Origin of the sequence: Petrotoga sp. HWHPT.55.6.3 (assembly GCF_002895495.1) — a bacterium.
Lineage (GTDB): Bacteria > Thermotogota > Thermotogae > Petrotogales > Petrotogaceae > Petrotoga > Petrotoga mobilis.
This window is the reverse complement of the sequence record NZ_AZRJ01000005.1, coordinates 1-46,939: the sequence shown is the minus strand read 5'-3', so window position 1 is coordinate 46,939 and position 46,939 is coordinate 1. Positions and strand designations below refer to the sequence as shown.

Below are 46,939 nucleotides of genomic sequence, written 5' to 3'. Positions count from 1 at the left end.
TCGTCGGCAGCGTCAGATGTGTATAAGCCCCTTCGCCCCGCAGCCCACCCATGATAAAAGATTTAATATATAAAAAATGAGGGAATATTTCCCTCATATTGGTGGAGTCGATGGGACTTGAACCCACGACCTCTACCGTGCCATGGTAGCGCGCTCCCAGCTGCGCCACGACCCCGTAAATATAGAAACTTCATTTAAGCATAAGAATTATAACACAACTGATCTCTTTTTTCAAGCATTTTTTTTAACATAAAATCACAATTTCTAATTAATTTTTATTATTGTAGTTGACAAAACGTTAGAATTCAACCCTGCTTATTAGTACCCCTTCTGCGTCGTAGAGGGCTGCAATATCGCTATCGTTATTCCATATATAAGCGCCCGTCCATTTTAAATTAGTTGGAGGTTCATCTATTGCGTTACGGCCTGACAAAATATTCACACATTTTCCAGCTTTAAGTATATATCCATCTGGAAGATTAAACTTTTGGTTCCCAACTTCGCTAACCAAAACCCATCCTGTTAAATCAACGTCTATATCAGTATTGTTGCAGATAGTAACCTTTTCATCAGAAACATCTAAATGCGTAATCAATATAGAAGTTTTTTGTGGTGTTGATTCTTGGGCATCTTCCATAAGATTAACAATGTTAATTGGTTCAACGTTAAAATTTATTTTATTCCCATCACTAATAGCTATAATATGTCCCTGCAAATCTGTACGAAAAAGATCTACCTTACACATTTCCAATCTTTCTAATACTTCCTGTGCTGGATGACCGTAATTATTATTTTTACCCACAGATATAACCGCATATTTTGGATTAACTTCCTTTAAAAACTCTTGCGAGGTCGAAGAATCGGACCCATGATGTCCAACCTTAAGGACATCTGCCTTTAAAAACATACTATTATCTATCATATCTTTTTCAGAAATTCTATCGGCATCTCCAGTGAAAAGATAAGAAGAATTTCCAAAATCTAACTTCATAACAGCACTCCAAGAATTAAGATCTGTTCCATAATTTTTCACCGGTCCAACAAAATACACATTGCTGAATGAAGGGCAACCTATCACAGCCGCTAAAGCAGGATTAATTAAAGTAATCCCAGCCTTAGCTGTTTTAATGTAGGTCCCTTCGTTTCTCACTTCTAAAACAAAATCATTATAGGTTTTCGTGGTGTGGGAAACATCCGGGGCATAGACATTTTCAACTTCAAAGGCTTTTAAAACATCATCTAACCCACCTATATGGTCTGCATCAGGATGAGTAGCTATCAAATACTCTATATCATCAACATCTTGGGATTTGAGGTAAGTAACTACATCGTCACCATACCAATTATTACCACCGTCAATTAAAATATCAACATTATTCGGTAATTTTATATAAACTGAATCACCTTGGCCAACATCAATAAAATGAACTTCAATATCCGAAGTGATAGGAAGAGTTATGCCTGATCTTTCTAAAAATGGCAAATAATCTTCAATCAGGTCTATTAATTTTTGGATATAGTTAACTTTCCAATACATTAGTTCATCTGTTTGGTAGCTCGTGACGTAACTCCAAATAAAGCTTGGAGAATTAAAGGATAGAGAAAGGGAAAAAAGAAGAAGTAATATACAAAATATCAGTAGAACCTTCTTCATAAGCATCTCCTCACTACTTTGCTTATTATATTTTCACTATCTTTAAGAACTTTAAAGCATTTGTTAGCGCCCCTTCTCCCCGCTCCCCACCCCTTCATGATCTGTATTTTATATTATATCATCGAATAATAAAATTACTCTTCGTAAAACTTTAAATTATAAATATGCTATAATATTATAAACCACATAGGAGGCGATTTTTATGAAAAAGTACCTAAGTGTTTTCTTTGTTGTTTTATTTTTATTTTCCTCTGTTTTCGCTTTCAAAGTAACCATGGTTACCGACGTAGGAGGACTAGGAGACAAATCTTTCAACGACGGAACGTGGCAAGGTGTTTTAAGAGCAAGGGACGAATTAGGGGTAGAAATTGCTGTAATTCAATCATCAGAACAAACAGATTATTTACCTAATCTATCAAACGCTGCAAGAGATTCAGATGTAGTAATCGCCGTGGGCTTTATGATGACAGATGTTTTATTCAATGTAGCTCCCCAATTTCCTGATGTTTATTTTGTGGGCATAGATATCGAACCATCCCCTGGACAAGTAGTCCCTTCAAACGTTGTTTGTTATGTTTTCAACGAGCATGAGTCAAGCTTTCCAGCAGGTTATTTGGCTGCAATGATGACCAGAACAGGAAAAGTAGGATTTATAGGTGGAGTCCCAGTTCCTGCTGTCACCAAATTCGAAGCTGGCTACGCAGCAGGGGTTAAAGTCTACAATGAATTACATAACGAAGATGTACAAGTCCTATCAGGCTATGCAAATACCTTCAATGACCCTGCTTTAGGAAAGAATTTAGCTCTAACACAGATGGAAAATGGTGCGGACATTGTTTTTCATGCAGCAGGTCCAACAGGCAACGGAGTAATAGATGCTGCTAAAGAAAGAGGAAGTAATCTATACAATCTCCCTCCAAATGCCCCCTTAGAGCAAATCATCGATAAATACTATGAATTAGAAAAGAATTATTTTGCAATAGGCGTGGATGTAGATCAAGATTACATGGCTCCGGGTTACGTATTAACAAGTGCGATGAAAAGGGTGGACACAGCTGCTTTTGAAGGCATTCAATCCGCCATGTCCGTAAGAACCTTTGAATCTGGTGTTTTTAGATTAGGTATGAAAGAAGACGGAGTAAGTATAACGCCAATGAAATACACAAGAAGCATGGTGCCCATTAGATACTTTGTAGAAATCGAATATCTAAAAAAATTGATAAAAGAAGACAAATTAATAATACCATCAGATCCTTCCCAAATTGGATCATTTGAAGTTCCTGAGATAACTTTTCCATATTAATAATTAAAATATCCCGCTTTTTGCGGGATATTTTATATTTTAACTAAACACTCTCACCAACCATATTCACCTATTAAAGGAACAAACATGCATCCATCAGAGTATTCAACCTTCATATTTCCATCCTCTAACTTAGTTATTTTATGTAAACGTTGAAAGGTTCTAGAACCAATTGGAATTACCATTCTACCACCAATTTTAAGTTGAGAAAACAAAGGTTCAGGAACCTTTGGAGCTGCCGCTGAAACTATGATTCCGTCAAACTCAATCTCTTCTTTTGTCCACCCTTTTGTTCCATCTCCAACCTCTAAAACAATATTTTTATAACCTAATTCCTCAAATTTATTCTTTGCTCTTTGGGCTAACGTTTCATTTCGTTCTATCGTATAAACAAGACGCACTATCTCTGCAAGTAAAGCAGTTTGATAACCAGATCCCGTTCCTATCTCTAAAACTACGTCGTTTTCTCTTAACTCTAATAATTGAAGCATTAAGCCGATTATATAAGGCTGAGAAATAGTTTGCCCTTCGCCAATAGGCAAAGGGCAATCATCATATGCATACCTCTCAAGATCTTTTGGTACAAACAAATGTCTTTTAACCTTCAAAAAAGCATTTAGAACCTTTTCATCGCTTATACCTCTTCTTTTTAGCTGATACTCAACCATCATTCTACTTTCTTTCTCAAAATCCATCAAAATTTTCCTACCTTAGAAGAAATATATTCATCTATTGCCTTAGCAGCTCTTTTACCTGCACCCATTGCCTCGATAACGGTTGCTGCACCTGTAACTATGTCTCCTCCTGCCCAAACTCCTTCAACAGAAGTAACCCCGGTAACGGGATCTGCCTCTATATAACCCCATTTATTCAGTTTCAATTCAGGAAATGCATTGAGTAATACCTTGTTTGACTCTTGACCTATAGCAACGATAAAAAGATCTGCGGGTATTTCAACGTAACTATTTTCAATAGGGATAGGTCTTCTTCTACCAGAAGAATCAGGTTCTCCCAATTTCATCTTTTGACAGACAACACTTGTCAATTCTCCTTTTTCGTTTCCTTTACACTCTATTGGATTAGTCAGCCACATAAAATTGATTCCCTCTTCAACGGCGTTTTCATATTCTTCTTTTCTTGCTGGCATTTCTTCCTCCGATCTTCTGTACACCACTGTTACGGTTTCGGCACCAAGCCTTAACGCCGATCTTGAAGCATCCATCGCGACGTTGCCTGCTCCAACAACTACAACATGTTTGCCTACCTTAACCGGAGTATCAACCAAAGGAAACTCATATGCTTTCATCAAATTAACCCTTGTTAAGAATTCACTTGAAGAGTAAACCCCGTTCAAATTTTCCCCTGGGATATTCAAGAATCTGGGAGTCCCAGCACCTGTACCTATAAATATAGCGTCGAACTCTTCTCTCATTTCATCTATTGTAATTGTCTTTCCCACAACAACATCTGTCTCAATTTCCACTCCCAATGATTTAACATACTCGACTTCTTCAAATACTATCTCTTTTGGAAGTCTGAACTCAGGGATACCGTAGGTCAAGACCCCTCCGGGTTTGTGCAAGGCTTCAAAAATTTTTACGTAATATCCCATCTTTGCCAAATCTGCTGCCACCGTCAGTCCTGAAGGTCCTGCACCTACAACGGCAACCTTTCCTTTGACATTGTCTTTAGACACTTGGATATTATTCTTTTCATTTTTTCTTTGAACTCTTTCCCAATCCGCCACAAACCTTTCTAATCTACCTATGGCAACTGGTTCAAAAGCACCTGATTTACCTAGGGTACATGCACCTTCACACTGATTCTCCTGCGGACAAACTCTTCCACAAATAGACGGTAAATTGTTGTAACTCTTCAGTATTTCTGCAGATTTGGCAAGATTACCTTCTCTCAACTCTCTTATAAAACCTCGTATATCTACACCAACGGGACATCCGTTTATACAATTATATGCGCTATCAGGACATTGTAAGCATCTATCGGCTTCCATCATAGCCTCTTCCAAGCAATAACCATATGCAACCTCTTGAAAGTTGTGCTTTCTCTCTTCGGGAGGTTGTTTTTTCACAGGAACTTTATTCCTCAAAATCTTTTTTGGACGTTTTTTCTTTTTTTCTTCTAAAGACTCCTTCTCCTCAACTTTGTACTGCCCCAGTCTCTTTAACAATTCATCCCATTCAACGAGCTCACCTTCAAACTCAGGGCCATCTACACAGGCAAATTTAACGCTATCTCCAACTGTTACCCTACAACCACCACACATCCCTGTTCCATCTACCATAATTGGGTTTAAAGACACTATTATTGGAAAACCGAGTTCTTGAGCAGTCTTTGTGGCAAACTTCATCATTATAACTGGTCCAATAGCCCAAGCCTTATCTATTTTTTCTCCATCTGAAACTATTTTTTTCATACCATCGGTAACCAAACCTTTCATACCTTTTGATCCATCATCTGTTGTTACTATCAACTTATCAGAAAGTTGTGAAAACTCATCTTCTAAAATTAAAAGATCAGCGGTTCTTGCTCCCATAATCGATATTACCCTGTTGCCTTTTTCTTTCAACGCCTTTAAAATAGGTAAAATCGGGGCAACACCAATGCCTCCACCAATCAATAATACCGTCCCATAATAATCGATTTCCGAAGGATTACCCAAAGGTCCAACAACATGGGCAAAGGAATCTCCATTTTCAAAAGTTGCCATTTTCTTCGTACTTTTACCAACAACTTGAAATATGAGTCTTATCTTATCCTCAGTTTTATCAACTATAGTTAGAGGAATTCTCTCTCCATCTTCCTCTGATATAACTATAACGAACTGACCAGGTTGTGCATGTGCTGCTATCTTTGGCGCTTCAACCCAAACACTGTATACATCTTGAGCTAACTTCTTTTTCTCGGATATTTCCAACAAAACTTCCACCCCTTTTTAGTTTTTTTCAATGTTTCTATTGAGATATTCTTGCACTAAAGCATCGAACATTTTCCCATGTTTTGGGTATCTCAAGTGTAATAATTCATGAATAATTACCTCAAATCTAAAACTTTTTGGCTCATTTAAAAGTTTTTTATCAAAGGTTAACCTACCTCTTGAAGAGCAACTTCCCCATTTTTTACTCATTTCACGAATATGAATTTCTTTTGGCTGGACCCTAATATCTCTAGCTAAATTCCAAACTTCGGCTTTAAAATCAACTGGGTCAATCATTTACATCCCTACCTTTTAGAATGTAGAGATATTTTTCGAATAACTGTTTTATTTTTTCGCCTTTGAGCCCTTTCGGCCCTAATAACTTGTAAAATCCTCGTCTCATTTCTCTTTTTTGATCTTCGTCCTTGTCCCAAAGAGGATAAGTTTCCTTTTCTTTCTCGAACTCTTCAGCAATATTCTCGGCATCATCGATAGATTCACCTTTCAATAATTCTTTGAGTGTAAAGAATGCTGCTGATTTTCCACTTTCTTTTTGAGCCTTCTTCTTGTCGTTTGTTTCTTGTACCAAGTTCTTTAAGCCATTTAAAGTTTCTTCTGTACTCTTCTGTCTGTTTTTGTACAAGGAAAGTAAATTCTCCGCTTTTTCTCCTATTGTAATGAGAATTGGGTATTCTACGCTTTCTTCTTCAACAGTCTTTTCAATACTCTTGTATAAATTAAAAACCTTTTCAACGTCTGAGGCATTACTTTCTTCAATCTTTTTTAAAGTATACTCGTCTATCACAAAAACTTCCAATGTATCTTTAATTTTACTATTTTTTGTGTACTTTTGAATTAATTTCTTTGTTTTCTCCCTGAATTCCTCATCTACAGGTACACCTTTTTCATATGCATTTTTCAAAATCTTATACATCCTTGAAAGGGTATCATAATCTTGTAGATATTTCTTTAAAAATTTGTCGGGAGATAATATTTCATACAAACCAGACAGCTTCTTATAATACACAAAAAACTCATTACGTTTTTCTTCATCCCTAAAATACTCTAAGACAGCATCTACAGATTTATCTCTATCTTTTTTGGCAACGATAGAAAGATATTTCTCTTTGCCGATTTCCATTTGTTGAGCAAAATCTTCCTTTAAAAGTTCAATATCTTCGATTACCCCTTCTATATCCTCAGAATCAAAAGCAAGTGCCTTTTCTAAATTATTAAAAATACCTACAAAATCGACAACAAGTCCGTTCTTTTTATCTTTTTCATCCTTCTTGTACGGTCTATTGATTCTGGCTATAGCCTGTAAAAGAACGTGATCTCTCATCGGTTTATCTAAATACATACAATAAAGAATCGGCGCATCAAACCCAGTCAATAATTTTTCGGTTACGATTAAAATTTTTGGTAGCTCCCCAGGCTTTTTAAAGTTCTCTCTAACTTTTTTCTCTTCCATTTCAGATAAATAATATTTCGTCATTTGCGGGAGATCGTTTTGACTCTGACTATATACAACTTTAGAGTATTCAGGAGGTAGATGTTTATCTAATTCTTCCTTGTACAATGCACATGCTTCTCTATCAACAGCGACAAGAAATGCTTTGAAACCCATTGGTTCGATGTACTCTTTAAAATGCTTTGCCACGAATTTTGATATCAACTGAACTCTATCATTGTTTTTTAGCATATTTTTAAGTTTTACGGCTTTTTCTAAAACCTTGTTAAGCTCTTCTACATCGTTAACACCTTGAGTCTCTGCAAGTGTCAAAAATTCTTTCTCAAGAACATCTTTTTCAATCATCATTTTATTTGGCGCAAACGTATAATACAAGGGAACGGTGGTACCATCTTTAATCGATTCTGATATACTGTATTTATCAAGGTAACCTTTAGGTGGATCATCTTTACCAAATGTAACAAACGTACCTTTTCCATAATTTGTCTTATCGATGGGAGTACCAGTAAAGCCTATATAAGTTGCATTTGGTAAAGCCCCTTCTAAAAAGGTACCAAGCTTCCCACCCGTGCTTCTATGAGCTTCATCTACTAAAACAAAAATATTTTTCCGTAGATTTAAATCAGCAGAAATATTATCAAACTTATGAATCATACTAACAATTAAACCTCTTTTATCGGTTCTAAGAAGATGCCTTAAATGTTTTTTACTTTCTACAACCTCTACATTTTCAATGCCAACAGATTTCAGATTGCTGAACAACTGTGATTCAAGTTCGTTTCTATCAACAAGCATAATTACTGTCGGATTTTCAAAAAAGGGATCTTCTATTATTTTTTTCGCCGTTACAATCATAGTGTAAGTTTTACCAGAACCTTGAGTGTGCCAAATTAACCCACGTTGCTTTGAAGGATCTTTAGCCCTTTCAATTATCTTATCAACGGCTTTCATTTGATGAGGCCTTAAAACAACTTTTTTAAGCTCTTCATCTTGCTTTGTAAAAAGAATAAAATCTGTAAGTATCTTTATTACCCTTTTTCTATCAAAAAAAGTTTTAATTAACGTTTCATAACCTTGATCTAATTCATCCTTCCATTCGAAGAGTGATCCTCCTGAAAGGTTCCAAGTTGCACCGTAATAAAAGCGAATCACATCTATTAAACCAAAGATTTGTAAAATAGCCAAAAGTTCTGGCGCTTGCTGATGATACCTTTTTACTTGCTTATATGCTTCATTAAGCGGATCAATTCTATGAGGTGCTTTCGTTTCTACAAGGATAAACGGAACACCATTGATAAGAAATACAATATCTGCCCTTATTGTTTCGCTCCCATTTGTAAATGTAAATTCATCGGTAACTTGGAATATGTTTCTATCTATTTCAGAGGTATCTAAAAAAGTTACGTTTCTTTCTCTTTTTTCATTGGGTACAAATATAGTTTTAAGTCCTTTTAAAAATTCCCAGATTATCAAATTACCTTGAATATTGGGAGGAATCCTTTCTAGATCTTTTAATATTTTTTCTGCTGAAAGATGGTCCATAAACCCAGGATTGAGTCTTTGAAGTTGCTTTATAAATACATCTTTGAATATTAAGCCTTTTTCTCCACCTTTTAGCCTCAAGGCTTCATCAGGTTTGACGTATTCCCAACCAAGGTTCAGAAAAACCTTGCTTCCTTCTGATGATCCATATTCAGCAGATTCTTCTTGTACGTATTTTATAATTGGATCCTGAGCAGAATATTTTTCATCTCCCAAGCCCATAGCTACACCACCACTTTCTCACTTTTTTCTCCACTAAATTAATAATATTTTCTCTTTGCTTTTGGCAAAAGTAATCAAAAAATTCTTTTTTCTTCATTGAAAACATTCTCCAAATGATTTACTCTTATTTTTGCGGTCATAAGATTATGCAAAAGAGATTTAAAGAGATCTTCAAGGGCTTTTTTCTTGTTTTCTTCCGCCTCAATTTTTTGATCGATCGCTGAGAGAATTGAAGCGATCTTTTGCTGGATGGGGAGAGGTGGAAGTGGAATTAAAATATTCTTCATAACATTTTGATTTAATTTCTTTCTAGTTGTTCCAGAAGTGGATTTTTCAATATCATCAAAAATAAGCCAATAAAGTAAAAATCTATTAACTGAATTACTTTCTATAGCCCTAATTATATGAGCATGATTATTAACCCAAAACTTTCCTTTCATTAAATAGGCACTATTTTCAAATTTTCTCCAAAAACCCCCATCTTCAGCTAATAGAACAAATTCACCATCAAATATATAATCATTAACATAATCTATAATGCCATTAGCTCCGCAATATGGATAGTTACCTTTCATTTTGCTCCGCTCGGTAGAATTTAAAGGAATTCTTTTTTTGTCATGAATCTCAACGACATCCTCAAGTCTCACAACATTCCACTCTTCAGGAATCAAGCCAATCTCCGTTTCTTTGAGTGTTACCTTTTCAGCTTCTTCCAAATTTACAGGTCCATAAGTAAAGAGGTATTTCATCATAGACTTTTTGAGCTCTTTCGTTGCTTTTATAACATCCTCCGTCTTCTCCTTTGCCTCTTGTACTATAGAGAGGACATAGGCAATCTTTTTTTGTTCAGAGAGCGGAGGGACGGGGATTTTGAAACTCTCAACTATACCCTTATTTACATTTTTTTGTGTACTTTGAATATTTTGCATTTTCAACCTTTCAGCATTAAATTTAAGAAGATAAGCCCCAAAAACTTTATCAAAATTACCCTTTGGAATTATTGCTAGTATCGCTTGATTAGTCGCTAATGGAATAGTATTTATTGCTGTTTCTCCAATTGTTGCATACATGCTTAACAAAAGCGAGTTCTCAGGTACTATCCAGGCATTAGAATTCTTTAACCCTTCTTCTGTGATTGTATTTTTTGTTTTTGACAAATATAATCCACAAGAAGTTATATCTTCAATTAACGCAAAAGGTATTTCTCCATTCCAATATTCTTTTATTCCTCTCTTTGGTGTTCCTCCAGCCTTCATTTTTTGAACAACATCCCCTAACCTCACAACTTCCCAATCATTTGGCAACAAGCCGAGTTCTGTCTCTTTGTATTCTTCTTTCTGGTTAAGATCTAATTCCATAATCCCATCTCTTTTAAAATGACCTCTAACTTTTCATCGGCTTCTTTTCTTTCTTCTTCTGCCTCTTTTAACTGCACAACAGCATCCTCCAAAGGCAGTGTTTCGTCTTCACCATTTTGAGCAACATAACGGGAGGGGCTTAAATTATAATCATTTTTCGCGGCTTCTTCTTTAGAAATAATTTTACTTATTCCCTCTTCTTCTTTCCAGTTGAGATAGATCTCTGCTATCCTTTCAACACTCTCATCAGCCAAGAAGTTCTTAGGTCTTCCTTTTTCATAGAGCTTTGATGCGTTTATGAGAAGTATCTGGCCTTGCCTTTGTGCTGGTTTTGACTTATTAATCACTATGATAACCCCTGGTGCTGAAGTGTTATAGAACAAATTCTCTGGAAGTAATAAAACGGATTCAACAAGATCTTTTTCAACAAATTCTTTTCTTATATCTCTTTCTCTATTTTTTCCCACATTTCCACTACCCCTTGATACAGCACCTGTATCAATTACTAGAGCCATCTTACCATCATTTTTCAATGAAGCAAACATATGCTGAATCCATCCCCAGTCCGCACTGTTCGATGGAGGGTATCCAAAAATGAATCTATTGTAAGGATCGTTTTCATAAACAGATTGTGAGAATGTTTGATTCCACATGGGATTTGCAGTTACTAAATCGAATTTCTTGAGCGGTCCTTCTGAAGTTGTAAACGCAGGTCTATTCATCGTATCACCAAGGGCAATTTGTGCTTCCATGTCGTGTATAAAGATATTCATTTTTGCCATTGCATACGTTGAATGCAAGATTTCTTGCCCATAGAATTTAAGTGGTTCTTTAGTTCTGTCTTCTCCGTATTTTTCTTTAAATCTCAAATGAGTTTTAATCAGCAAACCCCCAGATCCACAACAAGGATCATAGACTTCGTCCCCAGGTTTTGGGTCTAAGATATTTGACATCAAAATCGCTACCTCACCAGGGGTGTAAAACTCACCTGCACTTTGCCCAGAACCTTCGGCAAATTTTCTCAGCAAATATTCGTATGCTCGACCTAAAATATCTGGATCAACATCTTTCAAGCCAAGACGATGTCTTCCTAAAACATCAATTAATGCTACCAACACATCATCACTTATAATTCTTTGACCACCTGCAGTTGCGTTGAAATCTACAATATCTATTACACCTTGAAGTTTGGGATTGTATCTTGCAATTGTTCTTACAGCGTCAGTTAAATATTCTCCGACATTTGTAGTTTTTTTAGCAACTTCAGACCATCTCGCTTCTGGTGGCAAATAAAAACGAACTAACCCTGGATCAATCCTGCTAAATTCTTCTGCTGTCTCAAGTGAACCAAACTTTTCTGATAACTCGTTCAATTCGTCTTCGAATACGTCAGAAAGTCTTTTTAAAAATATCAAAGGTAAGATATAATCCTTGTATTTGGGGGCATCTATAGGTCCTCTTATTTTACAAGCTGCTTCCCAAAGCCAGTTTTCTAAAGTTTTGGTATCAAGGTTATTTTGAGCCATTTGTTGTCCTCCTATCTACCGAATCAATAATTATAATCAAAATTTATCAAAATGAATAACCCTTTCAAGAGGCCTTTTTGGAACGTGGAAATTGCCATTCTCGTCCATATAATATTCAACCTTCTCATCGTTATCTTCTGCAAAAGAGTCGTGCCCTTTATAACCTAAGGGAATTACTGTATCGATCTCATAGTCATCAGGGACGTTTAGGATTTCTCTTACATTTTTCCTGTTGATAGTTACGATTGGGCATCCACCTATACCTTTTGACCATGCAGCTAACAAGATATTTTCAAAGGCAGCTCCTATATCGTGACCAATCCACTTCGTAGCTCTTTGTTTGTTGACTAAAATAAAAATATATGCAGTTGGCTTTTCTCCTTCTTTAGGAGTCCCTTTTGGGGATATGTAGCTAGCCCACCCTAAATTTTCAAAGACTTTCTCGCAAGTTTCTTTATCTTTTACAACGATAAATTCTAGTGGTTGTTTATTTGAAGCGCAAGGTGCTAACCTTGCACAATCTACTAACTCTTTCAATATTTCATCATCGATGGGGTCTTGCTTGAACTTTCTTATACATCTTCTTTGTTTGATTATTTCTATTACATCCATGTTGTTATTTTACCTCCATTAATTATTTTTGAAAGATGAACTTTTTTCTACGCTGTGCTTAGTCTTTATTAGCGCCCCTTCATTTATTGAATTTCTATGCCCAATTCTTTAAGAGGTATTTTGAACTCTCTTATACCGGATGAATATGGAGCAATTTCGTAAAGTTGATAGATTACAACAAAATCTTCATTTGTAATATAATAATCTCGATCATACCCTATCGTGTCTAAAGTTTCATCAACATTAAAATAAATTTTAGGGTCTGCATTTATTTCTTCGATTATGCTTTCTTTGATTATTCGAAAAGATTCGCCTGTGTCTTCACTGTATAAATCTAAGAAATCGTATAGATTGAGGAATTTACTGAGAGTTAGATCATAATTGTACGTTTCTCTTGTAGTCATTGGATGAGCCTGGTGATAAACATAAGAAAAATAATCAGTGTAAAAGCTCACAAAACTGTCTGAAACAAATCCTATTTCTGATTCTATAACTACTTGAACGTATGGTTCCTCAGATTCGTCTATACTATTTTTAAGACCATAAAGTTGATCGAGATATTCACTTAAGAAATCTTCAACATCTTTTGCTAAGTAACTATTTAAAAGAAAAGCACTTGGTGCATCCTTTGTACCGTAAAAAAAGGGAATACTTATTCTTCCACCTAAGTTTTCTGTTAATTCTGATGATAGGGTTACATATTCGATTGAATAGAGGGTTATAGAAAACAGTATAAGCAATAAAAATATACTTAAAAATTTTTTCATAGTTGCTCTCCCCCTTAAAGTAAGTTTTTGATTGATTCGAGATACTCTTTTATTATGCTTTTTGAACTTTCAAACTTTTCTGTTTCTTCATCATTCAAAGTTATATCGATAGTTCGTTCCACCCCGTCTTTGTTTATAACCGCTGGATATCCTATGTAGATATCGTCCAACAACACAGAAGGGGTATATACCCTACCTTCATTCTTAATTATCGATTCTACCAGTGCAGTTGTTGCTGAAGCTATTCCATAATTAGTTGCACCTTTTTTGCTTATTATAGTGTAAGCAGAATTTTTTACATCTTCAAAAATCTTACTCAGATCTTTATTACAATTATCTTTGTACGGGCAATTACGGCAAAAACCTTTAATTGGAACACCTCCAATCATTGCCGAACTCCACGCTGCCAACTCCGAATCACCATGTTCGCCTATTATATAAGCGTGTACACTCATTGGGGAAACTCCACAATTTTTCCCTATTAAGGCTCTTAATCTTGCGGTGTCCAATATTGTTCCAGTTCCAATTACCCTATTAGATTCAAAACCAGTTACTTTCCACACAACATAGCTCATAACATCAACAGGGTTAGTAATGTTTATTATCAACGTATTTGGAGCATATTTTTTTATGTTTTCTGAAATGCCTTTTATTATTTTAGCATTTTTTATTGTCAAATCTAACCTTGTTTCACCAGGCTTTTGAGCAGCTCCTGCTGTAATTATTACTATATCGCTTCCTTCTATATCACTATACTCTCCTGCCCTTATGATCATTCTTTTGTGAAAAGTTGTAGCATGTAATAAATCCAATGCTTCACCTTCAGCCATTTCTTTGTTGAGGTCGTAAAGAACGATCTCGTCAGCAACCGCTGCGTTTATTAAAGCAAAAGCGGTACTTGAACCCACTCTTCCCGTTCCTATTATACTTATTTTCAAAATTGTATCCCTCCAATTTTTTAAGTTTACATGGTATGAAAAACATAACTCAAGGTTATAGTATACTTTTATTTTCTACTTTAATAATTCAAAATATGTTAATATTCCATTCAATGCCTTTTTAGTATCTTCTTCAAAAGAACTTCGCCAATCTTTACGCTCTGGAAAGAACATCTCTCTAACTAATTTATCAACTTTCGATCTTACTCGCATACTTTTTGCACCATACCAACATGCTTGATTCTCTAAAACCAAACTTTTTATACTTTTCAATTGGCCCATTAATCCGTCGCCATATGTACCGAATTCCAAGCACGTAGAATAGAAATTGGAAGTACTTTGATATTTTTTGTGTATATAATCTATCATATCTCCATTTATACTGTAAAAAGTTTCTTTTTTTGCTTGTGTAATAGGAGAGTAATTAAACTGCTTTTCTCTGGTATTGCAATCTTCTTTGTCAAAGGCAGAATTAACAATCAACAATTTATCTTTTGGACCTGCTCCTGTGTGGATATCTAAGTGAAGGATAAAGTTGTAGGTGTTAAAAACTTTTTCGTATATTTTTTTTATATACTTAGTTGATTTCTCTTCTTCCTTTCCGCCATAATAAATAGATTTATTATCAACATATTGACCTTTGGTTAGAGCCTCTTTTACCCCTTTTGTGCCTAATTTTAATAAATAAGGTAACAATTCAAAAAATCCCACTATTAAACTTGAATCTAAAACACCAACCGGCCTTTTTTTAGTGAAATACCTTTGCATTTTTTCATATGACTCGTTGTTTAGTTCCTCGTTTTGATAAAGAAAATTTCTATTTAAATCAACGTTGTTTTCATTTACTCTTCTTTTATGCCTCATCCCCCATGGGTTCAAGGAATGAATGAGAAACAACGAAATCTCTTGATTTTTTATTCGATGTAAAAACTCTTTGACGAATATCTGAATGAACACATTACCTGCGTATCCTTCTATTCCATGCTCGCCTGTTGTAATAAGAAATAACTTTCTGTTACCTTCGTTCTGACATAAAAAACTATCAATATAACTGTCCTCTTCAATTGAATAGGAATCATTAGAAACTGTAGAATAATATTTCTTTAGCTCATTTTCAAAGGTGAAAAAATTTTTTCTACATTCATCATAATTATAGGAATAATCATACATCTCTCTATCTCCTGTTATATAGGACCGTATCCTATTTTTACTGCAATATACAAATATAGCAAAGAAAGAAAAAACACAGCAAGCTGAATCTTCCAAATGAATTTGAACCATTTAAAATAACTAACTCCAGCAATTCCCAACGAGATTAACAACACTGCGTTAGTTGGATACAACAAATTACTAAACCCATCTCCAAAAACGAAAGCTTGTACAGCGGTTTGTCTCGTGATTCCAACCAAATCTGCCAAAGGCACTATAATTGGCATAGTCAAAAATGCTTTTGCTGAAGCTGAACCTATGAATAGATTCATAATAAAAAAAAGCAAATAAATTAAAAAAGTTGCAGCGACAGTTCCTGATTCAGATATTACAATAGATGCGTTGTACAATATTGTATCTAAGATTTTTCCATTGGTAATTATCAGTTTTACCGACATAGCCATGAGAATCAATATGACTCCAGGCAACAGATTGCTCATCCCTATTAAAAAATCTTTGAATACTTTAGAAATACTTTTTTCAACAACCAAACCCGATAAAAAACCTCCTACCATGAATAACACACCAACAACGGGCAACATAAGGCCACTCATAAATCCGGTAAAACCAGAAATTAAAATCAGTACAAACAATATGGAAATTATTGTTATTAAAATTTTAGAAGCTTTTGAAGTGTTTACATCATAATCGATGGTTTCTATTTGCTGATCAACAACCTCTTTTTGGTGTTTTTTAGCATAATTTCTCAAAAAAAAGAATAAAAGTAGGTAAGTAGTGATAAAAATAATTATTCTGAGTCCTATTCCCGAAAAAAGTGGGATTTCAGCTATTCTTTGTGCTACTCCTAAACTGAACGGATTCGCTATTGCTGCAGAAAAGCCAAATCCTGCTGCGAGTAAACTCATTCCCAAACCTGTTAGGTCATCCCAACCCAACGATATTGAAAACATTATTACAATCGGTATTAAAGGAACAATCTCTTCAAAAATTCCCATCAAAGCACCTAAAAGCATAAAAACTAAAATCATCAAAGCTAATAGAACATTTTTTTGTTTGCTATACCTTTTAACAATTTTATTAATGATGTATTCGATGACATGATTTTTATTCAAAATATAGATTGAACCAGAAACTACCAATATAAACACAATAATAGTGATTATAAGGGGTGCATCAGAGCTCCATAATACTTCGATTGGAGCGGTAAACCATCGCCAAAAGGGATAATTTGGTTTTTCTATTGTCTGGTAGGAATCTTCTACGATGACGGTTCTTCCGTCTATAAACTCTCTTTCATACTCCCCCGCAGGCAATAAAATTGTTAATACCCCTGAGATCATCATAATAGAAAAAATAACTAATGCTGAGGTTATAAACATGTTTCTGCTTATTTTTACAGACTTTTCCATACCTCATCCCCCTCGTATAAGAAGTTTTGATATTTTACTTTCTATAGTATTCTTAAATTTCAATAACCTTTCCAGCGCCTCCTTCTATATAGGCTTCTGGAAAAAGCCTTTTAATATCTTCTTTGTGTTGGGTACAATGTGTTGCACAAATTAGTTTTAAACCTTTCAAAGATTCTGCAGGTGTTCCGTGTAAACCTCCAATTATTCCGTACACTTCTCCAAATGTTGAAGCAGTTTTTAATATGTTTTCCATCTTTGGATGAGAGCATCCAACTATTACTATTATTCCTTTTTCAGTTTTTACACAAAGAGATTGTTCTATCCCTTCTAATTCTCCAGTGGAATAAATACCTTCATGTATTTCGGTTGGATCTTTTATGGTAACAACTTCTTTTGCATTTTTCACTCCCCTAAAAGATGGAGGAACGTAAACCGTTACATCGGGGTTTTTTGAGAGAAAACCCGACAAACCGCCCACATGATCATAGTGGTTGTGAGATATAAAAACCTCGTCTATTGTTGATGGATCAAATCCTAGTTTTTCCATGTTACTTAACAGAATATCTCCACTTCCACCGGTATCAAAAAGTATCTTAGGTGCTTTTTCTACTTCAATCAAAGCAGAAAATCCCCAATTAGCTTGGAGATCTTTGTCATATACTGTATTATCGTATAAAATAGTAACTTTCAATTGTTTATTTTCTGCCATTGTTGTTCCCCCTTTTTTAATTGCTGTCTTAAAAAGCTCTTATATAGCACCCCTTCGCCCCGCAGCCCACCCATAAGGAAAAAATTCTTTACCCTTTCATCCCACTTCCCACCCATGAGGAAAAGAATCTTTTGCCCTTTTACCCTGCATCCCACCCAGAAGGAAAACCCTTCTAAAATATATGATAGCACAAATTTTGAAAATATAAGAAAAACCCTCTAAAAAATTAGCATAGAGGGCTTATTAAAGTATCACGGAAATTCAATACAATTTTTAGATTTACCAACAGAATGTTATTCCATTGCTTCTATGTATTGATTTATCTTTCTTTGTTCTTTTCCAATAGATCTTATAATTACAAACAATAGCACCGCTACCGTTCCGAGTATTATTAGAGAAGTGAGTTGCATGCTGATATTTTTAAAGATCCAAAGCGGACCTTGTGCAAGCATTAGGTCATAAAAAAATAGCAAGCCAAAAATAGCCGCAGCGTACCCCATTGTTATCAATTCTATAACCAATACTTCTTTACCTTTGAAAACCTTGTTCATTTGGGATATATCTCTTTTGGGATCACTGAGAAAGATTCTTGTTCCTAACAGTGATGAATAGTACAATAATATGACAGTAGGAATTATAAGTGTCAAATCAAATAATTTAAATTTTAGCACAATGGAGAAAACTATTATAAGAGCGATGAACTCAATTGTATAAAGCCCTGTAGAAATCATTATTTTTGAGTTCACCATAGTTCTTGTTTTGAAAGGAAATAACTTTGGAACGGGCCAGATTTTTATTTCTTCAGTCAACATATATGCAGAAATCATAGCTGAATAGTCTGCGGCTATCAACACAAAAAACATCGCTATGTAAGATAAATCTTGCATACCTGTGAAAAAGAATATGAACGGCAATACTACCGGATAAATCATCATAAAAATCAATTGGGAATTTCTAAAAAGGAGTTTCCTATCTTTTTCAAAAAGAGGTAGACGTTTGGTTTTAAATTTTTCAATTTTTTTAACCTTTGATTTTTTCCTAGAGGTTGAGAAATCAAGATTGTTCGAATATCTATATACGAAGTAAAATAACAATATCGAGAGACCGTAGATGAATATAAGAGAAAAGATACTGCCGTTTATAGCGTTGATGAATTGAGCATGTGGCCAAAAAGGACTCATAAATACTTTAAGGGAGTTCCCCATCCCTTCCACAAGGTTTTGTGGATCGTTAGTCATCATCCTGGGGAGAAATTGCGGTATTAAGACCATAAAGATAATGCCTATGAAATAAGTTAATTGGGCAATTCTTTTTGCAGATGTTTTACCAACAAAGAAAGACATAATTAATCCTATTACAATCGATATAGATATCAAAAAAAGAAAAAAACCTATAATACCCAAGATAGATAGAATTACATTTGAACCTTTTAAAATCATATACGAAATAACAATTGATAAGAAAGCCCCACTTCCTATCCCAGACATAATTAAACTATCTATGGTAGAAGAGAAAAAGAGTGTTGATCTTTTAATAGGCATGGTCAAAAGGTTGTCCATCATATCGTTATCGAAAAGTGTAGTTACAATTAATGGGGAAAATTGTAAAACAAAAATCGCACTTACAAGTAAAAAGGAAGGCGCAAACATTAGTTCTAGCAAAGTATAATTAGACTCCAAACCCATTTGATTCAACGGAATATTTAAATTAAAAGAACCTGTTGCTGCAAGCATCGTTGGAATAATAACAGCTAAAAAAATTATTGGGACTATCAGATAGCTCATTACACTGGAGAGCATACCTGAACCTCTTTCTATCCCTTTTTTATTTTTTGTTGGTCGAGATTTGTTTTTATAGGAGTATTTTAACAACAATTTTAATTCATTCATTATTGTCTCAGAACCTCCCCTCTAAAGTTCGTCGATTATTTCTTTTACTTCACTACCCCCTGTTAATTCCAAGAAAATGTCCTCTAAACTCCTATTTCCTAGTTTAGAGAGAGATCTCAATTCTTCCAAATTACCTTCTGCAAGGATCCTACCGTGATCGATGATCCCTATTCTGTCACACATCTTTTCTGCTATTTCAAGGATATGTGTCGTAAAGAATATCGCGGAGCCTTCGCTCTTGTATTTTTGTAAAAGTTCTTTGAGTATCCTCGCTGCTCGGGCATCCAAACCTACGGTTGGCTCATCCAAAAAAATTACCTTTGGTTTTCTCATCAAAACTGAGGCAACCATTAATTTTTGTTTCATACCATGAGAATAATCACCTATGTAATCATTGAGGTAATCTATCCCAAAGGCATCACATATTTCGTTGAATCGAGAATGAATTTCGTTTGAATTTAATTTGTATACGTTCATTACAAACTCTATATACTCACTACCTTTGAGGTTCTCATACATTTTTGGTTCATCAGGCACAACCCCAATTTCTCTTTTTATCTCCATTTCGTAATTATTGTAATCTTTATCCATTATGAAAATTTGACCAGAGGTTGGTTTTAATGTTCCTGTGAGCATCCTTATCGTTGTAGTTTTCCCTGCACCGTTCGGACCAAGAAAACCATAAATTTCCCCAGCATTCACGTTTAAATTGATTTCATCAACAGCAGTGAAATCCTTAAATTTTTTTGTTAAGTTTATTGCTTTTATCAATGTTATGCCCCCCTCTACCTCATTCTAACTTTAACAAGTATAAAACCCTCTTTTCCGTATACAGAGGGTTTTTTTATAGTGTTAGCTTTGAAAGAAAGGAAATCTCAAACCTTCAATTTCTTTTTCGTTTTTCTCAAACTTACCAGAATACTCTTCCATTTCTTTTAAATCCCAATCGAACACCGTTAAATAGCAGCTACCTTCCTTTTCCTCGCTGAATATTGCAGGGAAATTGTATAGATCTTCAGAACCTTCTTTCTCGCTCTCTTCATCGGCTAACGATACCTCAGTAATCACTGAATATGCTTTTAAATCAGCGATCTCTGCCAATTCACCCAAGAAGTACAAAAAATTGTCAAATTCTTCTTCGGTATCGACATCTAAAGGTAAGTTAACTGGTACGATTTCTTCTTCAATTTTGAATTGTGATAGGTGATCGTTGATATCCTGAGCCAATTCTTCATCTTGTTCTTTTATCTTCTCCAAAAATTCTTTCTTAGATTCTTCGCTAAAATTTACCCACAAAATAACTTCAGGGTGAAGATGGTCCTCATGTACTAAATTTGAATCATTCATATACTCGATAGCCACTGTGTGAAAATTTGGATAATTAGAAATAAAAATCTCCTCCTTTTTTATTGAACCAAATTAGAAACTTTAAACCAATTTTCGCATCCTTCGCTTGATTAACACTCTAAAGTTGTCTGAATTGAACCAAAATATTATTGTTAATATTATTATACCATTATTTTTTTATTATACATATTAATAAAATAAAACAGAAAATTATTTTTTGAATACCTAAATAATCGAACCTCGCAGAAATTTGAGTTATTTATTTTCTTCCTGTTATTTAAAACTCTATACCTTTTCTTGCTTGAACTCCTTGGTTGTAATAATGTTTAACCTCTTTCATCTCGGTAACTAGATCCGCAATTTCTATAATTTCTTCTGGGGCATATCTCCCAGTTATTACGACCTCTATCGATGGAGTTCTTTCTCTGATTGCTTTTACAACTCTATCCAGCGGAATCAACTTGTAGTATAAGGCAATATTCAACTCATCCAACACGACCAAATCGTAGTCAACACCTTTTAAAACCTTCTCACAAATATCCATTCCCTTATTGGCTGCTTCTATGTCTTCTTCTGTAGGTTTTTTGTAGATAAAACATTCTCTACCAAATTGTTGAATTTTGATGTTTTCAATATATTGGCTCACTTTCAACTCACTATACTCCATACCTTTTATAAACTGTGCAAAAAAGACTTTTTTGCCCGCAAGTGCAGCTCTAACAGAAAGCCCTAAAGCTGCTGTTGTTTTGCCTTTGCCATTACCAGTATAAACATGAACGAAAGATCGTTCCATCTCAGCCACCTCATCATCTGCTAAAAATCCCTTTTCCCATAAATTTTTTTATACCCTTATATTTTTTTTAATTGCAAATTTGGATATCTGGCTTATACCCCCTGCGAGTGAAATATTTCGAAAGATTTTATCTTTATCCCTTTCATCCCACCAAGAACCTGCTAAAACAGTTACCCTCGTTCCAACAAAGGCATTTGGAAACATCGGAGTCGATGCCCCAATTAAAACTATTTCTCGGGCATTTTTGCATAAACTTAAAAGATACTCTAAGCTGTGGTTTATAACAGTAGTTCCACTTAAAAATATTATTTCACATTTTGGAAGTATGTCCTTTTGTTCTTCCTCAGGGAGTACTTTCCCAACAATACCACCTTTTTGTGAGACCCCACGATCAAAAATAAACACATTTTTGACCATACCATTGAACATATTCGCAACTTGAGGAATATAACCTATCAAGCAAACATTATCTTCTGGAGTGACTTCAACAGAAAAAGGATGAATAGAAGTATCAACATCAACCAAAGGAAGGGAGCGTGAAGCAGCTGTCAACACAGCAACGCCGATAGACCTTTGCAGATCATCTTGACCTGTGAGAGCCCATTCGGCAATCTCTAAACTATCTTTATCAATAATGTCCTGGACATACGGGAAAATAGAGCAACCTGACTTTAAATTCTCACGTAGAACGTAACTTACGCCGACATGATTATTGCTCAGTTCCAAACCAATAAGTGAAATTCCTATAACCGCATCTTTGATCTTTATTCCTTCTAAATAAGGCTGTGCTTCTTGTATAACTCTTTCAATTATCATCCTGCTCCCCTTCTTAGTGAGTTATTTAACTATTGAAATATTAACAATGTTCCTAACAATCCTCTTATTCCTCATGGTTCATATAATTTGTTTTCAACCCCATTATATCATCTAAAAATCTAAAAAAATTCATTAATTTGCATTAGCTTTCAATAACGCTTTTAGTTCTTCGAAGGTTATATTTAGAATATTTTCCTTTATTTGATCGTCGGATTTGCTCTTAGGATAAGAAAAAAGCGAAGAATCAAGAAAGATGCTTTAAAGAATGTTTTAATTTTTTATTGTTAGAATAAAAAAAACGACGATATAAGTGATCAATCGTCGAAGCTTCTGCTTCATCCCTAACCTTATCTTCCATTCCTTTATCCCTTTCGTTTCTTTTCGAACAAAAGGAAGAAAAAAAGCCTCACATTTACAGGTTATCTTTTCTTTCCTATTTTCAGTTCATTAAAATAAAGTTAGAAGTAAGGAAGCATTACTTGGAAGCGTAGAGATAGTATTGTTTTCATTCCTTTCCTCATCTTCCATTCCTCTCCACCCCTTCCATTCCTCATAGGTAGGATAAAAAGCTTCCCTACACTCTTTAAATATCTTTCCTCTGAGTCGTTTCCATTCCTCTCCACCCCTTCCATTCCTCATAGGTAGGATAAAAAGCTTTGCTGTGTGCTCGTCCGTTGATATTTCGTCAGAGTTTCCATTCCTCTTCCCCACCTTCCATTCCTCATAGGTAGGATAAAAAGCTTACACCCACCTATCTTGTAGCACCCTTTACCATGTTTCCATTCCTCATAGGTAGGATAAAAAGTCATTCATTTCTCTTCTACCTCCTTATTAATTTTAGTTTCCATTCCTCATAGGTAGGATAAAAAGTTTTTTTCTCTGCATTAAAAGGAGCTAAAAACACCAGTTTCCATTCCTCATAGGTAGGATAAAAAGCAGACGGTAGATGGCTACGAATATGAAGAATACATGTTTCCATTCCTCATAGGTAGGATAAAAAGACACTGTAACTGCTAGCAATGAATTGTGGGCAACTTTGTTTCCATTCCTCATAGGTAGGATAAAAAGAAGTCCTCTGTTACTTCATTATCTTTTTCAATACCTTGTTTCCATTCCTCATAGGTAGGATAAAAAGCTTAGAACAAAAAGGGGAGGAGGATAAAAACGATAGGTTTCCATTCCTCATAGGTAGGATAAAAAGGTATAACTAATTTACAAGGTGGTACAAGTAACTACAGTGTTTCCATTCCTCATAGGTAGGATAAAAAGTGTGAGTGTTTTACCTTCTTTTGAAGGAGATTTTATAGTTTCCATTCCTCATAGGTAGGATAAAAAGGAAATTGGCATCATGAAGTTGTTATAAAACATGAAAAGTTTCCATTCCTCATAGGTAGGATAAAAAGTCTTCATTTCTAAAAACTCGTCAATATCAAAATTTTGTTTCCATTCCTCATAGGTAGGATAAAAAGAGTTTTAAACCAAAGAAATCGGAAATTTCAAAACTTGTTTCCATTCCTCATAGGTAGGATAAAAAGTATTCTCTTCTTTTTTATATTGCAACCTTAGATTGGTTTCCATTCCTCATAGGTAGGATAAAAAGATAGCGGGGAAGTGAACTTGTGCCGCTCCCATCGGGGTTTCCATTCCTCATAGGTAGGATAAAAAGTGGTATACATGCATTAAATCATGAAATTAATGGTTGTTTCCATTCCTCATAGGTAGGATAAAAAGCTGGGTAGTACATTATAGAAAATACCCAGTGGCAACAGGGTTTCCATTCCTCATAGGTAGGATAAAAAGTGTCAAGGTTACATAGTTGTTCAATGTCTGTACATCAGTTTCCATTCCTCATAGGTAGGATAAAAAAAACCTGTAAAGCAGAAACAGCCTGAAAAAAAAGAACTTCGTTTCCATTCCTCATAGGTAGGATAAAAAGCAGAAATTTTTACATAATGTTAGGATGAAGTTCCTTAGTTTCCATTCCTCATAGGTAGGATAAAAAGTATGATGAAATTATTTACGGCGTTGACTTTGGTTTGTTTCCATTCCTCATAGGTAGGATAAAAAGTTCATTGAAACGCCGTTTAGCATTGTATTCGTTTCCGGGTTTCCATTCCTCATAGGTAGGATAAAAAGTATTAGGCAAGCCGTTGAAGAATGGCTTAAAAACCATCGTTTCCATTCCTCATAGGTAGGATAAAAAGGCTTGCTATATTTCATATGATCACCTCTTTTTTCAAAGTTTCCATTCCTCATAGGTAGGATAAAAAGGCTTGCTATATTTCATATGATCACCTCTTTTTTCAAAGTTTCCATTCCTCATAGGTAGGATAAAAAGTTACCCTTGCCATCAATTTCTTCTATTTCAATTAACTGTTTCCATTCCTCATAGGTAGGATAAAAAGTTTACTTTTATCAAAAAGTATACCGTGCACCTCTTCAAGTTTCCATTCCTCATAGGTAGGATAAAAAGTATTTTGTTTTATATTGCATTTCAATTTATTTTTTATGTTTCCATTCCTCATAGGTAGGATAAAAAGTATCTTTCCATTTATCTGCTTTCTTCAATTTTTCGTCGTTTCCATTCCTCATAGGTAGGATAAAAAGTGCTTTCATTATTTCCACTATTGACGGTTTTAGAAAGTTTCCATTCCTCATAGGTAGGATAAAAAGAGAAGAAGAAAGCAAAGGGATGGATGTACAAGAAAACAGGTTTCCATTCCTCATAGGTAGGATAAAAAGACCCACGCCAAGATAGAATTTATGAATTTCTTGAAAGTTTCCATTCCTCATAGGTAGGATAAAAAGGGGCTATACAAAAGCTTCAAAAGGGTATGCTAGAAACTGGGTTTCCATTCCTCATAGGTAGGATAAAAAGAGAAAATTTGGAAAAATTAAATGAAAATATATTATGTTTCCATTCCTCATAGGTAGGATAAAAAGACGTGATAAGCTTTTTATAATAGATAAGTCAAGCATAAGTTTCCATTCCTCATAGGTAGGATAAAAAGCTTTTTTGTCTCATTGTCATAAATATAATTTGTTTTATGTTTCCATTCCTCATAGGTAGGATAAAAAGTCTGAGTCTTCGTTTAAATAACTTTCAAATTTAGTGCGTTTCCATTCCTCATAGGTAGGATAAAAAGATAAAAAAAGGGGGGTGAAATACTTGCTTTTTTAAAGTTTCCATTCCTCATAGGTAGGATAAAAAGTTCCAATTTCCAAAATGACAGATGGGTTATTAAAGCGTTTCCATTCCTCATAGGTAGGATAAAAAGTTTAGAATAATCGATATAACATTTCCTGAGTTTCTGTCGTTTCCATTCCTCATAGGTAGGATAAAAAGGAAACTTGTGAAGCAAGATCTGATTGAGTTGTGTTGTTTCCATTCCTCATAGGTAGGATAAAAAGTTATAGTCGAACCAATAGCTTATTTCGCCGTTTTTTAGTTTCCATTCCTCATAGGTAGGATAAAAAGTGAGGAAGCCAAAACTTTCAAATGCTCAATTGGTAGATTTGTTTCCATTCCTCATAGGTAGGATAAAAAGGAGTTTACCATTACCACGGAAACAAAAGATAGAGAGTTTCCATTCCTCATAGGTAGGATAAAAAGAGGTGCTATTGCTACATACATGAAAGATTATCCTGTGTTTCCATTCCTCATAGGTAGGATAAAAAGAAGGCACTGCATGCCCATCATTCATATTCTGATTAGGTTTCCATTCCTCATAGGTAGGATAAAAAGAAAAGAAGAGGAAATCAAGAAACTTGAGGCACAAATCGGTTTCCATTCCTCATAGGTAGGATAAAAAGCATAAACTTGCTCGCTATGTTTTGGCAGTTGCGGCAGGGTTTCCATTCCTCATAGGTAGGATAAAAAGTTTATCCATTTCTTTATCGATTTTTAAAAGCTTTAAAAGTTTCCATTCCTCATAGGTAGGATAAAAAGGTTAATTTTAACACTTGTTGATTTTAGAAAATATGAGTTTCCATTCCTCATAGGTAGGATAAAAAGTTCCATCAATCATGCTTTTCATTCTCAAACATATCGTTTCCATTCCTCATAGGTAGGATAAAAAGAAGAAAGTACATATATCATATTATGAAGATATGCAAGGTTTCCATTCCTCATAGGTAGGATAAAAAGGAGAAAATTTCTTATGGAATATTTTTGGAAATAGGTGTTTCCATTCCTCATAGGTAGGATAAAAAGGCATATATGGAACACAAATTTTCTAAACAAAAGTAGTTTCCATTCCTCATAGGTAGGATAAAAAGCAATAAATGAAAAGATGGCAGAAGAAAATACAAAGGTGTTTCCATTCCTCATAGGTAGGATAAAAAGTATAACTTTTTATTCCAAATCTATACATTAATTCAGAGTTTCCATTCCTCATAGGTAGGATAAAAAGTCCATTTCCATCATTTACCACCTCTTTTTTTAAAAAAGTTTCCATTCCTCATAGGTAGGATAAAAAGGAAATTTTCATCATATTTCTCATTTTCAAACATATCGTTTCCATTCCTCATAGGTAGGATAAAAAGGAATGAAGATAAAAGTAATGATTTGGTTTTAAATGTGCAGTTTCCATTCCTCATAGGTAGGATAAAAAGTTCCTCACTATCATTTGACTGTCTCCCCTTTCCTTGTTTCCATTCCTCATAGGTAGGATAAAAAGGTATTATCATCTATGTTCTGTCTCCCCTTTCGAATGGTTTCCATTCCTCATAGGTAGGATAAAAAGGGGCAGGAGGAAATATAGAACTAAACAAAGTATTGGTGTTTCCATTCCTCATAGGTAGGATAAAAAGATAATTTAATTGCAAATGGCTATATAGAAAAAACTGAGTTTCCATTCCTCATAGGTAGGATAAAAAGTTTAAATGAAGATCCAAATGTTATTAGAAAAATGAAGGGTTTCCATTCCTCATAGGTAGGATAAAAAGTTTGACCACTATAAACAAAGTAGGTAGCGTCAACAGTTTCCATTCCTCATAGGTAGGATAAAAAGACATAAGCTATCTATAGATACTGTATCATAAAAAATTACGATTGTCAAGCAAAACTTTGAGAAATTGTTAAAAATCAATTCAAATAAACATGGTATAAGGCTTGTGAATTTTAACACTTGTCTGTCGATCCCCGGGGATTTTTATCTTATTGGTGGTCGACAGATGTTTTTTTATACTTTCTTGCTTTTTTTATTATCGTATGATAAAATATATTACAGTAAAGATTTTAATTTTTAATTTAAAATATCGGGAGAATTGAAATGAGATTAAACGTTCAATTTTCTTTTCATAACTTAATACTTCCAGTAAATTATAATCATATCATTCAAGCTTTCATTCTTGATTTAATAGATGATGCACAATATAGAAGCTTCGTTCATAACAAGGGCTTTAATTATGAGAAAAGAAAGTACAAATTGTTTTCTTTCTCTAGACTAAATGGAAAATTTATTTTAAATAGAAAGGATAAAACAATAGAGTTTTTTGATAATGTTTCTTTGAAAATTTCTTCTCAGGACAAGAACTTAATTCAGTATTGTGCAGACTCGCTTTTATTTAAAGATGATTTTGAACTATTAGCTCAAAAAATTCATGTAGAGAAGTTGGAGTATGACGATTTAGAAATAAAAAGCGATAAAATAAAAGTAAAGACTTTATCCCCCATTACTGTTTATTCTACTATTGTACAAAATTCTTCAAAGAAGACTATTTATTTTTCCCCCAACGAAGATCAATTTTCAAAATTAATAAAGGAGAATTTAATAAAAAAGTATCTTGCCTATTATGATTCATATCTTCCGAATGAAATAAGTAATGATGAATTCGTTATAAAAGAAGGCGATCACAAAGGCTCTAATATGATCATAACAAAGTATAAAAATTTTATTATTAAAGGTTGGCATGGAGTTTTTGAAATTCAAGGGAATCCACGTTTGTTGAAAATTGGTTACGATTCTGGTTTTGGAGCAAAAAACTCCCAAGGGTTTGGATTAGTCGAAGTTATATGATTATGAATAGAGGGTGATGATATGGGTTTTATCGATGCGGTTTACACTATTGGAAAAGAATTTTCATCAAAAACTGATGAAATAACAGATTATCTGACAATACCTGTAAGAATAGATCGATCAAAAGAGATAAGAATTTATTTAAAAGTATCAAATTACAGTACGTTGAAATTGCAAAGTGAAGAAGAAAATACGTTTATACCTCTCAAAATTGAGGGCGTTTCAAAAATTGATGAGGTGGATTTTTTCGCAGGTAACAAAGATGAACAATACAAAAAACTTAGATATTTGCACAAAGAACCTCCAGGCAGTAATACTGCGTGGAGATATTCTCCTGTTTTGAGGGTATCAAAGCCAAAAAAAGATAGAGAAAAGAATCTTGATGCCTTCTTAAATGGTTCTAAATCGTATATAAACAAAATTGAAAAAATGCTTCAAGATTTCGAAGATTTAGGATTTTTCGAAAAAGGTTCTGTTCAAAAAATAGTCAATGACTTATCTAATAATGATTTTGTCGAACAGTTCTTAGAGTGGTACAGTGATCCAAAGACTTCTTATTTGGTAGTTTTTGGCATTGAAGATGATGGAAAATTTCTTTATCCTGGAGAAGTTAAGTTATTTCGTCAGTATTTTTTAAAGAAGTTAAACGATGAACTGAAAAAGAAAAAGGTTTCCAAAAAAGGTGGGGTTTGTGATTATTGTGGTAAAGAAAGTGATATTTTACTTAACTTTGATATGATTTTTCCTTTTGCTACTTTTGATAAGGTGAATTTCCTTCCTGCCACAAATAAAAATTTTTCTAACAAGGTTTACAAATATTGTAAAGAGTGCTTTAAGACTTTCTCTAATGCCAAAAATTACATAGATTATAATTTTGTAGATCAATCCATTATAAACAATATCCAGATCTGGATAATACCCGAATTTTTTACAACCGATACAAACATCCTGGATAATGCTTTCAATGATTTAAAGAATTATTTTTGGAGTGATCAGTATACAAAAGAAAAAGATCTTTTGGATTATATCACAGATCCTGATTATGTAGATAAACCTTATACCGCTGTTTTTCATTTCCTTTTTCTTGAACAAAACCAAGCACAACTCGTAATACATCAAATGATTGAAGATGTACCTTTAACAAGGATACAAAAATTACAAAAAGTTTGGAAAGGGACGTTAAAGTTCTTCCCTCAAGAGAAAAACACCCAGCTTTCTGATGCTTTAAAACACATATATCGAACTCTTCGTCATTTAGTTTTGAAAGAAGACAGTGAAGAAAAGGTAATGAGAACCCAAGCAATGGAAATTATTTCAAAAATCTTAAGTGGAGAAAGGGTTGAAACTAAAACTATAAAACAAAATTTTGTTGCAAGAATTCCTAAATTGATGAATGACAAAGTTCAAAAGGGGCAATTTTATTTTACTTTGAATGACTTTTTATTGTTAATTGAATTTTTGAACAACTACAATAAATGCTGGGGGTATTCATTATGAAAAGACATTTGGAATTCCTAGATAAGTTTTCTGATAAGTTTTTGCAAAGTGATTTCGGAAAAGGAACACTTTTATCTGGAGTAGTTTTGGGGTTTATAGCCTATAATCAAGCAAAAGGGGAAAAAGACGAGAATAGTTATTCAAACGCAAAAATTCAAGATTCTCCGTTGTACAAACAGCTAAATTTTGGAAGATTAAGTTTAAGAGATATAAAAAAGCATCTATCAAGAATACCAGAACTGATAAAAGCGTACAAGATTGAACCTTCTTTCCTTATTGAAGATTTAGCTGGTTACTCTCAAGAACTATTAATGAATTCTAAAGGAAAAGATTTAGGCGTTGATGGAAATTTTGCTTTTGTAACAGGTTTCATGAACTGGAGAAATTATTTCTGGGAAATATACAAAGACTACACAAAAGAGAAAGAAGTAGCAGAATTAGAAATAGAAAAAACGGACAAGGGGGAGGACCAAGATGTTTAACGGTAGAAAAGAACTTTTGTTTGTATACTCTGTAAAAGATGCGAATCCAAACGGTGATCCATTGAATGCAAATCATCCAAGATATGATGAAGAAACAGGGCAAGTTTTGGTATCTGACGTTAGGATTAAAAGAACTATTAGAGACGAATTAATGAGAATGGGAGAAGATGTTTTCATTGATGGAGAACCAAAGACTTTAAAAGAAAGATTCGAAGAGTTGAAAACGAAATTGTCTACCACAAATGGAGACGAAACTCTAAAGAAATGTATCGATACAAGGCTTTTCGGTGTAACTTTCGCATTGGGTAAAGAAAGTTTTGCATGGACTGGACCTGTCCAATTTAAATGGGGAAGATCTTTACACAAAACAAAAGTTGAATTTGTACAAGGGACCGGTGCGTTTGTTACTAAAGAAGGAGGAGAACAGAGAACTATAAGAAATGAATATATAGTACCTTTTGCATTGATTGGAACCTATGCAATTGGAAATCAATATGCATCTGAAAGAACACAAGCAACAGATGAGGATTTCAACAAACTTACACAAGCTGCTTGGAACGGAACCAACAATTTAATTACAAGGAGTAAAACTGAGCATCGTTCCCGCTTTTTGATGGAAATTTGGTACAAAACTGATTTTAATGGATTAATCGGATCTTTGGATGAAAGAATAAAATTAACCAAAAGAGACAACTCTTTATTAGATGATGATGAACAGTTATCCATTAGGAATATTGAAGACGTTTCACTTAATTTGAAAGAAATATGTGATAAGGTTTCTTTACTTAAAGATAACATAGAAAAAATAATAATTATCAAGGATCCCGACCTCGAAGTAAAACATATTGATGATCTAAAAAGTATTTTGGGAGTAGATAAAGTAGCTATGGAATTGAGGTGATACAATGGCCCTTGTTTTTGATATTACAGGGGAGTATGCTATGTTTCGAAAATTTTATACAACAACTTCTTCTGCATCTTATCCCTTCCCACCACCAACAGCTGTTGGCGGATTGATTGCTGCTATAATTGGTATAGAGAATAAATCTGAAAAGAAAGCTCATTTAGCTTCTTATTGGGAAGCATTGTATGGAAATAGAATCGCCATTTCAATACTCTCTCCCATTAAATGGTTTGCTACCAGCATAAACTTATGGAACTATAAAGATCCAAAGAAGGGAATTCACAATATTATAAAACATCAATTTGTAAAAAGACCAAAATATCGAATTTATGTAGAAGGTCCTATAGAAGAAAGATTAAAACCTTTTCTTGAAGAAGGTAGTTTTGTTTTTACCCCATATCTTGGTACGGCATATTCATTTGCAAATATTCATTACATAGGATCTTTTAACCCTGTAAAGATTGAAGATAATGAGGCAAGAATCAAAAGTATCATACCTGCTGATATTAAACCCCAAATTAATCTGAAAAAAACTCATGGAATCTTTAAAGATATTGTTCCTCTACAAATGGACATAGAAAGAGGCCTTACTAAAAGCTTGTCAGTTTTTTACCCAGCTGATGTTAAGGCAGGGATTTTTGTTGATAATCCTGAAGAGATAGGGGGAGTCTTAGTTGGAAACGACGAAATTGTTTGGCTTCCTGAATGGTCACGAAAGCCATCCGGGTAAATTTCTTAAAGATCATTTAGAAGGGGTATTTGAAAAATCCAAAGAAATAGCAAATTTTCATGGATATAACGAATTAGTTGAACCACTAAAATATATTTGCTTAACACATGATGTAGCTAAATCTCATGTTAAATTTCAAAAATATTTAAAAACAAAAAAAGGTCATTATCCACACTCCGAACCTTCTGCTTACTTAACTTTTATGCTTACAAAAGATATCTTTCAAGCTGAGATTGTTAGAAGGCATCATTCATACCAGGTAAATTTTGAAGATATAATGTCTTTTTGGAGAAATTTAAATTATCAAGATGTGATAAAAGCACTGGAAGAATTCCTTGATTTAAACAAAATAGAATATCTAACAGAAAAAGAATGGAAGAGATTAATATTTCAATCTTGGCATTCACAGTATCTTTTAAATAAGACGGTTAAGGCTGAAGATTTATGGTTTAATACAAGAATCGAGAATTCAATTTTCATAACATCTGACAGATTAGATGCGTTAAATGTTGAGAGTATCAATTTTGATGAAATTTCTTATCAACAAGATAGGTTCGACAAATTCCTTGAATCACTTCCAAAGAACCATTTAAGCGATTGGAAAAATGAAATTCGAGAAAGTACATTATCAAATGTTGATACAATTTCAGAACCAGGTATCTATACCATAACGCTCCCAACTGGGGCTGGAAAAACTATAACTGGATTGCAAGCATCGATGAAGTTAGTAAATAAACTTTCTCTTAAAACAATTATTTATGTATTACCGTTCATAAGTATTGTTGATCAAAATTCCGAAGTTGCAAAGAACATATACGACAAAGTGCAAGAAGATCATCATTTGGTAAGTGCATCAAAGGAAAAAGAAGATTTAGATAATTTAGAAAGGTTTATACTTTCTTTTAGATACTTCAAAGAACCACTTATTGTTACAACCCTTGCAAAGTTCTGGGAAGTGCTTTATTCTCCTAACGCCAACGATTCTATGAGTTTCCATAGGTTGAAAGATGCGATTGTTATTTTGGATGAACCTCAGTCGATTCCCCCAGAATATTGGCAAGGATTTGGAGAAACTATGTCTTTTCTTTCGAAAAAGATGGGAACTTATTTCGTTTTAATGACCGCTACACAGCCTAAAATAGCTGAAGGGAAAGAGTTAGCTCCTAAGAGTTCTTTCCCAAAAAACAGACACTCTTACAACATAATTAATAAAAAAATATTTCTTTCAGATATTAAACAATATACAGAAGATAGATCTGATAATTCCTCTTTAATTATTCTTAACACAAAAAAAGAAGCGCTAAAAGCTTTTATCTTACTCCGAGCACATTTGAAAAATAACCTTTTCTTTCTTTCAACTTGGGTAATTCCGAAAGAAAGATTGGATAGAATTAAACAAATCAAACAATTGGAAAATAAAAACTCGCCAAGAAATCTAATATCTACCCAAGTAGTAGAAGCTGGAGTGGATTTGGATTTTGATTATGTTTTTAAAGATTTATCCCCTTTTGATAGCATAGTACAAGCAGCTGGAAGATGTAATAGAAGAATGCTAAATAAACTTGGCACAGTAACTGTTGCTGAAATAATAGATGAGGATAGCAATAACGAAAGATCGTATGCTTCCTATGTATACGATAGCATATCGATAAACAATACAAAAGAAATATTTGCCTACAAAAATAAATTTTTGGAAAAGGAAGTTCAAGAACTATTAGATAAATACTACAATGCATTGTCAGTTAGCAAATATCAAAAAGGTCCCTGGTACGACATAAAAGAAGGAAATTGGAGTAATTATAAACCTCTGATTGAAGAGCATTTATACGAGGACGTGGTGTTTGTAGATGTGGATGGAACAGTCTCAAACAAATTATATGAAATTGAAAGTTTGGAACACAGTTTGGAAAACTACGAAAGAAAAAAGCAACTATGGAAAGAAATTCAAAATTATTCTATAAATGCTCCCCACAAAGAACTTGAACAATGGGAAACCTATTGTAATGAAGTATTCCTAGAAGAAAATAAAAAGCTTGAGTATAAAGGCAACGGGGTTTGGTTGATTACGCAGTTAGGCATTGGGGAAATCTATTCTGAAGAAGTAGGGTTTATTCCGTATGAATTGAAAGAGGATTTTTATGGATGATAATATCATTACAGGATATTCAGTTTTAGCTTATTCAATATGTCCAAGAGAAGCTTGGTTTGTTTTAAGAAGATTTACTCCTGAACAAGATAATCCTTACATAGAATTAGGAAGGTTTTTACACAAGAATTCTTATGAAGGAAAAGGAGAAAAGGAAATAAAACTTCCAGGGGCTGTTATTGATCTAATTTGGAATAATAATAAGTGCACTATAGTTGGAGAGATAAAAAAATCTTCGAAATCTTTCAAAGGAGCCAAAATCCAGTTGTTATATTATTTAAAATTATTGGAGGATATGGGCATTCAAGCAAAGGGGGAAATTCTGTTGCCAAAAGAAAAAAAGAGAATTCCCATTGTGTTCGATGGGGAAGCAAAAAAAGAAATACAAGATATGCTTCTTAAACTTAATGAATTAATTGAATCGCCTGTTCCACCTCCACCAAAATGGATAGGTATGTGTTCAAAATGTGGCTTTGCAGAATTATGTTGGGCGGGAGAGGAATAAATTGAAACCTATCTACATATTTCAAAGTGGAACGTTATCTAGAAAAGGAAACACATTAGCCTTTAAAAGTGAATCTGATGAAAAAACAAAGTACTTCCCGATAGAAAACATTTCAGAAATAAAGATATTTGGAGAAATAAATATAAACAAACGACTTCTTGAATTCTTGTCCGCCAATAACCTACCAATCCATTTTTTCAACCATTATGGTTTTTATGTGGGTAGTTTTTATCCATATGAACATAATACAAATGGTATAACAATAGTTAAACAAGTAGAGCACTATATCTCTTTAGAAAAAAGATTAGTTTTAGCAAAAAAGTTTGTAGAAGGAGCTATGCAAAACATCTTAAAGATTGTTCAATATTATGAAAGAAAAAGCGATTTAGAAGTAAAACGGCATTCGCAAAAAATGGAAGAATTTATTCAGAATATTCACCAGATCAGTTCTATTAACGAATTAATGGCACAAGAGGGAAATTATAGAGAGATTTATTATAATTTTATTGATAACAATATAACCTTAAATGAAGATTTTAAAATGGTTGTCAGAGAAAAAAGGCCCCCTACAAATTACATGAACACACTTATCAGTTTTGGAAATTCTTTAATGTACTCTACAGTTTTAACGCAAATTTATCAAACTCCGTTAGATCCCAGAATTGGCTATCTTCATTCAACTAATTTTAGAAAATTTTCTTTAAACCTTGATATAGCTGAAATCTTTAAACCAATTGTGGTAGACAGAACCATTTTTAATCTAGTGAATAAAAAAATAATTAATGAAAACCATTTTAAAAAAATTCAAGGCGGCATTCACTTGAACGAAGAAGGTCAAAAGAATTTCATAAAAAATTATGAAGAGCATTTAAATACAACTTTAAAACATAAAAAATTAAAAAGAAATATCACATACAGAACGTTGATAAAACATGAGGCTTATAAAATTTTAAAACATCTGATCGAAGAAAAAGAATATGTTCCTTTTACGATGAGGTGGTAGAAACGTACGTAATTATGGCTTACGACGTTAATGAGAAAAGAGTTGCAAAAGTTTTAAAAAAAGCTAGACAATACCTTAATTGGGTACAAAATTCCTTGTTAGAAGGAGAAATAACAAAGGCAAAATATGAGATCTTAAAACAACAGATAAGAAAAATCACAAAAAAAGATGAAGATAGCATTACTTGGTACATTTTCGAATCTCGAAAAATTTTTATAAAAGAAACTTATGGAGTGGAAAAAGGAGAACCTGATGACTTCATAATTTAAGGCTGTAATATTGAGAAACTCACCAAATAGAAAGAGTTTAATTACTTTCCTTAACAATAAAATTTATAAAAAAAATAAGTAGATAAAGAGTATTGGCAATCGATAAAATCTATATTATTAAAATAAGGTAGTGAAGATACATTTACTAAACAAAAACCCGGTGAGAGTTTACACCGGGTTAGAATTGATTGTTACAAGCATATTTAAGAACACTTTGACCATCCGCAAGTGGTGCAGGTAACACAGCCTGATTCGTTTATCAAGGTATTTTTAGATAGACAGCTTGGGCAGTATGCGTTGCCTTCTGAGTCTATGTAATATCCTTTTTCGTATTTTAAGTCGTTGGCGTATACGAATTTTTCTACTTCTTCCCTGGTTTTAGGCGTTCCCGTTCTTATTACTTCATAATCTTCTATTTGAGATCCCCATAATTGGTTGAAATCGTTGAGGGCTTTGCTTATTTCTTGTGCCAATTCTTTACAATATGTTCCCTTAACTTTTTTTAATTGCTCAACTATTTCATCAGTTGAGACGCCCGCTCTTAAAGCTATGGATGATAATCTTCCAATAACCTCTGCAGTTTCTGTGCCATCTGATAGAAAGATTTCTACGGCTTCACCGCCATCATCGAAGGAGACGGTGACGTATACTGTTCCCGTGTCGTGTTTGAACTTTCGTGTGACGCTTCGTAAGGTTTCTTTTCTTGGCCTTGCCCTTAGTTTATGCTTTTCGTCCAATACGAAGAATGTAACGCTTTTGCCTTGTGTTTCGGATGTTTCTTTTTCTTCTTTGGAAGCGGAGGTTAGAACTTGAGTTTCAAGGCTCCCATCTCTGTAAATAGTTAATCCTTTTAGATTTAATTCTAATGCTTGTAGATAGATAGCTTTAACGTCTTCTATTGTTGAAGATTTAGGCATGTTTATAGTTTTAGAACATGAAGCATCAAGATAACTTTGAATTACGTGTTGGGCTAACAAATGATCTTTTGGTGGTATGTCCATTGAGGTTACAAATATTTTTTTGATTTCGTTTGGTATGCTGTCTATATTTTGAATGCTTCCTTTTTCAATGATTTCAGCTTTTAACTCTTCTGTCATGTTGGTGCCTATTTTTTCCATTAATATTGGATTTATATAAGATAGGGGAACTCTGTCTCCTTCTTTGTTGGTCATGTATCTTACGTAGGATAGTAAGAAATTTGGCTCAATCCCACTTGATGTGTCTGCCAAGTTAGATATGGAACCTGTTGGGGCTATGGTGTTCGTTTGTACATTTCTTTTGTATTTTGTGGCTTCGCCTTGAAAATGTTGACGTATTTTTTCATTCCATGCTTTTATGTCTTCGTCTATTTCGTCATCCAACATGGGAAATGGTATGAAACCGTCCGGGTATTTGGATCTTTGAAAATCTGGGAAATTGCCCCTTTCTTTGGCTAATTCAGTACTTGCAATATGAGAGAAATACGCTAATTCAGCGGTTAATTTTGCCATGAACTTTCTGGCTTGTTCCGAGTTGTAAGGAATCTCCTTTTTGTATAACGCATCTGCTAATCCCATTATTCCTAATCCAATAAATCTTTGCTTTTTAGATATTTCTTCAATTTCTTTTAGAGGATAGATGTTTGATTCTATGACGTCATCTAAAAATCTGACAGCCCAATATACTATTTCTTGGAACTCTGAAATATCCTCCGAGTTTGGATTTCCTAAATCCATGTCTTCCACTAGTTTCGCAACGTCTATAGAGCCAAGATTACAACTTCCAAATGGTGGTAGGGGTTCTTCTCCACATGGGTTTGTGGCGGTGACTGGGGTATGCTCACTCATTGCGTAGTATTGATTGTGTCTGCCAAGGAAGAGCATGCCAGGATCTCCCGTTTTCCATGCGTTTTCGACCATTTTGTTCATTAGGTCATTTGCCTTTATAGTCTTTCTTATGGATGATGCGGGATGTTCTAAGGTGAGATCCCCATCTTCTTCGAGCATTTTTTTGAATTCTTTTGGGTTGTCAATGTTTACTGAAATGTTGAAATAATTCAAGACATTGTTGCCTTTGTTGTCTTTTTTGGAATTTATAAAGTCAAAGACATCGGGATGATCATACCTTAATACAGCCATTTGAGCTGCCCGCCTTGCCCCACCTTGTTCTATCGTGGAAGCTGCTGTGTTGAAAACATGCATGAAGCTAATAGGTCCGGAGGATTTTCCCCCTGTTCCTGCGATAGAAGAACCTTTTGGACGTAAAACAGAGAAGTCGTATCCTACTCCTCCTCCATATTTCATTATTAAAGCAGCATTTTTTACCGCATCGAATATGGCGCTCATTGAGTCGTCCATAGGGATTACAAAACATGCAGATAACATGTTGTGTTTTGTTCTTGAATCAAAAATTGTTTTGTAGTCTTCTAAAGTTGTTTCTTCTATATCTTTTTTGAATAATTGTCTGTCCATTGTTTTGCCTGCGTTGAATATCGTTGGACTGTTCGGTAAGAAAATTCGAGATTTAATTAGTTGATAAAAATGCTCTTCTGCATTTTTTATTTCTTCTACATCGTTGGTATAGTTTACTTCAGCTGCAGCAACATGTCTTGCAATCCTTTTTGCAACTTCATCCCATGTGCTTTCTAAATAATTCCCTTCGCCATCTTTTAAGAAATATCTGTCTTTTAATATGGTGATTGCATTCTTCGATGGTTCTTTTTGGATCCATTTATTTAAAACTCTCATGAAAATTACCCCCTTGAATCAATATATTGTACTTTTATATGATAACACGACAATATATTGAAATCAAGGGGGTCTATTAAAAATTTACAAAATCTTATTGAGGATATTTTACTAGTCCCATCAAGTAGTTTTTATGGGGCATGAGAGGATTGTTAGGTGTTACCCTTACATTTATTCCATATTCCCCCCTGTCTTCTATTTTAAATTTTACTGAGTATAGATATGTGTCTTTTTGTACTTCTTTGATGAGTTTCATATCGTACCGCCTTATGTTTGCAATCTTACCATCTTTTAACCTTGCAAATACAACTTCTGGTAGGATTGAGTCTGGACCTATACCTGGCAAGTATATTTCTGCTTGTACTCCTATTTCTTCTTCTGCATTTTTTACACCAGTAAGATCTTGATCGAGTTTGACATGTATTTTTATAGAGTCCCAATTTTCTTTTAACAATTTAACCCATCCGGCAAATTCTTTTGCCAATTTAAAGTCATCGTTTGAAAAACGTGTGTGCTGCTCGAAAGCGGGCATATATAGTTTTTGAGTGTATTCTTTGAGCATTCTGGCTGTGTTGAAAAAAGATGTGACACTTTTAATAGACTCTTTCATCTTTGATACCCATTCTTTTGAAACGTCAGTTTCTCCTTTTTCATAGTACATAGGCACTATTTGTTTTTCTAATTGGTTGTATATTGAAACACTGTCTATTTTGTCCTGTAATTTCAGGTCTTCGTAGTCTCTGTTATCCCCTATAGCCCAACCGTTTTTACCGTTGTATCCTTCAACCCACCAGCCATCTAAGACTGAGAAGTTTATGGCTCCATTCATTCCCGCTTTTTCACCTGATGTTCCAGATGCCTCTCTTGGACGTCTGGGGTTGTTTAACCAAATGTCCACCCCAGAGACTAAGTGCCTTGCCATATCCATGTCGTAGTTTTCTAGAATTATGACCTTATTTTGAAATTCAGGTTTTCGTGAGTATTCGTATATCTTTTTTATGAGTTCTTGACCTGGTTTATCCGCAGGGTGAGCTTTACCAGCGAATATTAATTGTACGGGTTTGTCTGGATCGTTCAAGATCTTTTTTAATCTTTCTTCATCGCTGAATATTAGATCTGCCCGTTTGTAAGTAGCAAACCTTCTGGCAAAACCGATAGTTAAAGCTTTTTCATCACCTATTTGGTTTACTTCCTCGAGTTGTTCAACTGTTTCTCCATGTCTCGATCTTTGTGCTTTTATACTCTTCCTAATGTATTCTATTAACTCTTTTTTTAATTGTTGGTGAGTTTCCCATAGTTCATGGTCAGGGATATTATCAATTTTTTCCCAAAGTTCTGGATCGTCAATTTTTGACATCCAGTCAGCACCCAGGTATTCTTTTAAAGATTCCTGCAATTTTGGGTTTAACCATGTGTCTATATGTACGCCATTGGTAACATAGTTTATAGGTACTTCCAACCATTCGATACCTGGCCAAACATGGTTCCATAACTTTCTCGATACTTCTCCATGTAGCCTTGAAACAGCATTTGATCTTCCAGAGAGTTTTAGCGCCAAAATGGTCATTGAAAATAATTCTTCTGCGTTTTGTCTCTTTTCTAATCCTAAATTGAGAAAGTCTTGCCTTGAAGCTCCTAATTTAGGCCAAAAGTCTCCAAAATATTTATCAATTAAAGAAATAGAAAATACATCGTTTCCAGCAGGCACGGGAGTGTGAGTGGTAAAAACGTTTCCAGCCCGAACCGCTTCTACTGCTTCCTGAAAAGTTAAGCCATGTTCTTGGACTAATTCACGTATTCTTTCAAGACCTAAGAATGCAGCGTGACCTTCATTCATGTGCCAAACAGATGGGTTGTATCCTAACTTTCTTACGGCTTTAACACCACCAATCCCTATTAGTATTTCTTGTTTTATACGCATTTCTATGTCTCCACCATACAATGTGGAGGTTATTTCTCTATCTTCAGGATCATTTTGCATTAGGTTGGTGTCCAAGAGGTATAGGTTCACTCTTCCTACCTTTACCTGCCAAACTTTAGCGAATACCTTTTTCCCTAATAGGTCTATATCGACGTATATTTCATCCCCGTTGCTATCTTTGGCGGGAATAATAGGAAAATCCGAAAAATCGTAATCTAAAAATATACTTTCTTGCCATCCTTCTGAATTAAGCCTCTGAATAAAATATCCCTTTTGGTATAGTAAACCTATAGCTATAAGCGGTATACCTAGATCACTTGCACTTTTTAGATGATCACCAGCCAATATTCCTAAACCACCAGAATACATAGGAAAAGACTCGTGAATGCCATATTCCATACAAAAGTAAGCAATTTCTCCATCTTTAAAAGAACGGTGGGTCTTACTGAACCATGTGTTGCTATTTTCATTCATATAATTAGAAAACTCTTTCATGACTTCTTGATAGAGTTCGTTAAATTTCGAATCTTCTGCAGCAGTGTTTAACTTTTTTTGTTCCACACGTTTTAAAAAGGTAACCGGGTTTCTCTGAGTGGACTCCCAAAGCTCTTTGTCTATGGTTTCGAATAAGGCTTGAGTTTTATAATTCCATGTCCACCACATGTTTTCAGAGAGTTCTTTTAACCCCAGAATCTTTTCCGGGATTTTTGGAACGACGGTAATTTTACTTATAAAATCCATTTTTTACCCTCCCAATATAGCTTTTGATGATAGAATCTTTAAAAATTAGATACCCCCTTTTGGACCCAACTCCAGTAAATCTTTTACAATAAATATTATACTTAAAAATTCTTTATTTTTATATTTTCTAATTATTGCTCCAAAATTCTTGAGATTCCGATATCATTATTAGTTCTCCAAAATTATTGGTTGATTTTTCTAAATAGTATATCTTGTTGAACAACCCATACTTTTTCGAAATGAAATAAATGTAGTCTTGGGATTCACCTACCGTACTTATCAAATTTTTTGATAAAGTAAACTCTTGATCGTTACTTACAATGGTGTAACTGTTCTCACTTTCTTTGATATATTCATAATTTGCTAATTCTGGAATCTCTAAGACCCTTATTCTTAAAAGATTTTCAACAAAGGTGAAAACATCTTCTACGATTTCTTCGTTTGGTACTATAACAAATTTAAAGATATTTCCATTTTCTAGAATTACAGAATATTCGAGTCCCCTGAAATCGTATGAAGGATATGAGATTACAATCATATCAGAGTTTTCAAAAAAGAAGAATCTATCGTCAAATGTTTGAATATTGAATGAACCAAACTTTGTTTTTACTGTGTAAGTGTTTGTGATATTGCTTTTTTCAATGGTTATATTGTAACCTTTGGGCGAAAAAGGCATTTTTTTAACCCGTTCGTAGCCTGTTTCTTTGATTTTTACATATGGATAGTAATAATGGCTTTCTAAGTTTTCTACATACAAATTCCATAGTATGAAAGTAGCAAAATATATGACTGCCATTGTGCCGATGATGATTAATAAATTTTTTAGACTGTCGTTGGATTGGTCTTTTTCTTTTTCCTTTTCTTTTTCTTCCATGATCTTTTCTCCTGTTTTAATGATCTGATTTAGCGCTTTCGCCCTTCTAAAAGGGACCTGCCTGTCCCTTAGACCCATGCGTTAAGGGGCACGCCCCTTAAGAACCCCAAAACACTATTTCAATTAAAAAAATTTTTTTGCATAAATCAGCAAAAGGGCTCCGCTCTGTGACCCTTTAAAAAGTAGAGCTTTTTTAGGTCAATTGTTGGCATCGTTTTTTTGTAAGTTGCGCATAGTCTTTATTTGCGCCCCTTCGCCCCGCAGCCCACCCACAATCGGCCCACAGGACATTTTCTTATTTGAGGGGCGTGGTAGTATAATAAATATATATTCTTAAAAGAGGTGATTTTTGTGAAGTCTTACCCCTCAGAGTTAAAAGCTAACGTTGTTAAAGAGCATGTCGAAAAAGGTGTTTCTTGTTCTCAACTTAGTAAAACTTACAACATCCCTACCAGCAATATACAAAAATGGATTAAGAAGTTTAGAGATTCTGGTGAGAATTATTCTTGCTTTTTCAATGGACCTTTTAATAAAAATTCCATCGTTTCTCGTGGTTCTAAGGTTCCTCCTGTGGTTTACGAGAATTCCGGTGTCGATTTGGATGAGATTTCTCGGCTTTGTATGGAATACCCTGAACTCGCTCAAACTCTTCAGAGTTTGAAAGATTTGGTGATCGAAAAGGATATTGAGATCAGAGTTCTTAGAGAACAAGTTGAGTTTGTAAAAAAAAATTTGAATCGGAGAAAATGATGGAAAATAGACATGTTGATTTTAAATCTACACCCATTTTGGATATTCAATATGTCAATAGGTTACATCGAGAGTACGGCGTTTCTCTTTCTTATCTTTTTGAAGAGTTCGACGTGAAACCTAGAACTTATTATTACAAGACGAGGCTCTTCTTGGATACCAGTTCTTTGTCAAAGAAAAAGCATTCTAATTCTAAAATTCGAGGTTTTTGCTATACTGTGAATGGTGATAAGGTTCCTGATGAGTTTGTAATTGCTGAACTAATAAAAATCAAGGAACATCTCAATATGTATGTCTCAAAGCATTATTTGAAAACTCTTGGTTCTACTAAGCTGTGTGCGTATTTCAAGAAAGAGTATGGAATAATTATCAATCATAAAAAGATGAGACATTTGAAACATGAAATCGGTTTGGTTGGAAAATATACAAACCATTCACCACATCCAAGAAGAGGTCCTCAAAAACATGTTGCAACCGCTCCTAACCAGTTTTGGGAAATGGATATCAAATACTTCAAAACTAAAGATGGTTATGTACAGGTGTTCAGTATAATTGATACGTTTGATAGACAAATTGTTGGTTCTTACATCGGTCCATCATGTAAATCAAAGGATATAATTAAAACAATCTTTGAAGCTCTTAGGTACAGAGGAATATCAGGAAAAGAGTTGATTATTAGATCAGATAACGGTACTCAGTTCACTTCTTTGTTAACAGAAAATTTTATGAGAAATGTTGGTATACTCCATGAGTTTGGATATCCACATAATCCAGATTGTCAAGCCTTTATCGAATCTTTTCATTCAAGTGTCCAAAGAGAGTTTGTGCCTTTGAATACCTTTACTAATATTAGCGATTTCACTATGAAATACAAAGTGTATTTGGATTTTTATCTTAATATTAGACCTCATGGTTCTTTGAACTACTTGACACCAAATGAGTTTCATGTTTCATACAAAGAAAATAGAATAGAAATTAAGGAAAACAAAGAAAAACTTATCATTTTTGAGTAAAATCGAGTTACGCCTCTCTAATTCCCAATATTCGGGGCTCCGTCCGCACCCGACAAGGAAAAGATCCTTATTTAGCACCCTACCCCTGCGCATTTGACATTAACTACCAGGGAATATATTTATTCGTAATTGGCATTCTTCTGTCTTTTCCAAAACTTCTTTCAGTTAGTTTTATACCAGGAGCAGATTGCCTTCTTTTGTATTCGTTCTTGTTGACCATGTTTATTACATTTTTCAATAACCCTTCATCGTATCCTTCCTGTAGTAATTCATCATATGACATTTCTCTGTCTATATACTTGAATAAAATCTCATCGAGTAAAGCATATGGCGGCAAAGTATCCTCATCTTTTTGATTTGGTCTAAGCTCTGCTGAAGGCGGTTTTTCTAATATAGATCTTATAATAATTTCTTTTCCGTGAAGTTCGTTATATTTTCTAGCAACTTTATATAAGTCTGTTTTGTATAAGTCTTTAATGGGAGAGAATCCTCCCGCCATGTCACCATACAATGTAGCATATCCTGTAGCTGCTTCACTTTTGTTGCCGCAAGCTAAGGCTAAATATCCGAATTTGTTCGAAAATGCCATTACTAAGTTTCCCCTTATCCTTGCTTGAATGTTTTCTTCAGTTTTGTCTTCATCGCTGTTTTTAAAGCTTTCCTTCAAATTTTCAATATATTTTTCGTATATGTCATTTATTGGTATTATTTTATAATTAATTCCCAAATTTTTGGATAGCTCTATCGAATCATCGATACTGCCTTTAGACGAGTATTGAGAAGGCATTAGTAATCCCAAAACATTTTCAGGACCTATAGCGTCCGCAGCAATAGCGGCTGTGAGCGAGGAATCTATTCCTCCACTCAATCCTAATACAACTTTTTGGAAACCATTTTTCAATACATAATCTTTTATCCCAGTTTTTACAGCAAGATACAATTGCTCGCATATATCAAAAGAGTCAACTTTGACAGCTTTTATAGGAGTTTTTTCTCTAATCTTTTTTTCTATTTTGATTGTATTTACGCTTTCATAGTAGGCACTTTGATTGTAATGTTTCCTTTTTCCTTCCCTTAAATTTGCTCTAGTAGGTTCTAGGGGATCTATATCTATAAAATACAACCCTTCTTCAAAAGAAGGAGCACTTAATTCTATTTCTCCGTATGGGTTAATAACTACACTCCCACCATCGAAAACTAACTCATCTTGACCACCTATAATATTGCAATAAGCGATCCAACTCGATAACTCTGATGCTCTAGTTTTAAGCATTTCAAACCTTACTTTATTTCTTCCCTTATAAAAAGGAGATGAAGAAAGATTTAAAATCAAATTGGCTCCGTTTTGGGCTAAAGAAACAGCCGGTCCGTTGGGAACCCACAGATCTTCACAAATTGTTATTCCAATTTTGATCCTTTCCATTTCCATTAAAAAAGGTGCTCTACCGGCAGTAAAATACCTTTTTTCGTCAAAAACAGAGTAGTTTGGTAAGAACATCTTTTTATAACTACCATAGATTTCGCCTTTGTATATAACAAAAGCAGAGTTGTAGGATTCAACATCCCAGTCAACAGCTCCTAAAACTATTACAACATCTTTAGATTTACTAAAATCTTGTATTTCTTCTATACTTTTCAAAGAATCCTTGAGAAATTGAGTTTTTAAGATTAAATCTTCTGGAGGATAACCATTTAGAGATAATTCTGGAAAGAGTATTAGATCGGCACCTTTTTCGTCTGCCTTAGAGATGAAATCTTTTATCTTTTGAACATTTCCTGGATAGTCGCCAACTGTGGAATTCATTTGAGCCAAAGATATTCTTATTTTCATAGCTAATTTATGCTTTCGGTTTATTTTTTAAAAGCATGGACCTCCTTTTTCGGATATTGAAAAAAGAAACACCAATATATTTTACCATTCTTGCCATAATAAATCAAATTTTCTATTTATGATGTCAGCCAACCCTTTGTTTTTTATTATAACAACCATTTCGTCGTTTTTCTCTCTTGCCCTATAGGTTAGATTGTAACTTCCTATAATGACTGTTTCTCCATCTATTGTTATACACTTTGCATGAATGTCATTCCTATACTTTATATTTATGCCTTGCATATACTTTAATGGAGAAGTGTAGATTTTGTTCCAATCATCGGATAGTATTTCAACCTTTACATCGTTGGAGGAAGCTTGTTCCAAAACATGGACAAAGTAGGGATCGGTGAAAGAATACGAAAAGACTTTTAAAGAAATTTTGGATCTCTTAATCTCATTTAAGACTGAGTTAAGAACCTCTTTTGATGGCCCAGTTATTATTTTTACCTTCCCAAATTCGGTGGTGTTTAGACGCTGATTGATTACTTCTTTTGAATATCCAAATTTACCCCTTTGAAAGTTCTCATATTCATCAAGAAAAACTTTAACAATCTTTTCATCTTCGGTGTAGATGAAGATGTTTAGATCTGTTAATAAACCGCTTGTAGTGAAGTTCCCAGTTCCAAATAATACTGAGTTGTTATCGAAGATCATATATTTTTGATGTAGGTAACCGTCAGTGTTTTTATCGTATTTGATGCTTAAATTTATATCTCCAGAATATCCTCCATCTTTTTCTAAAAATATTTGATGGTTTATAGCTGATAAATTTTCAGAAATTGTATCATCTAAACTAAAAGATACAACTTTTACTGAAGTGCTTGTTTTTAGTTTTTGATTTATAAAGTGTACTAATTCGCCACCAGAGAAGAAGAGTTCATAGGAAAAAAGCGAGGTAAAGGAAAATAGAAATAATGCTGTTAAAATAAATTTTGTTTTCAATGTTGTTAAACCTCCGTCCCGTGAACTTTTGAAGCTTTATTATTAGAATTTCTTCTAAAACTGTGTTAGCGCCCCTTCGCCC

35 protein-coding genes, 1 tRNA gene and 1 CRISPR repeat array are annotated in these 46,939 nt (G+C 34.1%); of the genes, 12 read left to right on the top strand and 24 right to left on the bottom strand.

Going from position 1 to position 46,939, the window contains the following annotated elements; genetic code table 11:
* Positions 1–99: 99 nt before the first annotated feature.
* Together X926_RS01695 and X926_RS01690 are read right to left on the bottom strand one after the other, a co-directional pair.
* Positions 100–175 (bottom strand) — tRNA-Ala (locus X926_RS01695).
* Between the two features lie 123 nt (positions 176–298).
* Positions 299–1,654: an MBL fold metallo-hydrolase gene (locus tag X926_RS01690; RefSeq protein WP_158245172.1), complete on the bottom strand. Its 1,356-nt coding sequence runs from the start codon at positions 1,652–1,654 to the stop codon at positions 299–301.
* 202 nt (positions 1,655–1,856) lie between these two features.
* Here X926_RS01690 and X926_RS01685 point away from each other — a divergent pair, with 202 nt between their 5' ends.
* Positions 1,857–2,957, top strand: coding sequence for a BMP family protein (locus X926_RS01685; protein ID WP_103064736.1), 1,101 nt, complete (start codon positions 1,857–1,859; stop codon positions 2,955–2,957).
* 53 nt (positions 2,958–3,010) lie between these two features.
* On the opposite strand, the gene X926_RS01680 is transcribed toward X926_RS01685, so the two are convergent.
* The 17 genes from X926_RS01680 to X926_RS01595 all read right to left on the bottom strand — a co-directional run bounded on the left by X926_RS01680 (position 3,011) and on the right by X926_RS01595 (position 22,461).
* Positions 3,011–3,652 (bottom strand): protein-L-isoaspartate(D-aspartate) O-methyltransferase, encoded by a 642-nt coding sequence (locus X926_RS01680; protein ID WP_012209685.1) that lies wholly within the window; start codon positions 3,650–3,652, stop codon positions 3,011–3,013.
* Positions 3,652–5,895 carry a bifunctional dihydroorotate dehydrogenase B NAD binding subunit/NADPH-dependent glutamate synthase gene (locus X926_RS01675; RefSeq protein ID WP_103064735.1) on the bottom strand — a complete coding sequence of 748 codons (2,244 nt, stop codon included), beginning with the start codon at positions 5,893–5,895 and terminating at the stop codon, positions 3,652–3,654. Before X926_RS01675 ends, X926_RS01680 begins: the two co-directional genes overlap by 1 nt.
* 15 nt (positions 5,896–5,910) lie before the next feature.
* Positions 5,911–6,189, bottom strand: coding sequence for a M48 family metallopeptidase (locus tag X926_RS01670; RefSeq protein ID WP_012209683.1), 279 nt, complete (start codon positions 6,187–6,189; stop codon positions 5,911–5,913).
* Positions 6,182–9,127 (bottom strand): type I restriction endonuclease subunit R, encoded by a 2,946-nt coding sequence (locus X926_RS01665; protein ID WP_103064734.1) that lies wholly within the window; start codon positions 9,125–9,127, stop codon positions 6,182–6,184. The genes X926_RS01670 and X926_RS01665 overlap by 8 nt, the downstream gene beginning before the upstream one ends.
* Positions 9,128–9,201: 74 nt before the next feature.
* Positions 9,202–10,485, bottom strand: a complete 1,284-nt coding sequence (locus X926_RS10215; RefSeq protein WP_199171154.1) for a restriction endonuclease subunit S — start codon at positions 10,483–10,485, stop codon at positions 9,202–9,204.
* Entirely contained in the window at positions 10,476–12,011 is a 1,536-nt protein-coding gene (locus X926_RS01650; RefSeq protein ID WP_103064733.1) for a class I SAM-dependent DNA methyltransferase, read from the bottom strand. Before X926_RS01650 ends, X926_RS10215 begins: the two co-directional genes overlap by 10 nt.
* Positions 12,012–12,047: 36 nt before the next feature.
* Positions 12,048–12,623 carry a nitroreductase family protein gene (locus X926_RS01645; RefSeq protein ID WP_103064732.1) on the bottom strand — a complete coding sequence of 192 codons (576 nt, stop codon included), beginning with the start codon at positions 12,621–12,623 and terminating at the stop codon, positions 12,048–12,050.
* A gap of 83 nt (positions 12,624–12,706) precedes the next feature.
* Complete coding sequence (locus tag X926_RS01640) at positions 12,707–13,390, bottom strand: RsiV family protein (RefSeq protein ID WP_103064731.1); 684 nt, start codon at positions 13,388–13,390, stop codon at positions 12,707–12,709.
* A gap of 14 nt (positions 13,391–13,404) precedes the next feature.
* Positions 13,405–14,328 carry an L-lactate dehydrogenase gene (locus X926_RS01635; protein WP_103064730.1) on the bottom strand — a complete coding sequence of 308 codons (924 nt, stop codon included), beginning with the start codon at positions 14,326–14,328 and terminating at the stop codon, positions 13,405–13,407.
* Positions 14,329–14,403: 75 nt separating this feature from the next.
* Entirely contained in the window at positions 14,404–15,498 is a 1,095-nt protein-coding gene (locus X926_RS01630; protein ID WP_158245171.1) for a M14 family metallopeptidase, read from the bottom strand.
* A gap of 14 nt (positions 15,499–15,512) precedes the next feature.
* Positions 15,513–16,907 carry a YfcC family protein gene (locus tag X926_RS01625; RefSeq protein WP_103064729.1) on the bottom strand — a complete coding sequence of 465 codons (1,395 nt, stop codon included), beginning with the start codon at positions 16,905–16,907 and terminating at the stop codon, positions 15,513–15,515.
* 52 nt (positions 16,908–16,959) lie between these two features.
* On the bottom strand, positions 16,960–17,616 hold the full coding sequence (locus X926_RS01620; RefSeq protein WP_103064728.1) for an MBL fold metallo-hydrolase: 657 nt from the start codon (positions 17,614–17,616) through the stop codon (positions 16,960–16,962).
* A 293-nt stretch (positions 17,617–17,909) separates the two neighbouring features.
* Positions 17,910–19,505: a hypothetical protein gene (locus X926_RS01615; RefSeq protein WP_103064727.1), complete on the bottom strand. Its 1,596-nt coding sequence runs from the start codon at positions 19,503–19,505 to the stop codon at positions 17,910–17,912.
* Positions 19,506–19,526: 21 nt separating this feature from the next.
* Entirely contained in the window at positions 19,527–20,276 is a 750-nt protein-coding gene (locus tag X926_RS01610; RefSeq protein WP_103064726.1) for an ABC transporter ATP-binding protein, read from the bottom strand.
* An 81-nt stretch (positions 20,277–20,357) separates the two neighbouring features.
* Positions 20,358–20,852, bottom strand: coding sequence for a hypothetical protein (locus X926_RS01605; RefSeq protein ID WP_123821371.1), 495 nt, complete (start codon positions 20,850–20,852; stop codon positions 20,358–20,360).
* Positions 20,853–21,129: 277 nt separating this feature from the next.
* Positions 21,130–21,645 carry a cob(I)yrinic acid a,c-diamide adenosyltransferase gene (gene cobO / locus X926_RS01600; protein WP_103064724.1) on the bottom strand — a complete coding sequence of 172 codons (516 nt, stop codon included), beginning with the start codon at positions 21,643–21,645 and terminating at the stop codon, positions 21,130–21,132.
* A 48-nt stretch (positions 21,646–21,693) separates the two neighbouring features.
* A complete protein-coding gene (locus tag X926_RS01595) occupies positions 21,694–22,461 on the bottom strand; it encodes a DUF364 domain-containing protein (protein WP_103064723.1) in 768 nt (255 codons plus the stop codon).
* A gap of 539 nt (positions 22,462–23,000) precedes the next feature.
* A CRISPR array of direct repeats spans positions 23,001–27,473; the repeat unit is 30 nt; unit sequence GTTTCCATTCCTCATAGGTAGGATAAAAAG.
* Between the two features lie 261 nt (positions 27,474–27,734).
* Between X926_RS01595 and cas6 the strand changes: the two genes are divergently transcribed.
* Genes cas6 through cas2 form a run of 9 tightly spaced genes read left to right on the top strand, consistent with a single transcriptional unit; the run spans position 27,735 to position 36,017 of the window.
* Positions 27,735–28,481 (top strand): CRISPR-associated endoribonuclease Cas6, encoded by a 747-nt coding sequence (cas6, locus tag X926_RS01590; protein ID WP_103064722.1) that lies wholly within the window; start codon positions 27,735–27,737, stop codon positions 28,479–28,481.
* A gap of 21 nt (positions 28,482–28,502) precedes the next feature.
* Positions 28,503–29,978: a TM1802 family CRISPR-associated protein gene (locus tag X926_RS01585; RefSeq protein WP_103064721.1), complete on the top strand. Its 1,476-nt coding sequence runs from the start codon at positions 28,503–28,505 to the stop codon at positions 29,976–29,978.
* Positions 29,975–30,460, top strand: coding sequence for a TM1802 family CRISPR-associated protein (locus tag X926_RS10350; RefSeq protein WP_103064720.1), 486 nt, complete (start codon positions 29,975–29,977; stop codon positions 30,458–30,460). The genes X926_RS01585 and X926_RS10350 overlap by 4 nt, the downstream gene beginning before the upstream one ends.
* Entirely contained in the window at positions 30,453–31,361 is a 909-nt protein-coding gene (gene cas7b / locus X926_RS01575; protein WP_103064719.1) for a type I-B CRISPR-associated protein Cas7/Csh2, read from the top strand. The genes X926_RS10350 and cas7b overlap by 8 nt, the downstream gene beginning before the upstream one ends.
* Before the next feature lie 4 nt (positions 31,362–31,365).
* Positions 31,366–32,094 (top strand): type I-B CRISPR-associated protein Cas5b, encoded by a 729-nt coding sequence (cas5b, locus tag X926_RS01570; RefSeq protein ID WP_103064718.1) that lies wholly within the window; start codon positions 31,366–31,368, stop codon positions 32,092–32,094.
* Positions 32,039–34,240, top strand: a complete 2,202-nt coding sequence (locus X926_RS01565) for a CRISPR-associated helicase/endonuclease Cas3 (protein ID WP_103064717.1) — start codon at positions 32,039–32,041, stop codon at positions 34,238–34,240. The genes cas5b and X926_RS01565 overlap by 56 nt, the downstream gene beginning before the upstream one ends.
* Complete coding sequence (cas4, locus tag X926_RS01560) at positions 34,233–34,745, top strand: CRISPR-associated protein Cas4 (protein ID WP_103064716.1); 513 nt, start codon at positions 34,233–34,235, stop codon at positions 34,743–34,745. The genes X926_RS01565 and cas4 overlap by 8 nt, the downstream gene beginning before the upstream one ends.
* A 1-nt stretch (position 34,746) precedes the next feature.
* Positions 34,747–35,748, top strand: coding sequence for a type I-B CRISPR-associated endonuclease Cas1b (cas1b, locus tag X926_RS01555; RefSeq protein WP_103064715.1), 1,002 nt, complete (start codon positions 34,747–34,749; stop codon positions 35,746–35,748).
* Positions 35,742–36,017: a CRISPR-associated endonuclease Cas2 gene (gene cas2 / locus X926_RS01550; protein ID WP_199171153.1), complete on the top strand. Its 276-nt coding sequence runs from the start codon at positions 35,742–35,744 to the stop codon at positions 36,015–36,017. Before cas1b ends, cas2 begins: the two co-directional genes overlap by 7 nt.
* 203 nt (positions 36,018–36,220) lie before the next feature.
* Here the strand turns inward: cas2 and X926_RS01545 are convergent, their stop codons facing one another.
* The 3 genes from X926_RS01545 to X926_RS01535 all read right to left on the bottom strand — a co-directional run bounded on the left by X926_RS01545 (position 36,221) and on the right by X926_RS01535 (position 42,279).
* Entirely contained in the window at positions 36,221–38,743 is a 2,523-nt protein-coding gene (locus X926_RS01545) for an adenosylcobalamin-dependent ribonucleoside-diphosphate reductase (RefSeq protein WP_103064714.1), read from the bottom strand.
* A gap of 94 nt (positions 38,744–38,837) precedes the next feature.
* A complete protein-coding gene (glgP, locus tag X926_RS01540) occupies positions 38,838–41,405 on the bottom strand; it encodes an alpha-glucan family phosphorylase (RefSeq protein ID WP_103064713.1) in 2,568 nt (855 codons plus the stop codon).
* A gap of 127 nt (positions 41,406–41,532) precedes the next feature.
* Entirely contained in the window at positions 41,533–42,279 is a 747-nt protein-coding gene (locus tag X926_RS01535; protein ID WP_103064712.1) for a hypothetical protein, read from the bottom strand.
* A 351-nt stretch (positions 42,280–42,630) separates the two neighbouring features.
* On the opposite strand from X926_RS01535, the gene X926_RS01530 reads away from it, so the two are divergent.
* A complete protein-coding gene (locus tag X926_RS01530; RefSeq protein WP_158245170.1) occupies positions 42,631–43,029 on the top strand; it encodes a transposase in 399 nt (132 codons plus the stop codon).
* A complete protein-coding gene (locus X926_RS01525; RefSeq protein ID WP_103064710.1) occupies positions 43,026–44,042 on the top strand; it encodes an IS3 family transposase in 1,017 nt (338 codons plus the stop codon). The genes X926_RS01530 and X926_RS01525 overlap by 4 nt, the downstream gene beginning before the upstream one ends.
* Positions 44,043–44,145: 103 nt before the next feature.
* On the opposite strand, the gene X926_RS01520 is transcribed toward X926_RS01525, so the two are convergent.
* Positions 44,146–45,873 (bottom strand): NAD+ synthase, encoded by a 1,728-nt coding sequence (locus tag X926_RS01520; RefSeq protein WP_103064709.1) that lies wholly within the window; start codon positions 45,871–45,873, stop codon positions 44,146–44,148.
* An 81-nt stretch (positions 45,874–45,954) separates the two neighbouring features.
* Positions 45,955–46,857 carry a phospholipase D-like domain-containing protein gene (locus X926_RS01515; protein WP_103064708.1) on the bottom strand — a complete coding sequence of 301 codons (903 nt, stop codon included), beginning with the start codon at positions 46,855–46,857 and terminating at the stop codon, positions 45,955–45,957.
* Positions 46,858–46,939 lie beyond the last annotated feature (82 nt).

Bases quoted from the DNA above. Each gene is read 5' to 3' on its own strand.
- X926_RS01690 (WP_158245172.1), bottom strand. From the start codon at position 1,654: ATGAAGAAGGTTCTACTGATATTTTGTATATTACTTCTTCTTTTTTCC.
- X926_RS01685 (WP_103064736.1), top strand. From the start codon at position 1,857: ATGAAAAAGTACCTAAGTGTTTTCTTTGTTGTTTTATTTTTATTTTCC.
- X926_RS01680 (WP_012209685.1), bottom strand. From the start codon at position 3,652: ATGGATTTTGAGAAAGAAAGTAGAATGATGGTTGAGTATCAGCTAAAA.
- X926_RS01670 (WP_012209683.1), bottom strand. From the start codon at position 6,189: ATGATTGACCCAGTTGATTTTAAAGCCGAAGTTTGGAATTTAGCTAGA.
- X926_RS01665 (WP_103064734.1), bottom strand. From the start codon at position 9,127: ATGGGCTTGGGAGATGAAAAATATTCTGCTCAGGATCCAATTATAAAA.
- X926_RS10215 (WP_199171154.1), bottom strand. From the start codon at position 10,485: ATGGAATTAGATCTTAACCAGAAAGAAGAATACAAAGAGACAGAACTC.
- X926_RS01650 (WP_103064733.1), bottom strand. From the start codon at position 12,011: ATGGCTCAAAATAACCTTGATACCAAAACTTTAGAAAACTGGCTTTGG.
- X926_RS01645 (WP_103064732.1), bottom strand. From the start codon at position 12,623: ATGGATGTAATAGAAATAATCAAACAAAGAAGATGTATAAGAAAGTTC.
- X926_RS01640 (WP_103064731.1), bottom strand. From the start codon at position 13,390: ATGAAAAAATTTTTAAGTATATTTTTATTGCTTATACTGTTTTCTATA.
- X926_RS01630 (WP_158245171.1), bottom strand. From the start codon at position 15,498: ATGTATGATTATTCCTATAATTATGATGAATGTAGAAAAAATTTTTTC.
- X926_RS01625 (WP_103064729.1), bottom strand. From the start codon at position 16,907: ATGGAAAAGTCTGTAAAAATAAGCAGAAACATGTTTATAACCTCAGCA.
- X926_RS01620 (WP_103064728.1), bottom strand. From the start codon at position 17,616: ATGGCAGAAAATAAACAATTGAAAGTTACTATTTTATACGATAATACA.
- X926_RS01615 (WP_103064727.1), bottom strand. From the start codon at position 19,505: ATGAATGAATTAAAATTGTTGTTAAAATACTCCTATAAAAACAAATCT.
- X926_RS01605 (WP_123821371.1), bottom strand. From the start codon at position 20,852: ATGAATGATTCAAATTTAGTACATGAGGACCATCTTCACCCTGAAGTT.
- cobO (WP_103064724.1), bottom strand. From the start codon at position 21,645: ATGGAACGATCTTTCGTTCATGTTTATACTGGTAATGGCAAAGGCAAA.
- X926_RS01595 (WP_103064723.1), bottom strand. From the start codon at position 22,461: ATGATAATTGAAAGAGTTATACAAGAAGCACAGCCTTATTTAGAAGGA.
- cas6 (WP_103064722.1), top strand. From the start codon at position 27,735: ATGAGATTAAACGTTCAATTTTCTTTTCATAACTTAATACTTCCAGTA.
- X926_RS01585 (WP_103064721.1), top strand. From the start codon at position 28,503: ATGGGTTTTATCGATGCGGTTTACACTATTGGAAAAGAATTTTCATCA.
- X926_RS10350 (WP_103064720.1), top strand. From the start codon at position 29,975: ATGAAAAGACATTTGGAATTCCTAGATAAGTTTTCTGATAAGTTTTTG.
- cas7b (WP_103064719.1), top strand. From the start codon at position 30,453: ATGTTTAACGGTAGAAAAGAACTTTTGTTTGTATACTCTGTAAAAGAT.
- cas5b (WP_103064718.1), top strand. From the start codon at position 31,366: ATGGCCCTTGTTTTTGATATTACAGGGGAGTATGCTATGTTTCGAAAA.
- cas4 (WP_103064716.1), top strand. From the start codon at position 34,233: ATGGATGATAATATCATTACAGGATATTCAGTTTTAGCTTATTCAATA.
- X926_RS01545 (WP_103064714.1), bottom strand. From the start codon at position 38,743: ATGAGAGTTTTAAATAAATGGATCCAAAAAGAACCATCGAAGAATGCA.
- glgP (WP_103064713.1), bottom strand. From the start codon at position 41,405: ATGGATTTTATAAGTAAAATTACCGTCGTTCCAAAAATCCCGGAAAAG.
- X926_RS01535 (WP_103064712.1), bottom strand. From the start codon at position 42,279: ATGGAAGAAAAAGAAAAGGAAAAAGAAAAAGACCAATCCAACGACAGT.
- X926_RS01525 (WP_103064710.1), top strand. From the start codon at position 43,026: ATGATGGAAAATAGACATGTTGATTTTAAATCTACACCCATTTTGGAT.
- X926_RS01520 (WP_103064709.1), bottom strand. From the start codon at position 45,873: ATGAAAATAAGAATATCTTTGGCTCAAATGAATTCCACAGTTGGCGAC.